This window comes from Pseudarthrobacter phenanthrenivorans (assembly GCF_000813845.1).
Taxonomy (GTDB): Bacteria; Actinomycetota; Actinomycetes; order Actinomycetales; family Micrococcaceae; genus Arthrobacter; species Arthrobacter phenanthrenivorans_B.
The window spans coordinates 55317-111069 of record NZ_JWTB01000007.1; the positions used below are offsets into that span (position 1 = coordinate 55317).

General features: G+C 67.5%; 57 protein-coding genes, 1 tRNA gene and 1 pseudogene (2 of these 59 only partly in view). 23 read left to right on the forward strand and 36 right to left on the reverse strand.

Going from position 1 to position 55753, the window contains the following annotated elements; all coding sequences use genetic code 11:
• The 7 genes and pseudogenes from ureC to RM50_RS03340 all read right to left on the reverse strand — a co-directional run.
• On the reverse strand, window positions 1–1473 hold the 5' portion of the coding sequence (ureC, locus tag RM50_RS03310; protein WP_043449934.1) for an urease subunit alpha. 273 nt of this gene lie to the left of the window's left edge; 1473 of the gene's 1746 nt are visible here — the first part of the coding sequence; its start codon is at window positions 1471–1473; its stop codon lies beyond the left edge, outside the window.
• On the reverse strand, window positions 1470–1823 hold the full coding sequence (locus RM50_RS03315; RefSeq protein WP_043449937.1) for an urease subunit beta: 354 nt from the start codon (window positions 1821–1823) through the stop codon (window positions 1470–1472). The genes ureC and RM50_RS03315 overlap by 4 nt, the downstream gene beginning before the upstream one ends.
• A gap of 11 nt (window positions 1824–1834) precedes the next feature.
• Window positions 1835–2137 (reverse strand): urease subunit gamma, encoded by a 303-nt coding sequence (locus RM50_RS03320; protein ID WP_043449939.1) that lies wholly within the window; start codon window positions 2135–2137, stop codon window positions 1835–1837.
• Between the two features lie 72 nt (window positions 2138–2209).
• A pseudogene (locus RM50_RS03325) lies at window positions 2210–2790 on the reverse strand (cysteine hydrolase family protein).
• Between the two features lie 79 nt (window positions 2791–2869).
• Complete coding sequence (locus RM50_RS03330) at window positions 2870–3874, reverse strand: LacI family DNA-binding transcriptional regulator (RefSeq protein ID WP_043449942.1); 1005 nt, start codon at window positions 3872–3874, stop codon at window positions 2870–2872.
• Window positions 3874–4461: an HhH-GPD-type base excision DNA repair protein gene (locus RM50_RS03335; protein ID WP_043449944.1), complete on the reverse strand. Its 588-nt coding sequence runs from the start codon at window positions 4459–4461 to the stop codon at window positions 3874–3876. Before RM50_RS03335 ends, RM50_RS03330 begins: the two co-directional genes overlap by 1 nt.
• A gap of 58 nt (window positions 4462–4519) precedes the next feature.
• A complete protein-coding gene (locus tag RM50_RS03340) occupies window positions 4520–6055 on the reverse strand; it encodes an alpha-N-arabinofuranosidase (RefSeq protein WP_043449946.1) in 1536 nt (511 codons plus the stop codon).
• 344 nt (window positions 6056–6399) lie between these two features.
• On the opposite strand from RM50_RS03340, the gene RM50_RS03345 reads away from it, so the two are divergent.
• Both RM50_RS03345 and RM50_RS03350 read left to right on the forward strand, forming a co-directional pair.
• The gene (locus tag RM50_RS03345) at window positions 6400–7311 is read left to right on the forward strand and encodes an ANTAR domain-containing response regulator (RefSeq protein WP_240471852.1); all 912 of its coding nucleotides are present in this window, start codon (window positions 6400–6402) and stop codon (window positions 7309–7311) included.
• Between the two features lie 78 nt (window positions 7312–7389).
• Window positions 7390–7884 (forward strand): hypothetical protein, encoded by a 495-nt coding sequence (locus RM50_RS03350; RefSeq protein WP_240471853.1) that lies wholly within the window; start codon window positions 7390–7392, stop codon window positions 7882–7884.
• Here RM50_RS03350 and RM50_RS03355 read toward each other — a convergent pair.
• The 5 genes from RM50_RS03355 to RM50_RS03375 all read right to left on the reverse strand — a co-directional run bounded on the left by RM50_RS03355 (window position 7874) and on the right by RM50_RS03375 (window position 12229).
• Window positions 7874–8683: an anti-sigma factor gene (locus tag RM50_RS03355; RefSeq protein ID WP_043449949.1), complete on the reverse strand. Its 810-nt coding sequence runs from the start codon at window positions 8681–8683 to the stop codon at window positions 7874–7876. The genes RM50_RS03350 and RM50_RS03355 overlap by 11 nt on opposite strands.
• Window positions 8670–9248 carry an RNA polymerase sigma factor gene (locus tag RM50_RS03360; protein ID WP_043449951.1) on the reverse strand — a complete coding sequence of 193 codons (579 nt, stop codon included), beginning with the start codon at window positions 9246–9248 and terminating at the stop codon, window positions 8670–8672. The genes RM50_RS03355 and RM50_RS03360 overlap by 14 nt, the downstream gene beginning before the upstream one ends.
• 48 nt (window positions 9249–9296) lie before the next feature.
• On the reverse strand, window positions 9297–10079 hold the full coding sequence (locus RM50_RS21035) for a class F sortase (protein ID WP_043449954.1): 783 nt from the start codon (window positions 10077–10079) through the stop codon (window positions 9297–9299).
• A gap of 180 nt (window positions 10080–10259) precedes the next feature.
• Entirely contained in the window at window positions 10260–11096 is an 837-nt protein-coding gene (locus RM50_RS03370; protein ID WP_043449956.1) for a DUF4397 domain-containing protein, read from the reverse strand.
• A gap of 116 nt (window positions 11097–11212) precedes the next feature.
• Complete coding sequence (locus RM50_RS03375) at window positions 11213–12229, reverse strand: LacI family DNA-binding transcriptional regulator (protein ID WP_043449959.1); 1017 nt, start codon at window positions 12227–12229, stop codon at window positions 11213–11215.
• A 157-nt stretch (window positions 12230–12386) separates the two neighbouring features.
• On the opposite strand from RM50_RS03375, the gene RM50_RS03380 reads away from it, so the two are divergent.
• Both RM50_RS03380 and RM50_RS03385 read left to right on the forward strand, forming a co-directional pair.
• Window positions 12387–12728: a YciI family protein gene (locus tag RM50_RS03380; RefSeq protein ID WP_043449961.1), complete on the forward strand. Its 342-nt coding sequence runs from the start codon at window positions 12387–12389 to the stop codon at window positions 12726–12728.
• A 16-nt stretch (window positions 12729–12744) separates the two neighbouring features.
• Window positions 12745–13344 (forward strand): M23 family metallopeptidase, encoded by a 600-nt coding sequence (locus RM50_RS03385; protein WP_043449963.1) that lies wholly within the window; start codon window positions 12745–12747, stop codon window positions 13342–13344.
• A 74-nt stretch (window positions 13345–13418) separates the two neighbouring features.
• Here the strand turns inward: RM50_RS03385 and RM50_RS03390 are convergent.
• Window positions 13419–13491 (reverse strand) — tRNA-Lys (locus RM50_RS03390).
• A gap of 246 nt (window positions 13492–13737) precedes the next feature.
• On the opposite strand from RM50_RS03390, the gene RM50_RS03395 reads away from it, so the two are divergent.
• The 4 genes from RM50_RS03395 to RM50_RS03410 all read left to right on the forward strand — a co-directional run bounded on the left by RM50_RS03395 (window position 13738) and on the right by RM50_RS03410 (window position 16928).
• On the forward strand, window positions 13738–14397 hold the full coding sequence (locus RM50_RS03395) for a hypothetical protein (RefSeq protein WP_043449967.1): 660 nt from the start codon (window positions 13738–13740) through the stop codon (window positions 14395–14397).
• Window positions 14398–14709: 312 nt separating this feature from the next.
• Window positions 14710–15327 (forward strand): DUF47 domain-containing protein, encoded by a 618-nt coding sequence (locus RM50_RS03400; protein WP_043449970.1) that lies wholly within the window; start codon window positions 14710–14712, stop codon window positions 15325–15327.
• A 1-nt stretch (window position 15328) separates the two neighbouring features.
• On the forward strand, window positions 15329–16339 hold the full coding sequence (locus RM50_RS03405; protein WP_043449972.1) for an inorganic phosphate transporter: 1011 nt from the start codon (window positions 15329–15331) through the stop codon (window positions 16337–16339).
• A 181-nt stretch (window positions 16340–16520) separates the two neighbouring features.
• Entirely contained in the window at window positions 16521–16928 is a 408-nt protein-coding gene (locus RM50_RS03410; protein WP_043450302.1) for a hypothetical protein, read from the forward strand.
• Window positions 16929–16975: 47 nt separating this feature from the next.
• On the opposite strand, the gene RM50_RS03415 is transcribed toward RM50_RS03410, so the two are convergent.
• The 5 genes from RM50_RS03415 to pstS form a co-directional block, all read right to left on the reverse strand.
• On the reverse strand, window positions 16976–17389 hold the full coding sequence (locus RM50_RS03415; protein ID WP_043449974.1) for a hypothetical protein: 414 nt from the start codon (window positions 17387–17389) through the stop codon (window positions 16976–16978).
• 92 nt (window positions 17390–17481) lie between these two features.
• Window positions 17482–18261, reverse strand: a complete 780-nt coding sequence (gene pstB / locus RM50_RS03420) for a phosphate ABC transporter ATP-binding protein PstB (RefSeq protein ID WP_043449976.1) — start codon at window positions 18259–18261, stop codon at window positions 17482–17484.
• 65 nt (window positions 18262–18326) lie between these two features.
• Window positions 18327–19439: a phosphate ABC transporter permease PstA gene (gene pstA / locus RM50_RS03425; protein WP_043449978.1), complete on the reverse strand. Its 1113-nt coding sequence runs from the start codon at window positions 19437–19439 to the stop codon at window positions 18327–18329.
• On the reverse strand, window positions 19440–20372 hold the full coding sequence (gene pstC, locus RM50_RS03430; protein ID WP_043449981.1) for a phosphate ABC transporter permease subunit PstC: 933 nt from the start codon (window positions 20370–20372) through the stop codon (window positions 19440–19442).
• Window positions 20373–20474: 102 nt separating this feature from the next.
• Complete coding sequence (gene pstS / locus RM50_RS03435) at window positions 20475–21596, reverse strand: phosphate ABC transporter substrate-binding protein PstS (protein ID WP_043449984.1); 1122 nt, start codon at window positions 21594–21596, stop codon at window positions 20475–20477.
• Window positions 21597–21848: 252 nt separating this feature from the next.
• Here pstS and RM50_RS03440 point away from each other — a divergent pair, with 252 nt between their 5' ends.
• The 3 genes from RM50_RS03440 to RM50_RS03450 all read left to right on the forward strand — a co-directional run bounded on the left by RM50_RS03440 (window position 21849) and on the right by RM50_RS03450 (window position 26261).
• Window positions 21849–22976, forward strand: a complete 1128-nt coding sequence (locus RM50_RS03440) for an FUSC family protein (protein ID WP_043449986.1) — start codon at window positions 21849–21851, stop codon at window positions 22974–22976.
• A gap of 65 nt (window positions 22977–23041) precedes the next feature.
• Window positions 23042–24415 (forward strand): DNA repair protein RadA, encoded by a 1374-nt coding sequence (radA, locus tag RM50_RS03445; RefSeq protein WP_043449988.1) that lies wholly within the window; start codon window positions 23042–23044, stop codon window positions 24413–24415.
• A 235-nt stretch (window positions 24416–24650) separates the two neighbouring features.
• Window positions 24651–26261, forward strand: coding sequence for a sensor histidine kinase (locus RM50_RS03450; protein ID WP_240471854.1), 1611 nt, complete (start codon window positions 24651–24653; stop codon window positions 26259–26261).
• Between the two features lie 54 nt (window positions 26262–26315).
• On the opposite strand, the gene RM50_RS03455 is transcribed toward RM50_RS03450, so the two are convergent.
• A complete protein-coding gene (locus RM50_RS03455; RefSeq protein WP_043449991.1) occupies window positions 26316–26549 on the reverse strand; it encodes a hypothetical protein in 234 nt (77 codons plus the stop codon).
• Between the two features lie 135 nt (window positions 26550–26684).
• Between RM50_RS03455 and RM50_RS03460 the strand changes: the two genes are divergently transcribed.
• A complete protein-coding gene (locus RM50_RS03460; protein ID WP_082006957.1) occupies window positions 26685–27263 on the forward strand; it encodes an NUDIX domain-containing protein in 579 nt (192 codons plus the stop codon).
• Here RM50_RS03460 and RM50_RS03465 read toward each other — a convergent pair.
• From RM50_RS03465 to RM50_RS03480, 4 genes are read right to left on the reverse strand one after another with little or no spacing between them, the layout of a single operon-like run.
• A complete protein-coding gene (locus RM50_RS03465) occupies window positions 27238–27642 on the reverse strand; it encodes a universal stress protein (RefSeq protein WP_043449994.1) in 405 nt (134 codons plus the stop codon). The genes RM50_RS03460 and RM50_RS03465 overlap by 26 nt on opposite strands.
• Window positions 27639–29186 (reverse strand): tripartite tricarboxylate transporter permease, encoded by a 1548-nt coding sequence (locus RM50_RS03470; protein ID WP_043449998.1) that lies wholly within the window; start codon window positions 29184–29186, stop codon window positions 27639–27641. Before RM50_RS03470 ends, RM50_RS03465 begins: the two co-directional genes overlap by 4 nt.
• Before the next feature lie 9 nt (window positions 29187–29195).
• A complete protein-coding gene (locus RM50_RS03475; RefSeq protein ID WP_052259934.1) occupies window positions 29196–29783 on the reverse strand; it encodes a tripartite tricarboxylate transporter TctB family protein in 588 nt (195 codons plus the stop codon).
• A gap of 5 nt (window positions 29784–29788) precedes the next feature.
• Window positions 29789–30799 (reverse strand): tripartite tricarboxylate transporter substrate binding protein, encoded by a 1011-nt coding sequence (locus RM50_RS03480; RefSeq protein ID WP_043450001.1) that lies wholly within the window; start codon window positions 30797–30799, stop codon window positions 29789–29791.
• A 149-nt stretch (window positions 30800–30948) separates the two neighbouring features.
• Between RM50_RS03480 and RM50_RS03485 the strand changes: the two genes are divergently transcribed.
• From RM50_RS03485 to RM50_RS03505, 5 genes are all read left to right on the forward strand, one after another.
• Window positions 30949–31833: a LysR family transcriptional regulator gene (locus RM50_RS03485; RefSeq protein ID WP_043450004.1), complete on the forward strand. Its 885-nt coding sequence runs from the start codon at window positions 30949–30951 to the stop codon at window positions 31831–31833.
• 141 nt (window positions 31834–31974) lie between these two features.
• Complete coding sequence (gene kdgD, locus RM50_RS03490) at window positions 31975–32889, forward strand: 5-dehydro-4-deoxyglucarate dehydratase (RefSeq protein WP_043450006.1); 915 nt, start codon at window positions 31975–31977, stop codon at window positions 32887–32889.
• Window positions 32890–32931: 42 nt separating this feature from the next.
• Window positions 32932–34545: an aldehyde dehydrogenase (NADP(+)) gene (locus RM50_RS03495; RefSeq protein WP_043450008.1), complete on the forward strand. Its 1614-nt coding sequence runs from the start codon at window positions 32932–32934 to the stop codon at window positions 34543–34545.
• Complete coding sequence (locus tag RM50_RS03500; RefSeq protein WP_043450010.1) at window positions 34542–35870, forward strand: enolase C-terminal domain-like protein; 1329 nt, start codon at window positions 34542–34544, stop codon at window positions 35868–35870. Before RM50_RS03495 ends, RM50_RS03500 begins: the two co-directional genes overlap by 4 nt.
• A gap of 149 nt (window positions 35871–36019) precedes the next feature.
• Window positions 36020–37369 (forward strand): MFS transporter, encoded by a 1350-nt coding sequence (locus RM50_RS03505; RefSeq protein ID WP_043450012.1) that lies wholly within the window; start codon window positions 36020–36022, stop codon window positions 37367–37369.
• Window positions 37370–37396: 27 nt separating this feature from the next.
• Here the strand turns inward: RM50_RS03505 and RM50_RS03510 are convergent, their stop codons facing one another.
• Window positions 37397–38626, reverse strand: coding sequence for a beta-ketoacyl-[acyl-carrier-protein] synthase family protein (locus tag RM50_RS03510; RefSeq protein WP_043450014.1), 1230 nt, complete (start codon window positions 38624–38626; stop codon window positions 37397–37399).
• Window positions 38627–38632: 6 nt separating this feature from the next.
• Window positions 38633–40246, reverse strand: a complete 1614-nt coding sequence (locus RM50_RS03515) for a peptide chain release factor 3 (RefSeq protein ID WP_043450015.1) — start codon at window positions 40244–40246, stop codon at window positions 38633–38635.
• A gap of 196 nt (window positions 40247–40442) precedes the next feature.
• Here RM50_RS03515 and RM50_RS03520 point away from each other — a divergent pair, with 196 nt between their 5' ends.
• From RM50_RS03520 to disA, 3 genes are all read left to right on the forward strand, one after another.
• Window positions 40443–40703, forward strand: coding sequence for a hypothetical protein (locus RM50_RS03520; protein ID WP_043450018.1), 261 nt, complete (start codon window positions 40443–40445; stop codon window positions 40701–40703).
• Between the two features lie 99 nt (window positions 40704–40802).
• Window positions 40803–41330, forward strand: a complete 528-nt coding sequence (locus RM50_RS03525) for a 2'-5' RNA ligase family protein (RefSeq protein WP_043450021.1) — start codon at window positions 40803–40805, stop codon at window positions 41328–41330.
• A 245-nt stretch (window positions 41331–41575) separates the two neighbouring features.
• Complete coding sequence (disA, locus tag RM50_RS03530; RefSeq protein WP_043450024.1) at window positions 41576–42652, forward strand: DNA integrity scanning diadenylate cyclase DisA; 1077 nt, start codon at window positions 41576–41578, stop codon at window positions 42650–42652.
• A 97-nt stretch (window positions 42653–42749) separates the two neighbouring features.
• Here the strand turns inward: disA and RM50_RS03535 are convergent, their stop codons facing one another.
• Window positions 42750–43469, reverse strand: coding sequence for a hypothetical protein (locus tag RM50_RS03535; RefSeq protein WP_043450026.1), 720 nt, complete (start codon window positions 43467–43469; stop codon window positions 42750–42752).
• A 139-nt stretch (window positions 43470–43608) separates the two neighbouring features.
• Here RM50_RS03535 and RM50_RS03540 point away from each other — a divergent pair, with 139 nt between their 5' ends.
• The 3 genes from RM50_RS03540 to RM50_RS03550 all read left to right on the forward strand — a co-directional run bounded on the left by RM50_RS03540 (window position 43609) and on the right by RM50_RS03550 (window position 45622).
• The gene (locus RM50_RS03540; protein WP_043450029.1) at window positions 43609–44562 is read left to right on the forward strand and encodes an A/G-specific adenine glycosylase; all 954 of its coding nucleotides are present in this window, start codon (window positions 43609–43611) and stop codon (window positions 44560–44562) included.
• Between the two features lie 57 nt (window positions 44563–44619).
• Window positions 44620–45051, forward strand: coding sequence for a DUF3592 domain-containing protein (locus RM50_RS03545; RefSeq protein ID WP_043450032.1), 432 nt, complete (start codon window positions 44620–44622; stop codon window positions 45049–45051).
• A gap of 76 nt (window positions 45052–45127) precedes the next feature.
• Window positions 45128–45622, forward strand: a complete 495-nt coding sequence (locus RM50_RS03550; protein ID WP_043450035.1) for a hypothetical protein — start codon at window positions 45128–45130, stop codon at window positions 45620–45622.
• A gap of 15 nt (window positions 45623–45637) precedes the next feature.
• On the opposite strand, the gene RM50_RS20825 is transcribed toward RM50_RS03550, so the two are convergent.
• The 10 genes from RM50_RS20825 to lysS all read right to left on the reverse strand — a co-directional run.
• Window positions 45638–45811: a hypothetical protein gene (locus RM50_RS20825; protein ID WP_167562151.1), complete on the reverse strand. Its 174-nt coding sequence runs from the start codon at window positions 45809–45811 to the stop codon at window positions 45638–45640.
• A gap of 35 nt (window positions 45812–45846) precedes the next feature.
• The gene (locus RM50_RS03555; RefSeq protein ID WP_043450037.1) at window positions 45847–46614 is read right to left on the reverse strand and encodes an HPr family phosphocarrier protein; all 768 of its coding nucleotides are present in this window, start codon (window positions 46612–46614) and stop codon (window positions 45847–45849) included.
• A complete protein-coding gene (gene dhaL, locus RM50_RS03560) occupies window positions 46611–47243 on the reverse strand; it encodes a dihydroxyacetone kinase subunit DhaL (protein WP_043450309.1) in 633 nt (210 codons plus the stop codon). Before dhaL ends, RM50_RS03555 begins: the two co-directional genes overlap by 4 nt.
• Window positions 47244–47245: 2 nt before the next feature.
• On the reverse strand, window positions 47246–48247 hold the full coding sequence (gene dhaK, locus RM50_RS03565) for a dihydroxyacetone kinase subunit DhaK (RefSeq protein WP_043450039.1): 1002 nt from the start codon (window positions 48245–48247) through the stop codon (window positions 47246–47248).
• A 248-nt stretch (window positions 48248–48495) separates the two neighbouring features.
• Entirely contained in the window at window positions 48496–49005 is a 510-nt protein-coding gene (locus tag RM50_RS03570) for an amino-acid N-acetyltransferase (RefSeq protein ID WP_043450041.1), read from the reverse strand.
• A gap of 169 nt (window positions 49006–49174) precedes the next feature.
• Window positions 49175–51307, reverse strand: a complete 2133-nt coding sequence (locus tag RM50_RS03575; RefSeq protein ID WP_043450042.1) for a S9 family peptidase — start codon at window positions 51305–51307, stop codon at window positions 49175–49177.
• 356 nt (window positions 51308–51663) lie between these two features.
• Window positions 51664–54156 (reverse strand): ATP-dependent Clp protease ATP-binding subunit, encoded by a 2493-nt coding sequence (locus tag RM50_RS03580; RefSeq protein WP_043450045.1) that lies wholly within the window; start codon window positions 54154–54156, stop codon window positions 51664–51666.
• 355 nt (window positions 54157–54511) lie between these two features.
• Window positions 54512–54841, reverse strand: coding sequence for a histone-like nucleoid-structuring protein Lsr2 (locus tag RM50_RS03585; RefSeq protein ID WP_043450048.1), 330 nt, complete (start codon window positions 54839–54841; stop codon window positions 54512–54514).
• Between the two features lie 139 nt (window positions 54842–54980).
• Window positions 54981–55157, reverse strand: coding sequence for a hypothetical protein (locus RM50_RS20830; RefSeq protein WP_167562152.1), 177 nt, complete (start codon window positions 55155–55157; stop codon window positions 54981–54983).
• 2 nt (window positions 55158–55159) lie between these two features.
• A protein-coding gene (gene lysS / locus RM50_RS03590) for a lysine--tRNA ligase (RefSeq protein ID WP_043450051.1) crosses the window boundary here: on the reverse strand, window positions 55160–55753 show its end. 945 nt of this gene lie beyond the right edge of the window; only the last 594 of its 1539 coding nucleotides appear in the window; its start codon lies off the right edge, out of view; the stop codon is at window positions 55160–55162.

Genomic DNA, 55753 nt, shown 5'->3' on the forward strand with positions numbered 1-55753 from the left:
GAACATGGGCCGCATGGTGCGCGGCTGCGGGGTGGGGATGGAGGCGTTGGCGTCCCCCATCAGGGCGTAGGCGATCTGGCCGCCTTTGAGGACCAGTTCGGGTTTGACGCCGAAGAACGCCGGGTCCCACAGCACCAGGTCCGCGAACTTTCCTTCCTCGACGGAGCCGACGGTGTCGGCAATGCCCTGCGCGATGGCGGGGTTGATGGTGTACTTGGCCACGTAGCGCTTGAGCCGGAAGTTGTCGCTGCCCTCGGAACCGTGGACACCGCCGTCGGGCGCTTCCAAGACCCCGCGTTGCTTCTTCATCTTGTCCGCCACCTGCCAGGTGCGGGTGATCACCTCGCCCACGCGGCCCATGGCCTGGGAGTCCGAGGAGGTGATGGAGAAGATGCCCAAGTCCTGCAGGACGTCCTCGGCGGCGATGGTTTCTGCCCGGATGCGGGAGTCGGCGAAGGCCACGTCCTCGGGGATGTCCGGGTTGAGGTGGTGGCAGACCATGAGCATGTCCAGGTGCTCTTCGATGGTGTTCCGCGTGTAGGGCAGGGTGGGGTTGGTGGAGGCGGGCAGGACGTTGGGCATCCCGGCGATCCTGATGATGTCCGGGGCGTGGCCGCCGCCGGCACCTTCGGTGTGGAAGGTGTGGATGACGCGGCCGTCGATGGCGCGGATGGTGTCTTCCACGAAGCCGCACTCGTTGAGGGTGTCGGTGTGGATGGCCACCTGCACGTCGTACTCGTCGGCCACCCTCAGCGACGTGTCGATGGAGGAGGTGGTGGCGCCCCAGTCTTCATGGACTTTCAGTCCGATGGCGCCGGCGCGGATTTGCTCTGCGAGGGGTTCGACGGCGGACGCGTGGCCTTTGCCAAACAGGCCGATGTTCATGGGCAGTCCTTCGGCGGCCTGCAGCATCCGCTGGATGTGCCACTTCCCCGGCGTCACGGTGGTGGCTTTGGTACCTTCGGCGGGTCCGGTGCCGCCGCCGATCATGGTGGTCACGCCGCTGGCCAGGGCGGTGGGCACCTGGTCCGGGGAGATGAAGTGGATGTGGGTGTCGATGCCGCCCGCGGTGAGGATCTTGCGTTCCCCGGCGATGATTTCGGTGCTGGCGCCGATCACGATGTCCACGCCGTCGGTGATCTGGGGGTTTCCGGCCTTGCCGATCTTGACAATGTGCCCGTCCCGAAGGGCGATGTCCGCTTTGTAGATGCCGGTGTAGTCCAGGATCACGGCGTTGGTGATGACGGTGTCCGGCACACCGTCGCCGGAACCGTCACCATCGCGGACCGCCTGGCCGTTCTGGCCCATGCCGTCGCGGATCACTTTGCCGCCGCCGAACACCACTTCCTCGCCGTAGGCGGTGAGGTCCTTCTCGATTTCGAGGAACAGCTCCGTGTCCGCCAGGCGGATCTTGTCCCCGGTGGTGGGGCCGTACAGGTCGGCGTACTGCCTGCGGGGAATCTCGAAACTCACTGGGCGTCCCCTTCCGTGCCGGAACCGCCCCGGCGGGCGCCGCCGTCGAGCTTTCCGTTGACGGCGTTGCTGAGGCCGAACACCTCCCGGCGCCCGGCCAGGTCAATCAGCCGGACGACGCGGGAGTCGCCCGGCTCAAACCGGGCGGCAGTCCCTGCGGGAATGTCCAGGCGGCGGCCGTAGGCGGCCTCCCGGTCGAAGGCCAGGGCTGCGTTGGCCTCGGCGAAGTGGAAATGCGAACCCACCTGCACGGGCCGGTCGCCGGTGTTGGTCACGGCCACCTCGATGGCTTCCCGCCCGGCGTTGGCCGTCACGGGTTCCGGCCGGAGGACGTACTCCCCTGGGATCATGGCGGCGCTCCTTAGCGGATGGGGTTGTGGACGGTGACGAGCTTGGTGCCGTCGGGGAACGTGGCCTCGATCTGGACATCGTGGATCATTTCGGGCACTCCCTCCATGACGTCCGCGCGCGTGAGCAGGGTGGTGCCGTAACTCATTAGGTCGGCCACGGTGCGGCCGTCGCGGGCCCCTTCGATCAGTTCATAGCTGATGATGGCGACGGCCTCGGGGTAGTTGAGCTTGAGGCCTCGGGCCTGCCGCCGGCGGGCGAGGTCGGCGGCCACCACGATCAGGAGCTTTTCCTGCTCACGCGGCATCAGGTGCATGGGGTTCCCTTCGACGGTGCGGGGCGTGTTGACAGCGTAGGCCGGTCAGGTTTCCGCCACGTTTCGAGGGCATCAAGAAAGGCTGGATTCCGTTCCGACCCCGGCTTCAGTGAGCCGGGCAAGGATCTCGTCGCTGGACTGGACAGGCTGGCGGTACGTGGCGGACAGGATGCGGAGCATGTCGGCGGCGTCCTGGTCGGCTTCTGAGGCCATCGCGTCCCTGGCATAGGTCACGCGGATGTTGTGCGCGAAGGCGTCCGCCCCGGTCTGGGCGATGCAGTTGTGCGTTGAGACGCCGGCCAGCACCACTTCGCCGGCATCCCAGTTCCGGAGCCGTGCCAGCAGGTTGGTGCCCACGAAGGCGCTGTCCCTGGTCTTGTTCAGCTGGGGCAGGTCGTTGGTGACGAGCCCGGCACCGATTGGGCCTGCCCGCTGCCGCGGAAGATGAACCCCTGGTCGTCGTCCAGCATGCTCAGGGTCCAGGTGGACTTGTCCCGTTCATGCTCGGTGCCCACCAGGAGCGCCTTGTGTCCGGCCGCCCTGAACCCCTCCAGCAGGCGGTTGCACTCGCTGACAACCCGTTCCTGCTGGGCTGCCAGTTCCGGTGTCTCAAAGAAGGCGTTCTGCATGTCGATGACCAGGAGGGCAATCACGGGGGCACCTTTCCGAATCGTGAACCGGTGCCATGGCTGTACCCGCCGCCGGCGCGGACAAAACCTGCATACCCGGAATCTAGGGGGCGGACTCCCGGATCCTCAGCTCGAACCCGGCCTCCACGTGCACACCCTGTGCTGCGGTTTCGCGCCCGGCGATCCGGTCCAGCAGCAGGCCGATGGAGCGTTCGGCGATCTCCTCCATGCCGGGCGAGACAGTGGTCAGGGAGGGCGACGCGAACCGGGCTTCGTCGATGTCATCGAACCCGGCGACGGCCACGTCCGCCGGCACGTTGACGCCGCGGATCAGCAGTTCGTGCAGGGCGCCGAGTGCCAGCACGTCGTTGAGGCCAAAGACGGCGTCGAACGTCACGCCGGCCGCCAGGAGCCCGGCCACGGCGGCAGCCCCGGTGTCCCGGCGCCACTCGGCAGGCGCCACCAGGGCGGGGTCGAACGGGATGCCGGCGTCCTCGAGTGCCTTCCGGTAGCCGTTCAGGCGCAGGCCCGCGCTCCCGGAGGATTCCGCGGGGTTCGCTCCGATCACGGCAATACGACGGCGGCCACCGGCCAGCAGATGCGCCGTCAGCGCTGCCGCGGCTTCCCCGTTCTTCATGGTGACCAGGTCGAATCGCGGGTCCATGATGTGCTCGCCGAGCATCACCAGGGGCTTGGTGCCTGCCCGCGCGGCAATGGCCTCGGCGTCCGCCACCAGCGGCGTGAACAGCAGGCCGTCGGTGAGCTGCCGGAAGGTTCCCTGCAGGGCGCCGAGTTCCGCGTCCGCCTCGGCGTCGGACTGTTCCACCATTACGCGGTAGCCGTGGCGGGACGCGGCCTTCATCACCTTGGAGGCCAGCTCCGCGTAGTACGGGGCGGAGAGGTCGGACAGGACCAGGCCCAGCATGGAGGTCTTGCCGGACCGGAGGCTGCGGGCCGTGAGGTTTGCTTCGTAGCCCAGTTCCGCGATGGCGTCCTGCACGCGCTGCTTGGTGGCCGGCCGGATGAATTCGTAGTCGTTCAGGACATTGGAGACGGTCTTGAGGGACACGCCCGCAGCCCTCGCGACGTCGTTCATGGTGACTGCCATTAACGTTCTTTTCCTGCTTTCGCCGCGGCCTTGGCCGCCTGCTTGCTGGCCCGTACCTTGGCCAGGGATTCCGGGTCCACGATGTCCGCCACGGACAGGTAGCTGCCTTCCGCACCGTAGTGGCCGGCGGCCTCGCGCCATCCGGGCGCGTCGAGGCCGCGCTGCTTGCCCAGCAGTGCCAGGAAGATTTTGGCTTTCTGCTCTCCGAAGCCGGGCAGGGCCTTGAGCCGCCGCAGCACCTCGGCACCGTCCGGCGAGCCCTTGGTCCAGATGGCGGCGGCGTCGCCGTCCCAGTCGCTTTCCACTGCCTCCGCGAGCGCCTGGACGCGGGCGGCCATGGACCCGGGGAAGCGGTGCACGGCAGGACGTTCCTTGAACATTTCCACGAACGCGGCGGGATCGTGTGCGGCGATGGCGCCCGGATCCATCGAACCGATCCGGGTCCTGATTTTCTCCGGCCCCGCGAAGGCGGACTCCATGGTCACCTGCTGGTCCAGCAGCATGCCGGTCAGCAGGGCGAAGGCGTCCTCACTCAACAACTTGTCCGCGGCGGGGTCCCCCGTGATGTGCAGTTCCATGCCGTCCATCCTCCCACCTGCGGGCCGCCGTCGTCACAGCAACGGCGGCGGCCCGGCACCGGGGCGTTCAGCCCTCCACAGCCAGCCGGATCATCGACCAGGACACGGCCGGGAGCTCCGCCGTGAGCCGGCCTTCCTCAACCTGCACCGTCCCGTTGTCCGAGGGCAGGACGGAGGTGGAATCGTCGGCGCTGGCCTGCCAGTAAGGGTCCTTGTTGGCGTAGGTCACGGCTTCCACCAGGCGCACATTGCCCAGGGCTGCGACGGCGGCGTCCAGCGTGAGGGCGTCGGCGGCGGACCGGTTGACGGCGAACACCACTGCCTCGCCCTTGCCGGCGTCGTACGTGGCGACGGCGGACAGTGCCGCGACGTCCGCCGTCTTGCCGCCGCTGACCAGCGGGGATTCGACGGCGAGCCGCAGCACGGTGCCGGAGGCGTGCCGGGAGGTCAGGGCGAAGGGGTGGAAGGTGGTCTGCTTCCAGGCCCGTCCGCCGGGTTCGGTCATGATGGGCGCGATGACGTTGACCAGCTGGGCCAGGCTGGCGGAGTGGACGCGGTCCGTGTTCCGGAGCAGCGTGACCAGCAGGTCCCCCACCACCACGGCGTCGGCCACCGTGTAGGTGTCTTCGAGCAGGACGGGGGCCACCGGCCAGTCCTTTCCGGTGGGTACCTTGGACTCGTCCCGGCTCATGTGCCACACATTCCACTCATCGAAGGAAATGTTCACCTGTCTGGTGGATTTCTTCACGGACTTCACGTGGTCGATGTGGCTGACGATGTCGTGGATGAAGGCTTCCATCTTGTGCCCGGCGGCGAGGTGTTCCTGGAGGTCGCCGAAGTCTTCGAAGTACTGGTGCGCCGAGACGAGGTCCACCAGTTCGTAGGTCTCGGACAGCACCACCCGTTCCCATTCGCCAAACGTTGGCATGGTGGGTCCGGAGCTGCCGCAGGCCACGAGTTCAAGGCCAGGATCGATCATGCGCATGCCGCGGGCAGTGTCCGCCGCGAGCCGGCCGTACTCCAGGGCGTTCTTATGCCCGATCTGCCAGGGCCCGTCCATCTCGTTGCCCAGGCACCACATCCTGATGCCGTAGCCGTTTGCCGCGCCGTTGGCGCGGCGCTGTTCCGACAAGGCCGTGCCGCCGTCGATGTTGCAGTACTCCAGCAGATCCAGTGCCTCCTGGGTGCCGCGGGTGCCGAGGTTGACGGCCATCATGGGCTCCACCCCGGCCTTCGCCGACCACTTGGCGAATTCGTCCACGCCCACCGTGTTGGGGTCCGTGGAATGCCACGCGAGGTCAAGGCGCACCGGACGCTGCTCCACCGGGCCCACGCCGTCCTCCCAGCGGTAGCCGGAGACAAAGTTGCCGCCCGGGTAGCGGACCGTGGACACTCCCAGCTCCCGGGTCAGTTCCAGCACGTCCCGGCGGAAGCCGTCCCCGTCCGCGTCCGGGTGGTCCGGCTCGAAGATGCCGGTGTAGACGCACCGGCCAAGGTGCTCCACGAAGGCACCGAAGGTGCGGCGGCGGACGGGTCCGACGGTAAAGGAGGGGTCGATGGTGATGGTGGCGGCGGCAGGTTGTGGCAAGGTCACGAAAGGCATCCTCGGTTCGGTGTTTACAACGTTATAGAAACATTCTTGAAGCAAGGGCGTGCCGAGTCAAGAGTTTTGTTTTCGGTGGCCTGGAGGATATTCGCCGCCGTGTTGACGGCGCGTACCCGTCCGACCTGCGGCAACATCCGCAAGGGACCCTGGGGCCGCACGTCCAAGTACTACCTAATCGAAAAAACAGGTACCAGCTACGCGTTCACCTGGAGTTTGCCGGGATTTAAGTTTTTCTCAGAGACAAGGCCTGTTGGCTCTCGGTACTTGGCTCACTAGGGGGTGTGAGACTGGCAATGCGCGCACGACAGGTAGGCCCAGGCTTCCCGGTCCAAAGGATCCGGGTGATAGGCGGGGCCGGCGACGAGGAGTCCTTCGAGACCAAGGGCTCTCCCCCAGCCGTCGCCGGCCCTCTTGCCCCCGCCTCCGGCTCCAGGGTCCACGCGAAGCTGCACGCTGCAGTCAGCCACGGCATGCCAGGGAACCCGGCCCTTTTGCTCGACCTGGTCAATGGCACCCAGTCCCTTGCCGACTCGCTGGACCTGCTGGTCGCGGCCTCAGCGGCGCACGTGGTCAGGACCGCGGGACTGGATGTGGGGTGCGGAGTGGTGCTGCACCAGCCCAAGCGCAGCCCGGCAATCACGGGCACCAGCGAGGAAGTGGTCCGGCTGCTGGATTGGGAACGGGAGGCAGCTGAAGGCCCGGTCACCGACGTCATGGCCGGCGGCCACCCCGTTGCAGTACTCCAGAGGAACGGGGACTTCCGCTGGCAGCGTTACTCCAGCCAGCTGCAGTCCGCCGGCTACGGCAGTGCCCTGGCGGTGCGGCTGCGGTTGGAACCCGAACCGCCAGGGGATACGACAGTCCCCCGGGAAGACGGGCGCCCTGGCCGCAGCGAAGCGGGCCAGCCCGCCGCTGTCCTTGCCTTCTTCGCCCACGACGCCAAAGCCTTCCCGCTGCAGGTCATTGCTGAAGCACGGAGCTTTGCGGCACTGGCAACCAAGAGCCTGCAGATGGCCGTCAACCTGCACGCGGCCCGCTCGCTGGCCACCGACCTCCGCTCTGCCCTGGACAGCCGCACATCCATCAACGTGGCGTGCGGGGTGATCATGGCGCAGAACAGGTGCTCCTACCAGGAAGCATTCTCCATCCTGGCCAAGGCTTCGAGCCACCGGAACATCAAAGTGCGCAAGGTGGCGGAGGACATCCTGGAGCAGCTGCCCGAGGGCGCGCCACAGGCGCACTTCGGCCACTAGGTTCCTGCCGCGGCACGGGTTCATTCCTCCCGGGATGGGTAGGAACCGTTGAGGACCGGGCACGGGAGGAGTGGCAGGGTGAAGGACAACGTGCAGGCATCCACCCCGCGCGGCCGTACCGGGAATCCAGCGCCGGGTGGTGCCTCCGCCTGGCCCGCAGGGCCGCTGGCCGCGGGCCTTGGGCTGGCCGCACACCTTGGCGGCGGAGGCCTGTCGCCGGCAGCCCCTGTCGTGGTGGCGCTGGCGGCGCTTCTGGGACTGGCCGCGGTGCTCCTGGAACGCCTGGCGCCGGCACGCCTTCCGGGCTGGGCCATCCTGGTGGCATCCGCCGTTGCCCAACAACTGCTGCACCTGGCGTTCGCAGCCTTCTCGACGGCCGGCGCTGTCCCGTTGCCGGACCACATGCATGGCGGACTCCCGGCGCCGGACGTACCGTCGTCGCCAGCCGTCCCTGCAGACCACTCGCTGCACCTGATGCTCTACCTGCATGCGGCCGCGGCGCTGCTGGTGGACGCGGCCGTTGCCCAGTGGGGCCGGTTCACGGGGTGGGCGCGGGCGTCCCTCAGGATGTAAGGGTGCCCCTGGCGATGCTCACGCTGGAGTGGGCCGGGTTGCCGTCCACGGGCTCGTCCGACACGTCCACCACCGGGTACTGCGAGAGGTCAAGACCGGCGGGAACCTGGAATGTCCCCGACGTGGAATTCATGACGCCGAGACTGACCAGCCGGGACAGGTCCGGGGCGATGAGCCACACCTCCTGGTAACCCCTCGCTTCATCCTTGTCCAGGGTGACCTGCAGGTTGCGCGAGCCATCCGGAGCTGCCACCACCTTGGCCGAGCCTGCCGCCGAATGCTGCGGCAGCGGCTCCAGCTGGGCGGCCGCCAGCTGCTGGGGCTGGGGACGGTTCAGCGCCCAGATCCCGCCGAAAGCCACCAGCACGGCAGCAGCCGTGGCGGCCAGCCAGGGGCCGGGACGCCGCCACCACGCGGCTTTGGCCTGCCCGCGGAAAGGGACAACGTTCGACGGCGGCACTGGGCCCGGTGCGTCGGCGCCAGGGCCCGGGGCGGAGCCGGCGGCCGGACCGAAGGATGGGCCGCCGCGTCCCTTCCCGACCGCGTCCACTGCCAGGGGGTCCTCCCGCAGGGACTCGTCCAGGCCGAGTTCGCGATGGATTCCCGCCCAGACCTCCGGGCCGGGCATGGAGAGCCTGCTCGTGTCGGGCGCGGTCCTGACCGCTTCCACGGTGCGGCGCAGGGCGGCATAGTCGGCAGCGCATTCGGGGCACGCCCGCAGGTGCTCCCGGCCTTCCGGGTCGTCCCATCCTTCGTACAGGGCCAGGAGGCTCAACTGTTCCGGATCAAGATGCGGCATGGTCTACCTCCAATCTGCTTCTCAGGTGGGTCAGGCTGCGGCGGATGTGGCTCTTGACGGTACCAAGGGGAAGGCCAAGTTTCCGCGAGATCTGTTCGTGCGTCAGGTCCTCGTAGAAGGCAAGCTTCATGATGGAGCCCTGCGGCTCGCCCAGCCGTTCCAGTTCGCCGTCCAGGAGCAGCCGGTCAGCAAGCATTTCGGCTGCCTCAGTTCCAGCTCCTGTCTCGCCGGCCATGCCTGCACCGGCGGCGGCAAAGGCCTTGCGGGCCTCGCGGGTCCACGCCTGCTGCGCATCGGCGATGGCGTTGCGGGTGATCCCCACGATCCAGGCAGGGAGCCTGGCGACCTCCGGATTGAACGTGGCCCGCGAGCGCCACACACGGATAAAGACCTCCTGGGTCACATCGTCTGCGGCGGCACGGTCCGGAAGGGACCGCAGCGCCAGGGTGTGCACCAGTGGCGCGAACTCGCGGTAGGCCGCTGCCAGCGCCCTCTCGTCGCCGGCCAGGAAGGAGGCGGTCAGACCGTCGTCCCATCCGCGGGAGGCGTGCCCGGGCGATGTCACAGGGAACTCCCTCCCGGCTTCGGTGACGAGAAACGTGCTGGTCACCGCTTATGCAGGGGCAGCAGTGACAATCACATTGTCGCTGTAGTCCATGCGCTCGTCCAGCCACCGGCCGCCGCAAGTGACCAGCTTGAGTTCGTGTGGACCGTGGCGGCGGAACACCGAGCCGGAGTCGAATCTGTCCTTGGCCATCAGTTCCACGCGCACCACCCGGTAGGTGAGCGCCGGGGCATCCTCGCGGCCCACCCGGATCAGTGTTCCGGCCGCAAGGGACTTCAGCGCCGAGAACGGCGCCCTGTCGGAGGTGGTGTCGATATGGCCGGCGATGACGGCGGTGCCTTCGGCTGCCCCGGGGGCGGGACCGAATTTGTACCAGGCGGCACGGTCGAACACGTCGGGTATCTCCATCGCCCCGCCGCCTGATACTCCGGCAGGTACCACGGGCATGCTGATGGAGGTCCCGGACACCGAGAGTGACGTGGGGGCCGGGACGGACCGGGGGGCGGGCGGCGGAGTCGCCGGCCGGATCTGGATGGCGCTGGTGGAGGGAACAGCGGGCGAGGGAACAGCGGGCGAAGGAACGGCCGGCGGGGTAACAGCTGCCGGTGAAGGCGCGGCAGCGCCGGCCGGGGACGGGGCGGAGGTCGGAGGGGCCGGGGAACCGGCGGCCGGTGCGACGGTGGCCGTCTCACCGGCGCCGGCGGGGCCCGCAGTCCCGGCGGTACCGGCCGGACCGCAGCCCGAAAGAACCAGTGCGGCAGCAAGCACCGCCGCCGCAGCGCCCGGGGAACGGCGGCGGTCCGTTCCTGCCGGCGTCGTGCCTGTCTTCATGCCTGCTGTCCTCCCTTCAGCACCGGGTAGCCACCCTCAATGGTGCCCGGCGACCCGGATCCGGCGCCGGACCACCAGGGCGGGCGGCCACCCGGCGCATCCTCACCAGCAGTCAGGGGAGCCGTCCCGCATTGCCGGGCCGGCTCCCCTGGGCTGGTCCTTCAACAGCTTCCGCCCGCGTTACAGCTCCGCGCGCCGGGTCCTGACTGCGCGGGCCACGCCGACCGCTCCGGCCAGGAGGGCGAGTGCCGCCAGGCCGAAGCCGGCCGTGGCAACGGCAGGGCCCGCGCCGCCGGCATCCGCTGGGCCGTTAAGGGCACCGGGAACCGAACCCGGGGCGGAGTGCAGTCCGTCAATGGTCTGCACGGCGAGCTTCAGGTTCTGGTCCTGCAGGCTGCCCCAGGCGTAGACGATGGTGTGCGTTCCTTCGGTGACCGCCACGTCCGCGGGGCCGAGCACCGGGGTGGTGGTGCCAGCGGCGGCAACCGCGGCAGGGACCGTGCCGGGGTCGAGGGTCAGGGTCTTTTCATTGGGGTTGGCCAGGTTGCTGATGACGGCGGTGCCGCCGGCCAGGACGTCGACGGCGGGGGCAGCGGCTGCGTGCCGGACCGTCAGTTTGCCCTTGCCTGCGGGTATCTGGGACACGTCATTGGTGAACAGGCTGGCCGTGGGTTTGCCATCGGCACCGAGGTGCGCGGCGGCGGTGTAATTTCCGTTGGCGGCGAGGTTGACGCTGACGGGGCCGATCGCCGGCGCGGAAGCGTCTGCGGCGTCCGCTGCCGTGATGGCGATGTTGTACGTGCCGGCCGGGAGGGCCAGCGGTCCGGCGAGGGTTCCGGGAGTGAAGTCATCCAGGGTGCGTTCGCCGTTGACCCAGACGTCCACGGTCAGTCCGGGGACGCCATGCAGCACGGAAAGCTGCGCGTCCCCGTCTGCTGCGTGGGCTGGGCCTGCAAGAGCGATTGCGGCTGCAATGGCTGCTGCACCGGCACCTGCGGTGAAGATTGTGTTGCGCATGTCCATCTCCTTGAGCGGCCCGGCTGCCGGGCGTTTTTTGCTGACACCCCTACTACCGGCGCAGCCCCGGATTTGGATGCAGATTCATGGAGATTTTTTTGGCTTCTTTCTTCCGCCTATGGGGCGGGGGCGGCGGTGCTGGCCCGCAGGACCAGTTCGGGCGGAACCACCGTGGAGCTCACAGCGGCACCGGACTCGATCTCCTTGAGCATGATGTCCATGCAGCGGCGCCCCAGTTCCTCGAAGTCCTGGCGGACAGTGGTCAGCGGCGGCGTGAAGTACCCCGCTTCCGGCTGGTCGTCGAAGCCCACCACGGAGACGTCGTCGGGCACCTTGACCCCTGCCTCGGTGAACGCGCGCAGCAGGCCCAGGGCCATCTGGTCGTTGCCCACGAAAATGGCCGTGGCCGTCAGGCCTGACGCCAGCCGGCGGCCGATGGCGTAGCCGCTGCCCGCGCTCCAGTCGCCCTCGACCAGCAGGGATTCGTCCAGGCCGGCCTCCCGCAGGGCCGCCCGCCACCCCTCCGCGCGTTCGGCGCCGTCCGTCCAGTCCGGCGGCCCGGCAACGTGGCCGATCTTCCGGTGCCCTTCCTTGATGAGGTGTTCGACGGCGAGCAGGGCTCCCGCGCGCTGGTCCACCATTGCGCCGCTGACCGAGGCGCTGCCGGTGGAACCCACGGCCACCACGGGCACGGGAAGGTTCAGCTGCTCGAGTACGTCAACGGTGTCCGCATGCGGCACCAGGACGGCAATCCCGTCCACGGCCTGGTCCATGAAGTGGCCCACGGCGTTGGAGATCGCCTCCCGGCTGACTTCCCGGAGCGCGGCGATGCTGACAAAGTACCCGGCGTTGCGGGCCGCCTGCTCAACCCCCAGCAGGGTGTTGGCCGGGCCGTACTGGGACAGTTCACTGGCCAGCACGCCGATGGTCTGCGAGCGCCGGGTAACCAGGCTCCGGGCCGCGGTGTTGCGCCGGTACCCCAGTTCGGCAATGGCGGCCTCGACTTTTTCGCGCGTCGCTTTGCTGACATTGGGGTGGTTGTTCACCACGCGGGAGACGGTCTGGTGCGAGACGCCGGCCACCTTGGCCACGTCTTCCAGGCGCGGCATCCGGCCCTTGCTGGTTTTCGGCATGTGCCTATTGTGCCTGTTGGCGTGTTTCCGGCCTGCGGCACATGCCGGAAACCACAGCGGCTTCGCGCGGAGCAGCAGCTTCTGGAGCCTTGCGCGGCCCGTGCCCGGCGGGAAGGATGGGGGTGATCCCGCGCCTGTAAAGAAGGAGCCCGGCGGCATGACCAAGTACCTGATCTCGTTCCCCAGCGGCGCCATGGACATTCCCGATGGCGGCCTGCAGGAAGTAGCGGATGCCGCGCACGCCGTGGTGCAGGACGCGAAGGACGCCGGCGTCTGGGTTTTTGGCGGCGGCATTGACGAGGGCGTTCCACCCGTCATGGTGGACGGCGGCGGAACGGTGCATGAAGGCACCTATCCCCAGACGGCGCAGATCGAAGGCGGCTACGCGGTGCTGGAACTTCCCACCTACGACGCCGCGCTGCAGTGGGCCGCGAAGATGGCGGCAGCCTGCCGCTGCGCACAGGAGGTACGCGCCTTCGCGTACGACCCCGCCAGCTGAAGGCCCCGGCAGATCCGTGGAGCTGGACTACCCGTTCACGGGAACCTGGCTGGTGCAGAACTCTCCGGCCAACCGCGTGCCCAGCCACGGGACGCGGTTGTTTGCCACGAGCCATGCCATCGATTTCACGCCTGTGGACCGGGACGCGCGTTCGGCGCCAATCACCATGGCTGCGTTGTTCCGGCCCCAGCCGCCGGACCGCTTCGTGGGCTTTGGCAGGGCCATCTTGGCGCCGGTCTCCGGGACGGTGCACGCCGCCCATGACGGGGAGCCGGACCATGCAGCCTTCCGCGGCTTCCCGTCCATCGGCTACGCGGTCACCCAGGCAGGGAGGGTGCGGGAGGGCTGGCTGGGCCTGGCCGGCAACCATGTGGTGATCGAACACCTTGGGGTGTTCGTCGCCCTGTGCCATCTGCGGTGCGGGAGCGTCGCTGTCCACCCGGGGCAGCGGGTGGTGCCTGGGGACGTGATCGGCGGATGCGGCAATTCGGGCAACAGCACGGAACCGCATCTGCATGTCCAGGCGATGGATGGTCCTGATCCGGGGCGTGCGGCAGCCGTTCCCATCTCATTCCCGGGCGGGCTGCCGCGGAACGGGACCGTTGTGTCCGGATAAGGGCTGCTGGACGGCTTCGGAAACAAAAAGGGTGTCCGCCCTGACGCCGGGCGGACACCGCGAATTCGTGTGGGTGGGCCCTGTGGGGCTCGAACCCACGACCCACGGATTAAAAGTCCGATGCTCTACCAACTGAGCTAAAGGCCCCTGCCGGCCGGTCAGACACGTTGTGTCCACCCGTCCGGCCCAATCCATTTCTGGACGTTAATACTCTAACCCATGCTTCCGGCGGCTTTGTCACATGTCCCGCGCTCCGGCGTCGTGCATTCCTGCCACCCGGTCACGGCACTTGCCGCAGCCCGAAGACTCCTTTTCCGCGCCTCACACCGCGCATCCCCGGATGGTCCGGTGGATGCTCGATTTCCGCTGTGGCACAGGAGTAGCGTGGGGGGCATGAGCGAGCAAGCAGGAACCAGTCCTTACGGCGGCGGCAACCGGCACCACAAGCCCAAACCTTTCGCGCCGATGGACTTCGAGCCCTTCGCCGGCGGGGCCGACCCCGCCCGGGTTTCCGAGGCCGCCCACCTTGCCGCCCAGGCCCTGGTCCGCCATGGCCGCGACAGCGACGATCCCGTGATCACCGAGCGCCTGGTGAAGCTTGCCGACGAACAAGGGCTGGATGCCATCGCCGAGATGTGGGCGGAAAGCCCTGCCCGCTCCCTTCCCGGCGCCCTGTGGCGGCTCTACGCCCTCCGCGCCGCCACCGTCCAGGATCCCGAACGGATCTCCGTCTACTTCCGTGCGGGCAGGGACACGGCGCAGGTCTCCAACGTGGTGGCCGGCGCCGCCGAACCGCCGGGCGCTGATGAAATGCGTACCATGGCCGATGCCATCCTTTCCGGCGCGTTCGACGGCGATTTCGACGTCGCCCTGGAACGTTCCGCAGCCTTTTGCCGCGTCGTTGCCCTGGGACAGGCCACCCTCGCCGACGGCGCCGAGCACGCCAACGAGGCACATGCCAGCAAACTGACCCGCAATTCGCACCAACTGGTAAAGACCGCCGAAGACCTGGAACACGCCGCCAACGCGTGGCGCCTGGGTGAGCTGGACTGATACCTTTCCAGTCCCCGGAGCGCCATTCGGGGACGACGCCGGCCGCCGCTGTCAAGATTGACTTGGGCCGGACGAAGTAGAAGACTGAAACCGGTGCCGAGCCGCGAAACCCCCGGGCTTCAACAATTAGCCGCCTAGAGCGGCCTACCGCCGAGAGGCGTATCCGGTTCGGCACCATTTTTCTGCCCTCATCCGGGTGGCCAATTCAGGGCGTACTGTAACTGGCCGGTAGAGTAGGCGACAGTTGCGCGCCGGCGTCACGTCACACGGCAGCGACCCCCGCCTTATAAGTCCCCGGAGACCGGTACATACGTGAAGCTGCGCCTTTTTCCCCAGGAGCCCGCCGGGCTGAACCTGCTCTCGCAGATGGCACACCAGATCGTGCTGGCCAGTGCCACCCTGGCCGAGATCCTTGGCGTACCGGCGGACGGCCACGCCAAGCTCGTGGAGGACATGCACAACATCGATGCGAAATCCGCAGAGCTGCATTTTGCCCTGCTGACCCATATGCGCACCAGCTTTGTGAACCCCCTCCCCCGGGAGGACATGTACGCCCTGTCCCGGTACCTCAACGAGGCCATGGAGAAGATGGACGCCGCCGCGGAACTGGTGGCGCTCTACAAGCTGGACCGCCTGCCCAAGCGTGCCGCGGACCAGCTGGAGATCATCAGCCGGCAGGCCGACCTGACCGTGGACGCCATGCGCCGGTTGAACAACCTGGACGACCTCGAGGACTACTGGATCGAAATCCTCCGCCTGGCCAAGCGGGCCGAGCGGACCCACCGGGTCTGGGTGGCGGACATGATCGCCGACATGAAGTGGGCCCAGTACTCCCGCAACCGGGACATCGCCAACCAGCTGGTGGAGGTCACCAAGGACATGCGGCGGGTGGCCACCCAGGTAGGCAGCATCATCGTCAAGGAGTCCTGAGGTGGCGCCAGCCATCTTCACCGCGGTGGTCCTGCTGGCTGCGGGATTCGCGTTCCTCAACGGCTTCCGTGACGCGTCCACCTCGGTTGCCCTTGCCGTGCGAAACAGGGCCCTCACCCCCAGCGTGGGCGTGCTCCTGGCCGCGTTCTTCAACTTTGTGGGCGCCCTTTTGAGCGCCTCCCTCGCGGTGGCGGCCAGCCAAAGCTGGATTAACCTCCCGCACGGCACCGACGGCCTCAACATCCTCGTTGCCGGACTGGCCAGCGCCTGTGCCTGGGGCCTGCTCATGTGGCGCCGCGGCATCCCCGCCTCGTCCACCCACGCCCTCGTGGGCGGCCTTGCCGGCGCGGGCCTGGCAAGCCTGGCCGTCGGAGGCCCGGGCGTCGCCGGGGTGGACCAGTCGCTCCTGTTCCAGGTGGTGCTGCCCCTGGTGCTGTCCCCGCTGGTGGCCTACAGCGGCTCCTTCCTCCTGGTGTATCCGGCAACCTGGGTGGCCCGCTACACCCAGCCCAACGTGGTGAACCAGCGGTTCCGCCGGGGCCAGGCCGTGGCCGCCGGGGCAGTCGCCTTCGGCCACGGCCTGCAGGATGGACAGCGCGTCAGCGCCGTCCTGTTGCTGGCACTGTTGGCGGCAGGCTATTCCGACGGCGGGATCCCCGTTTGGGTGGCCGCGCTGTCCGCCGTGATGATGACGGCCGGCACGCTTTTTGGCGGCTGGCGGATTTCGCACACCATCGGCTACAAGATCACCCGGATCGATCCCCTGCGCGGGTCCGTGGCCCAGACCTTCAGCGCGCTGATGCTTTTTGTCGGCGCCATTGCCCTGCATTGGCCGCTCTCCACCACCCATACCGTGACCGCCGGGGCGCTGGGCGCGGGGGAAAACCAGCATTTTTCCGTGACCAACCGGAAGCTGGTCATCCGGATCCTGTGGTTCTGGGCCCTGACTCCCCTGGCCACGTGCGCCCTGGCCTTCGTGCTGGCGCTGGCATTGTCCCCCATCCCCGGATAACGCGCGGCTGCGCCGTCCAGCTCCAACCCTGTACAGCTCCGGTAACGGTGACGTAGATTCAAAGTGCGCCCCCGGACACTGATGCCGGGGATGGGCCGTCCCAGCCGGGTGCAGGGCCGTGGACGGGCGCCGCTGCAGCAACACGGCGGCCCGGATGCACAACGCGGAAAAGCCAGGCATCATGTCTCTCCCGTATTCCCGCGGCCCGCTGCCACAGCCCCGGCAGCTCCAGTGCGAGGCCTGCGGAACCGAAACGCAGCTCACCGTTCATGCCATTACGGCCATTGGTGCCGCGGGCGGGGACCTGGTGACGGTCTCCTACACCTGCAACGACTGCAGCCGCTTCCAGGAACACACCGCCTATGCCACCGACGTCGCGGCTGCCCTGAGCCAGGTCCGCTGGATGGCCAAGGTGGTCCTCTTCGGGGACGACTACATCCACTGCGGTTTTCCCATGGAGGAGGCGGAATTCGAGGTGGAGCGGCTCTGCTACCGCAGCAGCACCACGGCAAGCGGCCTCAACGCCGTGTCCCTGCCCACCCGCGTCCTGCGCTGCCAGTGCGGGTTCCAGCTGGAAGTCCCGGAATAGGTCCGCCGCGCCGGGCCACGTGGCGGGCAACCCGGATCGGGGGCTGGCTAGAGCTGGGGAACCGCCGGAGCTGGCCCCGCTGCCAGGACGGCAGCCAGCTCGTCCGCCGTGAGGTTTGCTGCGGTGCAGAGCTCGTCCTCTGCCACCCCGCAGGCGGAGGCCTTGCGGACCGCCTGCCGCAGCGACTCCAGGGCGTTGTCCAGCTCCCACTGCATGCTTTCCAGGTGCGAACTGGTCCGCCAGACCTCCGAGAGCACGTCGCCCTCGTCGTCCGCTCCGGTAACGGCCAGCGCGATGTGCGGTTCAAGCTCCGGGGTCAGCGGACCGGCGGCAAGGGGACCCGCCAGATCCGCAGCGGCGGCAAAGTCAGGCGCCACGGCAGCCGCCGACGGTGCCGGTCCGGTTCCGGGCAAGGAAACAGTAAGCTGGGGGCCCAGACCGCTGTTGGCCGTTTGCGTCATTGCCGAACTCCTTTAGTTGGCTTACTACTAGACATAAAAGTATCTAGTTGAGCGTACTAAATGATCGGGTGCACCGCCAACGGACCTGCTGCTTATCCAAAACGGCCTGAGACGTAGTCCTCGGTGGCCTTCTGGACCGGGTTGCTGAAGATCGTGTGGGTGTTGCCGTACTCGATCAGCTTGCCCGGCTTGCCGGTGCCCGCGATGTTGAAGAACGCGGTCTTGTCGGACACGCGCGCGGCCTGCTGCATGTTGTGGGTCACGATCACCACGGTGTACTGGTCCTTGAGCTCATTGATGAGGTCCTCAATGGCAAGGGTGGAGATGGGGTCCAGTGCGGAGCACGGCTCGTCCATGAGAATCACCTGCGGCTCCACGGCGATGGCCCGGGCAATGCAGAGGCGCTGCTGCTGGCCGCCGGAGAGGCCGGAGCCAGGCTTCTCCAGCCGGTCCTTGACCTCGTTCCACAGGTTGGCGCCCTTGAGCGAACGTTCCACCAGCACGTCTGCCTCGCCCTTGGAGATCTTCTTGTTGTTCAGCTTGACCCCGGCCAGGACGTTGTCGCGGATGGACATCGTGGGGAACGGGTTGGGCCGCTGGAACACCATGCCGATCTGCGAGCGGACCGTCACCGGGTCCACGCCTGCGCCGTAGAGGTTGTCGCCGTCCAGCAGGACTTCGCCCTCGACCCTCGCTCCGGGGATGACCTCGTGCATGCGGTTCAGGGTGCGGAGGAAGGTGGACTTTCCGCAGCCGGAGGGGCCAATGAACGCGGTGACGGACTTGGCCTCGATGTTGATGCTGACGTCCTCCACGGCGAGGAAGTCGCCGTAGTACACGTTCAGGTCCTTGACGTCGATGCGCTTAGACATGGTGTTCCTTCACTTGCTGTGTGTGGGTTGAAGTCTGTGGATGCGGCGGGCGAACCGCCGGCCGGTCAACGGCCTGTCTTGGGGGCGAAGATCCGTGCGACCAGGCGTGCCACCAGGTTCAGGACCATGACCAGGATGATCAGCACCAGCGCCGCTCCCCAGGCCCGCTGCGAGGAGGGGTCCGGGTTTGAGGGCGAGGTGGGGTTGAGGATCTGCGTGTAGATGAACGTGGGCAGCGATGCCATCCAGCCGCCGAACACATTGGAGTTGATGCTGGTGGCAAAGCCGGCGGTGACCAGGATGGGCGCCGTCTCGCCGATGACCCGGGCGATGGCAAGGGTGACGCCGGACGCGATGCCGGAAATCGCCGTCGGAATCACCACCTTGAGGATGGTGCGCCACTTGCGCACGCCCAGGGCGTACGCCGCTTCGCGGAGTTCATTGGGCACGATCTTCAGCATTTCCTCGCTGGAGCGCACCACCACCGGGATCATCAGGACCGACAGTGCGACGGCGGCCACGGCGCCGGTCTTGGTCCCCGGCCCCGCCACCACGAAGAAGAACGCGGCGGCGAACAGGCCGGCCACGATGGAGGGGATGCCGGTCATGACGTCCACGAAGAACGTGATGGCCTTGGCCAGGCGTCCGTCCTGCCCGTACTCCACCAGGTAGATGGCCGTGAGCAGCCCCACGGGAACGGAAATCACAGTGGCCAGCAGCGTGATCTGCACGGTGCCGAGGATCGCGTGGTAAATGCCGCCCATCACCGGGCCGCCGCTTTCCACGGCCTTGTTGTCGAAGGCACCGGTCACGCCGTTCATGGAGGTGGTGAGGAATCCGGGGTCGATGAGGCCGGGAATGCCGTTGACCAGCACGGTCCAGATCACCGAAACCAGGGGCAGCAGCGCCACCAGGAAGGAACCAACCACCAGGCAGGTGGCCAGTTTGTCCTTGGCCTTGCGCGAGCCCTCCACCGCGCCGCTCCAGGAGACCAGGCCGGCCGCGAACAGGATCGCGGAGACCACGCCCCAGCCGAACGGGTTGAAGCCGGCCAGGGCCATGATGGCGGCGCCGACGATCAGGGCGGCACCGAGCACGGCATACGGTGCGTACTTGGGCAGCTGGCCCTTGGTGAGCGCCGACCGCTTGCTGCGGACGGGGGTGAGCGTGGAGGTCATTTAGTTGGCTCCCGAGAATTCCTTGTGCCGGGTAATGACCCAGCGGGCGATCATGTTCACGGCCAGGGTGATGATGAACAGCACCAGGCCGGCGGCGATCAGGGTGCTGACCTTGAGGCCGCTGGCTTCCGGGAAGTTCAAGGCAATCTCGGCAGCGATGGTCTGGTTTCCGGACTGGATCAGGCTGGCGGTGAGGGCGCCGGAGGAGAGTACCAGGGCAACGGCCATGGTCTCGCCCAGGGCGCGGCCCAGGCCCAGCATGACGGCGCTGATGATGCCCGGACGGGCGAAGGGCAGCACTGCCATCTTGATCATTTCCCAGCGCGTGGCGCCCAGCGCCAGCGCCGCCTCCTCATGCAGCTTGGGGGTCTGCAGGAAGATCTCGCGGGACAGCGAGGTGATGATCGGCAGGACCATGACCGCCAGGACAATGCCGGCAGTGAGGATGGTCTTGCCGGTGCTGGAGGCCGGTCCCTGGAAGATGGGGAGCCAGCCCATGTTTGCCGCAAGCCAGCCATAGGCCGGGGCGATTTCCTTGGCCAGGAAGGCAGCACCCCAGGCCCCGTAGACCACGGATGGGATGGCGGCGAGGAGGTCCACCACGTAGCCCAGCCCGGAAGCCAGCCGGCGGGGTGCAAAGTGGGAGATGAACAGTGCCACGCCGATGGCGACGGGTGTGGCGATCACCAGCGCGATGACGGCGGCGATCAGGGTGCCGATCACGATGGGCCAGATGTAGGCGAAAAAGCCCTGGCCGCCCTGGATCTTGTCGGCGGGTGCGGTCAGCGCGGGAACTGCCTGGACCACCAGGAAAAGTGCGACGCCGAAGAGGACGGCGAGGATCAGGCAGCCGGCTGCCAGCGTGGCGCCGGAAAAGACTTTGTCCCCGGCGCGTCCGGCGCCCTGGGTACTGGTCAGGGTGGTGGCGGTCATTCGACGGCCCTTCGGTTCGTTGCGTGAAAGAGGAAGCGGGTGCAATGCCAAGTTCCCCGCGCTGCCTTCCGGCAGGCGGGGAACCCGGTTTTGCGGCGTTGGCTAGGACTTGACCTTGATCGAGTCGATGGCCTTGACGGCCTTGGCGGCCAGGTCGGAGGACAGCGGAGCGGACTTGGCCGAGTCTGCGGCAGCCTTCTGGCCCTCGTCGGAGACCACGTAGTGCTCGAAGGCCTTCACCAGGTCAACGGTCTCCTGCTTGTCGTAGGTGGTGCACAGGACGTGGAAGGACACCAGGACGATGGGGTAGGCCCCTGCGATGGTGGTGGTGCGGTCCAGCTTGATGGACAGGTCGTTGGCGGCGCGGCCTTCAACGGGCTTGCCGGCATCCACTGCCTTGGCTGCGGCGTCTGCGGAGATCTTGGTGAAGGAATCGCCCACCTTGATCTGCGCAACGCCCAGCTTGCCGCTCACCGCGGAGTCGTCAGCGTAGGTCACGGCGCCCGGGGTGTCGGTGACGGTCTTGACCACACCGGAGGTGCCCTTGGCGTTTTCGCCCTGCAGGCTGGCAGGCCAGATACCGGCAGCCTTGTCAGTCCAGACGCTGGGGGCTGCGGCAGCCAGGTAGTCGGTGAAGTTCTGGGTGGTGCCCGAGTCGTCGGAGCGGTTGACCGGGGTGACCTTCAGGTCGGGCAGCGATACGCCTGCATTCAGGGCCGCGATGGCGGGGTCGTTCCACTTGGCGATCTGGCCGCGGAAGATCTTTGCGACGGTGGTGGCGTCCAGTTTCAGGTCCGTCACGCCGGGGACGTTGAAGGCCACGGCGATCGGGGAGATGTAGACCGGGACGTTGATGGCGCCGTCGGGTCCGCAAACGGACTTGGAGGAGGCGTACTCGTCATCCTTCAGGTAGGCGTCCGAGCCGGCGAACTGGGCCGAGCCGTCCAGGATGGCCTTGCGGCCTGCGCCGGAACCGTCCGGGGAGTACTGCACGGTGGCGCCGGAGTTGGCGGAGGCGAAGTTGGTCTTCCATGCGTCCATGGCGGCGCCCTGGGCGGAAGAGCCGATGCCGGTCAGCGTGCCGGTGACCTTGGGGCCGGCGGCGGACTGGTTGCCGGCAGGAGCGGTGCCCGTGGCGTTGTCTGAACCGCAGGCGCTGAGCGCGAGTGCGCCGGCTGCGATGACAGCGATAGCCGCGTGGCGGCCGAAGCGGAGTGCCTTCACTTAGATGTACCCCTTCCAGGGTTATTCAGGTGCGGGGACAGGGCCGGAGAACCCTGCTGCGCGATGCGTACGGTGTGTACCTTCAAGTAAGTTATGGGCCGCAGGTAACGGGATGGGCTGTCCAAAGTGAACGGAGGATTAACGACGGCGGGATATTGGCTGACATATGCCGGGTCACCATTGCGCGAATCACAGATGCGGCCGTAGTGGCCTGTCCCGGACGCCCCACCGCCACTGAATAGACTTGAACCCATGGCACTCGAAGCAGGACTCTCGGCAACCAGGCGGTTCCTGCGCAGCCGCGTCCGGACCGGTCTGATCCGGAGCCGCAACTCGTTTATCCCCGCCATCCAGATGACCGTCTGCGCGGTGGGCGCCTACGCCTTCGCGGAATATGTGCTGGGCCATTCCGGCCCGCTGTTTGCCGCCACCTCCTCCCTGATCGCACTCGGATTTTCCCGCGAGCCGCGGCTGCGGCGGGTGATGGAGGTGGGCCTGGGCTGCACCATCGGGATCGCCGTGGGTGACCTGCTCCTGCACTGGCTGGGCGGCGACATCTGGGTGGCCGCCGTCGTTCTTCTCTTCTCCATCCTGCTGGCCCGGTTCCTGGACAGCGGAAACATCTTCACCACGCAGCTGGCGCTGCAGTCGCTGCTGGTGGTGCTGTTGCCGGCGCCGTCCGGCGGGCCGTTCACCCGGAGCATTGATGCGGTGGTGGGCGGCCTGTGCGCCCTGCTGGTGACCATCCTCGTGCCCAAGGATCCCCGCAGGGAGCCTCGACGGGACGTCCAGAAACTGCTGCACGAGCTGGCCGAGGTGCTGCGCGAATGCGCCGGGGCCCTGGTGAACAGCGACTCCACGCAGGCGTGGCACGCGCTTATCCGGGGCAGGAACTGCCAGCCCCTGGTGGATGCCATGCGCCAGTCGCTCCGTGCGTCCGGCGAAGTCGCCACGCTGGCGCCTGCCTACCGCCGGCACCGCGACGAACTTGACCGGTTGAAGCAGTCGCTGGACTTCATCGACCTGGCGCTGAGGAACAGCCGTGTCTTCGCGCGGCGGCTGACCAGCGCCATCAATCACACCGCCCTTTCGGACGAGGCCACGGACAGCATCGCGGAGGTGCTCCAGGAGACCGCTGCCGCCATTGACGAACTGTCGCTGGGGCTCGCGGAAATGCACGACGGCGTCCGGCGCGCCCACCTGCGCACGGCCCGCCGGGACCTTAGTGAAATCGCGCTGCGGCTGCATCCGAAGCTGCTGCAGGTGCAGCGGCTGGAAGGTGAAACGGTGGTCATGCTGTTCCGGCCGCTGATGGTGGACCTGCTCGAGGCCACCGGCATGGACGCTGCCGAGGCACGGGACGTTCTGCCCGCGCTGTAGTCGGGATGGGCCGGGCCCAGCGCGGGGTGGGCCCGATGTCGGTGCCCGCCACTAGGGTTGAACGCATGGCAACAAAGACTTCCCGGGCCTCCAAGGCGCCCGCGTACAAATGCGCCGAATGCGGCTGGACCACCGTGAAGTGGGTGGGCCGCTGCGGCGAGTGCCAGGCGTGGGGCACGGTTGAGGAAACGGGCACAGCGGTGGCACGGACCACGGCGGCAACAACGGTGGTTGAACCAGCGCGGCGGATCGCGGACGTGGACGCCACCACCGCCGCATTCCTCCCCACCGGCGTGGACGAGCTGGACCGGGTGCTGGGCGGCGGCCTGGTGCCGGGCGCCGTCATTTTGCTGGCGGGCGAGCCCGGCGTGGGCAAGTCCACGCTGCTGCTGGACGTGGCCGCAAAGTTCGCCCGGACCGCCCAGGACGTCCTCTATGTCACCGGTGAGGAGTCCGCGGCGCAGGTGAAGCTGCGCGCTGAGCGGATCGATGCCGTCGCCGAATCCCTGTACCTGTCCGCGGAAACGGACCTTGGCCAGGCGCTGGGACAGGTGGAGAAGATCGAACCACGGCTGCTGATCGTGGACTCGGTCCAGACCCTCAGCAGCGCGGACGTGGACGGCAGCGCCGGTGGTGTGTCCCAGGTGCGCGAAGTGGCGGCCTCCATCATCGCCGCCGCCAAGCGGCGCAACATGACAACCCTGCTGGTGGGGCACGTGACCAAGGACGGTTCCATCGCCGGGCCCCGCCTGCTGGAGCACCTGGTGGACGTGGTGTGCCAGTTCGAGGGCGAGCGGCATTCAAGGCTCCGGCTGCTCCGCGCCGTGAAGAACCGGTACGGCCCCACCGACGACGTGGGCTGCTTCGACCTCAACGAGAACGGCATCGAGGGTTTGGCCGATCCCAGCGGCCTGTTCGTCAGCCGCACCAAGGACCCGGTCTCGGGCACCTGCATCACCGTCACCATGGAAGGGCGCCGGCCCCTGCTGGCGGAAGTGCAGTCACTGCTTGCCGAAAGCCCCAATTCACAACCCCGCCGGGCTACCAGCGGCCTGGACAGTTCCCGGGTTTCCATGCTGCTGGCCGTCCTGCAACAGCGCGCCGGCACACTGCTCCACAAGGACGACTCCTACGTCGCCACCGTGGGCGGGGTAAAACTCAGCGAACCGGCAACGGACCTCGCGGTTGCCCTCGCCGTGGCCTCAGCCAAGGCCCGCAAGCCCCTGCCCATCCGGCTCATCGCATTCGGCGAAGTAGGCCTGGCTGGCGAGGTCCGGCCGGTCCCGGGCATCAACCAGCGCATCCAGGAGGCCCACCGCCTGGGATTCACCCACGCAGTGGTCCCTGCCAGCCACACCGGCCCGGGCCCCGTCCCTGCAGGATTTTCCGTCCGCGAAGTGGAGCACCTCACGGAAGCGCTCAGCCTCCTGATCGGTTAGGACGCGCCGGCCGGTTGACAGGCAGCCATGTGGAACGCGCTGGCCGATTGGCACGCGGGTAGCCAAGGGATACGCTCCGTGACAAAAGCCTCGTCGCGGGTACTGTGTTTGCAAGGCCTTCCTGCAGCGGGAGGTTTGCTCAAATTCGGCACTGGGGGCCAATTTGGTAATCCGGGAACATGAGGGCCGCACAGATGCGCCCGGCCAGGTTCGGCGCGCCCCGGCGGAGCCTGTGGTGTCGGACCGTCTTGACGGACTCTTCGGCGGCCTGAGTGCCCGCAAGAGGATGGTGGCCTGCCAGCTGCCGGTCAGCTTGACCATCACACTCGTGGTGACTGCCGCCGCCGTCTTCAGTCCAGAGACCCTCTCCAACCATCTGTTCCTGGCGGCGCTGCTGTTCCACCTGGCAATTGCCGCATTATGCGTGGCTGTCCCCTGGGCGCGGCTGCCGGCAGGGTCGTTCGCCGTGATCCCGCTCCTCGACTGCCTTGCCATCGGGTTCACCCGGGAGGCCGGCGGGTCGACCTTCAGCGTCCTGAGCCTGATGCTGGTGTTCCCCGTCGTATGGCTGTCGGCGCAGGTCCGGCCCTCCATGCCTGCCCTGGCCATCGCGGGGACGATCCTCAGCACCGTGGCCCCCGCCATCGTGCGGGGCTCGGCACCGGCCGGAGGATCGATGATCCGCACCATCATCCTCCCGCTGGTCATGTCCGTCATCGCGGTGAGCGCACACGTGGTGGCCACCACCATCCGCCGCCACCGCACCAGGCTGTTGGAGAGCGAACATGACCTGGCCCGCACGCTGGACGAGAGCGTCCGGCGGCAAAGGCTGCTGGATGCGGTCCTGAAGTCCGTGGGAGTCGGGGTTTGGGTGGTGGACCGCCGCGGCAGGACGGTGCTGGCCAACAAGGCGATGCATGCCGACGCCGCCCTGGCCGGGATCCTCGAGTCCGCCGGCGGCAGGGTCCTGCTGTCTGCGGACCGCTCCACCCCTGTCCCGGCCGGCCGGCTTCCCGCAGAGCGCGCCGCCTCAGGGGAAGACTTCCGGGATGAGCTGTACTGGGCCGGCCCCGCGGACCGCCAGGCCGCCTACTCGGTGAGCGCCCACAGTTTTCCCGCCAAGGGAGGGCAGGATGGCGGCGCGGTCATCACCTTTGTCGATGTCACAAGCCTCATCGGGGCGCTGGCGGCAAAGGACAACTTCGTTGCCACGGTCTCGCACGAATTGCGGACACCGCTGACCTCCATCCTTGGTTACCTGGAACTGGCCATGGACGAGCCCGGACATGAGGATATCCGGGAGGAACTCCTCGTAGTACGCCGGAACGCCGAACACCTGTTGAACCTGGTCAACGACCTCATCGCAGTGGCATCCGAGCGCGTGGAGCTGTCACCGGAGCACGCGGACCTCGCCCGGATTGTCACCGAGGCGGTGGACTCGGTGCTGCCCAGGGCGGCCGGCGCGGGGCTCGAACTGAAGCTGGAAGTGGAGCGGCCGCTTCCCGCCCGGGTTGACCCGGCACGGATCAGCCAGGTCATCCACAACCTGCTCTCGAATGCCATCAAGTTCTCGCCCCACGGCGGCCTTATCACTGCCACCGCCCGCAGGACCGAGGCCGGATTGGTCTGTTCCATCAGCGACACAGGGATCGGCATGAGCGGGGAGGAACAGGAACAGGCCTTCACCAAGTTCTTCCGGTCGGCGCGCTCCCGCGAAACGGCCATCCCCGGTGCAGGGCTGGGGCTGCCGGTCAGCAAGACGATCGTGGAAGGCCACGGTGGTTCCATCAGCCTGGACAGCGAGCCCGGCCGGGGCACCACGGCAACCTTCGTCCTCCCCGCCTGAATGATGACGGCGCCGGCCGGCGTTGGCAGGGCAGGCAACCGGGTATGCCCGCTGTCAGGCCCCCGCCAACCACCGCGCAACGTCGCTGCGCAGCACCAGCAGCGGGCCGCCCGTGGCATTCACATTGCCGTTCGCAACGTAATAGCCGCGGCCTGAACCCGCTCCCCCGGCGGCGCGGTCCAGGGCATCCACCAGGTGCCTCGGGAGGTGGCCCTGCGGACCCAGGCCGCGCAGCTCATCGACTTCTTCCGGCGTCAGCCGTCCCAAAACCTCAGCAATGTTGGCCATGAGTGGTCCCGTCCCTCTCGAGCAGAGTGCCTGGCAGAGTGCCTGAGGGAATAACCTAAAGCAGCGCCGTGAACTCCACGTTAACGGCGGACTGCAATTGGACGACGGCCGGCAGCGGCCCACACTGGAGGATCAATGCCCATTCGCAGTGCAGGCATCCTGCTGTACCGGCCGGACCCGGACGCCGCCGCCGGCTCCCCCGTCCGGGACCGGCTGCAGGTCTGGATAGCGCACATGGGCGGCCCCTTTTGGGCCCGCAAGGACCAGCACGCCTGGTCCATCCCCAAGGGCGAATATGCCGACGGCGAGGACCCCCTGGCGGCTGCCCTGCGGGAGTTCGGCGAGGAGATGGGGACGCCGGCGCCGGACACCGGCTACCGGCTGCTCGGCGAATTCCGGCAGCCCTCCGGAAAGCTCATCACGGTCTTCACGGCGGAGGCGGACTTCGCCCCGGATGAAATCACCAGCAACACCTTTCCGCTCGAATGGCCCAAAGGATCAGGCCGGATCCAGCACTATCCCGAGATCGACGACGCCCGCTGGTTCCCCGGCCAGGAGGCCCGGCTCAAGCTCGTCAAAGGACAGCTGCCCATCCTTGATGCGCTGGACAGGTACGCTGCCGGCAACGGGCCTGAAGCGGACAACGGGTCTGGGGCGGAGAAGGGGCCTGAGGCGCAGGACGGGGAGGCTAGGAGCGGGCACCCCCGGCCTTGACCGCAAGTACGGGCCGGTCTGCCTGCATGAGGATCTGCTGCGCGTGGCTGCCCAGGATGAACTTGCCTACCTGGGTACGGTGCCGGAGGCCGATCACGATCAGGGATGCGTCCACCTCGCGGGCCACGTCCAGGAATTCGTCCGCGAGGTCGTGCTCGTAGGGCGGCTGGATAACGGTGGCCGTGACGCCGGCGTCTGCTGCCTGCTTGGCGGCCTGCGCGAGGACGTCCTCCGGTGCCACCGACTTGTCCACCAGCGCACCCTGCCGCGCCGAGTTCACGATATAGAGGTCCTTCTGCCTGAGCTGCGCTTCGGCGATTCCCGCGGCGAGGGCTGCCTCGCCGGCCGGGGTGGGAACGAACCCGACAATGATGCTCATACCTTCTCCTTGATGTTCTGGTTGGTGCCGTTCCCCGCAGCGGCGGCTGCCGCCGTCGTACTTTTACGCCTGGCCAGCACGCCCCGGATGCCCGGCAGCACCGCCACCAGGACAAAGACCGCCAGCAGGGTTGCCGAGATGGGGCGGGTGAAGAATCCGGTGGGGTCGCCGCCGAAGACCAGCAGCGAGCGCCGCAGCGAACTCTCCAGCAGCTCACCCAGGACGAATGCCAGGACCAGCGGTCCCGGTTCGAAGCCGAACTTCTTCATCAGGTAGCCCAGAACGCCGAAGAACACCACCAGGGTGACGTCGAACATGCTGTTGTTGATGGTGTAGGCGCCCAGCAGCGTGATCAGGGCGGTGATCGGGGCGAGGATGGCCGCGCGGACCCGGAGGATCCGGACGAAGATGCCCACCAGGGGCAGGCTCATGATCAGCAGCAGGATGTTGCCGATGTACATGGAGTTGACCACGCCCCAGAACAGGTCCGGGTTCTGCTCCACCAGCTGCGGGCCGGGCGTCACGCCCTGGATCAGCAGCGCGCCGAACATCAGTGCCATGGTGGCGTTGGCCGGTATGCCGAGGGTCAGCAGCGGGATGAAGGATGACGTCGCCGCCGCGTTGTTCGCTGTTTCCGGGCCGGCCACACCCTCCGGAGCCCCCTTGCCGAAGCGCTCCGGCTGCTTGGCCCGTTTCTTCTCCATGGCGTAGGAGGCCATGGACGCGATGGTGGCACCGCCGCCGGGCAGGATGCCCAGGAAGAAGCCGAGGACGGAGCCGCGGGTGATGGCGCCGGAGGCATGCTTGAGGTCGGACCGGGAGGGCCAGACATTGGAGACTTTCGACGGCGCCTTGGCGGCGCGGTGCCGCTCCTCCAGGTTGTAAAGGATCTCACCCAGGCCGAAGAGCCCCATCGCGATGGGGACGAAGTCGATGCCGTCAGCCAGCTGCAGACTGCCGAAGGTGAAGCGGCTTTCACCGGTAAAGACGTCGCGGCCCACGGTGGCGAGCAGGAGCCCGACGGCGGCCGCGATAAGGGCCTTGGCCTTGGAACCTCCGCTGATGGTGGCCACCAGCAGGATGCCCAGCATGGCGAGGGCAGAGTATTCGGCCGGTCCGAAGTCGAGGGCAAAGCCTGCCACGACGGGGGCCAGGAAGGTCAGGCCAATAATGGCTGCTGTTCCGCCGATGAAGGAGCCGATGGCTGCCAGGCCAAGGGCAGTCCCGGCCTTGCCCTGCCTGGCCATCTGGTACCCGTCAAAGACGGTGACCACCGATGATGCCTCACCGGGGAGCCGCAGCAGCACGGAGGTGATGGTGCCGCCGTACTGGGCACCATAGAAGATGCCGGCCAGCATGATGATCGCCGTGACGGGCTCCACGCTGTAGGTCAGGGGCAGCAGGATGGCGATGGTGGCTGCGGGACCAAGCCCGGGCAGCACGCCGATCAGCATGCCGATCACGACGCCGATCAGGCAGTACAGCAGGTTCATCGGTTCCAGGACGACTGAAAAACCGTTGATCACGGGATTGAGGAAATCCACGGTGGTCTCCTAGAAGAGGTGGGGGATGGACGTGCCGAGCGCCAGGACGAAAATCCCGTAGAACGCGGCGACGACGATGGCGCTGACCAGGAGGGCGGAACGCCAGGTTTCGCTGCCCAGGAATTTCATCCAGATGATGCACAGGATGAGGGACGGGAGCTCGAAACCGATGACGGGCATCAGTGTCACCATGGCGGCAAGCGTGGCGAGGCCGGTGAGCGGGGAGAGGGACATCCGGGTGAATTTCTCCGCGTCCCGGTTATGCCGGCCCCATACGAGCTGGAAGATGGCCAGGGCCACCATGACGCAGCTGGTCAGGAAGGGCCACAACCCGGGCTCGGGCTTTTCCGGAGTGCCCAGGCCCATGGCAACGGACAATGCGAGGGCGCCGAGCCCGATGGCGAGCACCACCAGGGACGAGGCGGCGTTGGCGAGCGGACCGGCAGCGGGAGGCTTTTCCTCCTCCCACTGCGCGGCGAGCTCTTCGGGAGTCAGGGCTTCGGGGAGTTCTTCGTTCGGGCTGGTCAATGCTTCCGCGACCGGCTGCCGGTCGGGGCCCGCGCCCCGCCCGGCAGCGACTGCTGGAGTAGTCTCCATGGCCGTTACTTGTTCCCGCTGAGGCTGATGCCGTACTTCTCCACCAAGGACTTGTACTTCGCGGCGTAGTCCTTCCATTGGGTAGCCACTTCCTGGCCGGAAATCTCCTTGGGGGTCAGGAGGTTCTTCTTGTTGAACTCCTTGTAGGCATCGGAGCTGAACGTGTCCTTGAAGGCGGCGGCGAGCTTGTCCTTGACCTCCTGTGGCGTGCCCTTCGGGGCCGCGACGGCACGGTACTGCGCCACCGGCACGTCATAGCCCGCCTCCTTTGCCGACGGAACATCCGGCAGGAAGCTGTTGCGCTCCTCGGAGAAGACCAGCAGCGGCGCAACCTTCCCGGCCTGGATCTGGGCCATGGCCTCACCAAGCTGAACCGTGGCCAGCTCCACCTGGTTGCCCAGGACGGCGGTCAGGGCCGGTTTGCCGCTGTCGAACGGGACATCGGTGCCCTGCACGTTGGCCTGCTTGAACAGCACCGTCTGGGCAAGCTGGCTGCCGGTGCCCACCCCGGTGGTGCCGAAGGTGATGTTGCGCCCGGCCGAGGTGACATCCTTGAAACTCTTGAAACCGGAGCCCTGGCTGGCCACGAGGACGTAGTCATCCTGGGAGAGGCCGGTGATGATATCGAGGTCATCGAGGTTGACGGCCTCGTCCTTGCTGACGGCCAGGGGCGTGATGGTGACCAGCGACGCGGTCAGGAGGACCAACTCCTGGCCGTCGGCCGGCTTGCCGGCAACCTCCTTCGTGGCCAGCGCACCGTTTGCCCCGGGCTTGTTCACCACCGGCATCGGAGCACCCAAGGTCTTGGCCGCTCCGTCGGCGAGTGCCCGGGCAATGAGGTCGGTGCTGCCGCCGGCCGCCTGGCCTACGGTCATGGTGACGGGCCCGGACGGGTATTTGGAGGTGTTGCCGGCCGCGGCTCCGCCGGCAACATTGCCGCCGCAGGCGGTCAGCGCCAGCAGGGTGAAGGCGGACGCCGTTCCAAGGACGGCGCGGCGTGACGGGAAGTGCATCATTGGGACTCCTAGGGCAAGTGCAAGTGCGGGCTGGGGCGCCCGGAACAGCTGTGAAGGGGGTCACCCCCGCTTCGCTTTGTCGAGTGTAGGGAGCAGCTATGATGCCTGTCTAAGCCCTTATCTGCATCATTTGATACCCGGAAGGCATCATGTTCACATTCGACCAGTTGGCCGGCTTCATTGCCGTTGCCGAGGAGCTGCATTTCGGCCGGGCAGCGGAACGGCTCAACATGACGCAGCCTCCGCTCAGCCGGCAAATACAGAAGCTGGAAAAGATCGTGGGGGCCGAACTGCTGGAGCGGGACAACCGGAAGGTGGAACTGACGTCCGCCGGCCGGACCTTCCTTGATGAGGCGCGCAGGCTGATGGCCCTGGCCGAGCGGGCCCCGGTGACGGCGCGCCGGATTGCCTCCGGCAAGTCGGGCGTGCTGCGGATCGGGTTCACGGCAGCCAGCGGCTTCAGCATCCTGGGACCGTTGCTGGACGAACTGTCGGGCATCATCCCGGACGTGGACATCGAGCTGCACGAACTCGTCACGGGCGACCAGCTGGCAGGACTCCTGACCGGCGAACTGGACCTGGGGCTGGCCCGCCCTCCCTTTGACCGGGAGAGCTTCGACTCACACCTGCTCTACAGGGAATCCATGATGCTGGCCGTCCCCGAAGGCCATCCCCTCGGACGGCTGGGACGGAGCATCACCGCTGATGATTTCAGCGGGGAGCCCCTGATCATGCACTCCCCCACGCAGGCCCGCTACTTCTATGACCTGGTGGTGCGCATGCTCCCCATCCGGCACGCCAATGTTGTACATACGGTCAGCCAGATCCTCACCATGGTGTCGCTGGTTGCCGCCAACCGGGGCCTGGCATTCGTGCCCCACTCGGCCACCCTGCTGGGTATCCGCGGGGTGGAATTCCTGCCGCTCGAGGGCGGCGACAGCGAGCAGGTGGAACTCCATGCGCTGTGGAACCGGCGGATCACCAACCCCGCCCTCTCCCGCCTCCTGAAGGACCTGGAATTCGCGATGGAGTAGCTCCGGGATGCAGCGCTGCTCGATGCCGGGAAGGTATCAATACATATAAAAATGCACTTAGACAGGCATCGGGACCGCTCCTACTCTGGAGTGGAACCATCAGCCTGCCGCCGCGCGGCGCACACACCGAAGGACCACACCGTGGCTAAGTACACACCCCAGGAACTCGCGGACACGCTCAAGGAAGGCCTGCTGTCCTTCCCTGTGACCTCTTTCGACGCCAACCTGCAGTTCGATGAAGAGAACTACCGCAAGCACCTGGCGTGGCAGGCAAGCTTTCCGGTGGCCGGCCTGTTCGCCGCCGGCGGCACCGGCGAAGGCTTCTCGCTCACACCGGCAGAATCGGAGCACGTGGTGCGCACCGCCGTCGAGGAAGTGGGAGGCACCGTCCCTGTCCTCGCCTCCGCGGGCGGCTCCACCGCCCAGGCCATCGCAAACGCCCAGGCGGCGGAAGCAGCCGGCGCCGAAGGCATCCTCCTCCTGCCCCCATACCTGACCGAAGCCGACCAGGACGGCCTGGTGGAGCACGTCAGCGCCGTCTGCGAGGCCACCTCGCTTGGCGTCATCATCTACAACCGGGCCAACGCCATCTACAAGGACACCACGGTGGCAACCCTCGCCGGCCGGCACGAAAACCTGATCGGCTTTAAGGACGGCGTCGGCGACCTGGAACACGACGCCCGCGTCTACGCCAAGCTCGGCGACCGGCTGTTCTACCTGGGCGGCCTGCCCACCGCCGAGACGTTCGCCCTGCCGCTGCTGCAGCTGGGCATGAGCACCTACTCAAGCGCCATGTACAACTTCGTTCCGCAGTTTGCCCTCGACTTCTACCAGGATGTCCGCAACAACGACCGTGCAGCCGTGAACAAGAAGCTCAACGACTTCGTCATCCCCTACCTGGATATCCGTGACCGCGTGAAGGGCTACTCTGTCTCGATCGTCAAGGGCGGGCTGGACGCCGTCGGCCGCTCCGCAGGACCCGTCCGGCCCCCGCTGCAGAACCTGGCCCCGCAGGACCTTGCGGACCTGAAGGCCCTGATCGCCACCGTTTCCTAGCCGTCACCGCAGACGGCACCACGCCAACCACAGGAGGAACCCATGACCCTCACCGGGCACTCACTCATCGCCGGCCGGACGGTTGCCGGCGAAGGCAAGACCACCACCGGATTCAACCCCGCCACCAACCAGGCGCTGCAGCCCGCCTACACACTGCTGGCCGAAGAACAGCTCAAGGCAGCCACCACCGCAGCGAAGGAAGCCTTCCCGTCCTTCAGCACCCTGGACCCGGACACCCACGCCGCGTTCCTGGAGGCCATCGCGGACAACATCGACGCCATTGGCGAGGAACTGATCGTCCGTGCAGCACAGGAAACCGGGCTGCCCGCGGCCCGGCTGCAGGGCGAACGGGCCCGCACCACCGGCCAGCTGCGCCTCTTCGCCGGCGTGGTCCGCCAAGGCGACTTCCGCGGCGTCCGAATCGACCCCGCCCTCCCCGGCCGCACCCCCCTGCCGCGCCCCGACATCCGCCAGCGCCAGGTCCCGCTCGGCCCGGTGGCGGTTTTCGGCGCCAGCAACTTCCCGCTCGCATTTTCGACGGCGGGCGGAGACACGGCCTCTGCCCTGGCCGCCGGCTGCCCCGTGGTCTTCAAGGCCCACAACGCCCACCCCGGCACCAGCGAACTCGTGGGCCAGGCCGTCACCAAAGCCGTCCGGGACGCGGGCCTGCACCCGGGTGTGTTCTCCCTGATCTACGGCCCCGGTGCGAGCATCGGCCAGGCCCTCGTGGCCGACCCCGCCATCAAGGCCGTGGGCTTCACCGGGTCCCAGTCCGCCGGCATCGCCCTGATGAAGACTGCCGCCGCCCGCCCCGAGCCCATCCCGGTCTATGCCGAGATGTCCTCGCTGAACCCGGTCTTCGTCTTCGAAGGCGCCCTCAACGGCTCCGCCGAACAGATCGACGCCCTCGCCGCTGCCTACCTCACGGCCGTCACCGGAAGCTCCGGCCAGCTGTGCACCTCCCCGGGCCTGCTGTTCGCCCCCACCGGTGAGGCAGGCGACAAACTTGCCGCCGCCGTCGCCCGCGCCGCCGCGGCCTGCGCCGGACAGACCATGCTGACGGAGGGTATCGCCGGTTCCTGGAACAGCGGAACCGAGGCACTCGGCTCCGCGGCCGGCGTCGAACTGCTCGGCCAGGGTACCCCCGGCCCCACCGAAAACGCCCCCGCCCCCACCATCTTCGGCACCGGTGTCCGGCAGTTCCTGGACAACCACGTGCTGCACGAGGAAATCTTCGGCGCCGCGTCCCTGGTGATCCGCTACGACAACACCGACGACCTCCTCCAGGCCGCTGCCCGGATGGAAGGCCAACTCACCGCTTCCCTGCAGCTCACCGAACAGGACTACTCCACCGCCGCGCCCCTGATCCCCGTCCTCGAACAGAAGGTAGGCCGTATCATCGTCAACGGCTGGCCCACCGGAGTGGAAGTAGGCCACGCCATGGTCCACGGCGGCCCGTTCCCCGCCACCTCCGACTCCCGCACCACCTCCGTGGGAACCCTGGCCATCCACCGGTTCCTTCGGCCCGTCGCCTACCAGAACCTTCCCCAGGAGCTCCTCCCCGAGCCCCTGCAGGACAGCAACCCCTGGCACCTCAACCGCCGCATCGACGGCGACGTGGTCCCCGCAGCAGAGAAAGCAGAAGTCAGCGCATGAGCAACCAGCCCCTTATCGCCGGCATCGAGGTGGTGCCGGTCGCCGGGTACGACAGCATGCTGATGAACCTCAGCGGCGCGCACGGTCCCTTCTTCACCCGCAACATCGTCATCATCACCGACTCGGAAGGCCGGACCGGGCTGGGTGAAGTTCCCGGCGGCGAGAAGATCCGCACCACCATCGAAGAGGCGGGCGCCCTGCTCAAGGGCAAACCGGTGGCACGCTACCGGTCACTGCTGCGCGGGGTTGCGGCGGCGTTCGCTGACCGCGATGCTGGCGGCCGCGGGCTCCAGACCTTCGACCTGCGCACGACGGTGCACGCCGTGACCGCCGTCGAGTCCGCCCTGCTGGACCTGCATGGTCAGTTCCTTGGGGTCCCCGTGGCGGAACTGCTGGGTGACGGCCAGCAGCGGACATCGGTGCCGATGCTCGGGTACCTGTTCTTCGTCGGCGACCACAACCGGACGGACCTGCCCTACCTTGTGGAAGACAACCCCGCGGACCGCTGGGAGGAGCTCCGCCGCCAGGAGGCCATGACTCCGGAAGCCGTGGTCGCCCTCGCCGAAGCCGCCCAGGAACGCTACGGGTTCAGCGACTTCAAGCTCAAGGGCGGCGTGCTGTCCGGCGACGATGAGGTGGACGTGGTTACCGCCCTGGCCCAGCGTTTCCCTGATGCGCGGGTCACCCTGGATCCCAACGGCGGCTGGCTCCTCGAGGAGGCGGTCCGGCTGGGCAGGCGGATGCAGGGCGTCGTGGCGTACGCCGAAGACCCCTGCGGCGCCGAAGGCCGTTTCTCCGGCCGCGAAGTCATGGCCGAATTCCGCCGCGCCACCGGCCTGAAGACCGCCACCAACATGATCGCCACGGACTGGCGGGAAATGTCCCACGCCGTCAGGAGCAACGCGGTCGATATTCCTCTCGCCGACCCGCACTTCTGGACCATGCACGGCTCGGTCCGGGTTGCGCAGCTGTGCAACGAATTCGGCCTCACCTGGGGATCACACTCGAACAACCACTTCGACATTTCGCTGGCCATGTTCACCCACACCGGTGCAGCGGCCCCGGGCGAAATCACCGCCTTGGACACGCACTGGATCTGGCAGGACGGCCAGGGCCTCACCAAGGAACCACTGCAGATCAAGGGCGGTGCCATCGAGGTACCGGACAAGCCCGGGCTCGGCATCGAACTGGACCGCGGCGCCCTGGACAAAGCCCACCAGCTGTACCTGGAGCACGGCCTCGATGCCCGCGATGACAGCATCGGCATGCAGTACTACATCGACGGCTGGTCCTTCGACCCCAAGAGGCCCTGCCTGGTCCGCTGACAAGGCACCGTCAACCAACGTCCCACCGGCAGAGGGCTCCATGACGGACCCTCCGTCACGGACAGCTGCCGTGGCCGCTCCCCGGCAGCTGTCCGGTACATTTCTCCAAGGCCCCCGCCTTGCCTGTCCCCACCCAAAGGAAACACTCAATGAAGTCTGTGGACAACGCCGTCCTGGACCTGGCATCCGCCACCAGGAAGTTCTTCAAGCGCGTGCTCCCGGTCATGCTGGTCATGCTGGTCTGCAACCAGCTGAACCGCTCCAACATCGGTTACGCCCAGGACCACCTCCAGGCCGACGTCGGCATCGGCGCCGCCGCCTACGGTTTCGGTGCCGGCCTGTTCTTCATCGCGTACGCGATCTTCGAACTGCCCAGCAACGTGATGATGGAAAAGTACGGGGCGAAGGTCTGGTTGACCAGGATCATGGTCAGCTGGGGCATCGTCTCCTTCCTCATGGCGTTCGTGCAGAACGAAGCCATGTTCTACATCCTGCGGTTCCTCCTCGGCGCCGCGGAGGCCGGCTTCTTCCCTGCCGTGATCTTCTATTTCGCCCGCTGGGTTCCGGCAGGCCAGCGGGGCAAGGCGACCGCTGTGTTCATCGCCGGTTCCTCCGTGGCGGCTGCAATCTCCGGGCCCATCGCCGGGATGCTCCTGAGCATGCAGGGCACCTTGGGCCTGCGCGGCTGGCAGTGGCTGTTCGGTTTCGAAGGCGTTGTCTCCGTGCTGGTGGGCATCGTGGTGTTCTTCCTGCTCGACGCCAGGATCGAGGACGCCAGGTGGCTGTCCCCGGCAGAAAAGGCGGCCCTGGCGCGGGCGATCAGCGCCGAGGATGAACAGCACGCCACGGCGGACACCGGCAAGGTCAACCGCTGGAAGATGCTCCTGAACCCGCAGATCCTGCTCCTGTGCGGCATCTACTTCGCCATCCAGCTGTCCATCTACGCCAACACGTTCTGGCTTCCCAGCATCGTCAAGCGGATTCCGGGGACCACGGATCTCTCCGCCGGTTTCCTGTCCTCCGTCCCCTGGATCTGTGCGGTCGTCGCCACGTACTTCGCCGCGAAGTGGCAGGACAAGGCCAAATCCAGGAAACCCCTGCTGGTGGTTGCGCTCCTGGTCGCCGCCGCCGGCACGTACGCGGCCGCCGCCGCATCCCCCGTGCTGGCGCTGGTGTTCCTGGCCATCGCCGCCATGGGCTTCAAGAGCGCATCCCCGCTGTTCTGGACCATCCCGCAGTCCGGCCTGCACCCGCTGGTGCTGGCCCCTGCCATCGCCATCATCAACTCGCTCGGTAACCTGGGCGGATTCGTGGCACCGTTCGGCTTCGGCATCATCAAGGAACAGACGGGCAGCGTAATTCCCGGGCTGTTCGCCCTGGCCGCTGCATCCGCGGTGGCCGCCGGCCTGGTCTACTTCCTCAGGGAACGCCGCACTGCAGAACCGGCCGGGGAAGCTGCGGACGCGTCCGTGGAGGCGGCGGTTCCCAGCCGCTCCTGACGCCCCCGGCCTCGAAACCGCCGGAAGTCAGGCGCCAGTAATCACCAGGGCCACGCTATGGCCGCCAAAACCGAAGGCATTCACCAGGCCTGCCGGGGCATGATCCGCCCGCAGCTGGTGGGTGCCTTCGGTGATGACATTGAGGTCCACTTCGGGGTCCAGTTCCTCCACGTTAAGCGTCGCGGGCACCTTGCCTTCGCGGAGCGCTTCAAGGACCACGACGGCGGCCAGCGCCCCGGCGCCGCCCAGCAGGTGTCCGGTATGCCCCTTCGTGGAGGTCACGGGGAGAGCCGCGCCGAAGACGGCGTTGATGGCCTGCCCTTCCAGCCGGTCGCCCACCGGCGTGGAGGTGGCATGCGCATGGACGAATCCGATGTCCGCGGGCTGCATCCCAGCCGAATCCAGCGCCTTCTGCATCACCCGCCGCTGCATTGCGGGGTCGGCGGCCACGATGTCGTTCGCGTCGGACGTCACCGCGCCCCCGGCCACTGCACCGAGCACGGCGGCGCCCCGGGCGCGGGCGTGCTCCTCGCTCTCCAGCACCACCACCGCGGCGCCCTCTGAAAGCACGAACCCGTCGCGGCCGCCGTCGAACGGCCGCGAGGCCCGCTGCGGCTCACCGGCATACGTGGACAGGGCACGGATCTGCGAGAAGCCACTGATGACCAGGTCGTTCACGGAAGCGTCCACGCCTCCGGCAATCACGACGTCGGCAGCACCGGAACGGATCATCTCGGCTGCCTGGACAATCGCCTCAGCCCCGGACGCGCAGGCGCTGACGGGGGTCCGTGCGCCGCCGCGGGCGCCGAGGTCGATGGACACCCATGCGGCCGGGCCGTTGACCATCAGGCGGGTGAGGGTGTGCGGCGAGACCTTGCGGGGGCCTGATGCGGCGAGGGTCCGGTCCTGCTCGATGGTGGAGCCAAGCCCGCCGTAGGCGGAGCCGATCACCACGGCGAACCGCTCGGGATCCACCTCCGGGCTGCCGGCCTGCGCCCAGGCTTCCCGGGCGGCCACCAGCGCCAGCTGGCCGCACCGGTCCATCCGCTTCATCTCACGCGTGCTGAGGTGCTGCGAAAGCTCTGCCGTGACCTGCCCGGCGATCCTGACCGGCAGCTGCGCCGCCCAGTCATCCCCGAGCGCCGCGATCCCGGAACGCCCGTCAAGCAGGGCCTCCCAGGTTTCCTTGACCGTGGAACCCAAGGGGTTGATGGTGCCGGCGCCGGTGACCAGTGCGCGGGATTCGATGCCAGCCATGAGGCCCTACTTTGCGGGGTTGTGCGTGCCGATGGGCATGAGGGTGAGGTCCGGGTGGTTCTTCTCGATCCGCCGCAGCGCCCAGACGTCGTTGAACAGGGCGAGGTACTCGCCGTCGGACCGCAGCAGCACCTCAGCGCCGGGCACGTTGGCCAGCGCGGGCATGGCGTCCGCCGTCGAAATCCGGGCCAGCGAGTACGGCAGGCGTTCCAGGCGCATGGGCGCGCTGAAGTCGTGCGCCATGCGGTCCTCCACCACTTCGAACTGCATGGGGCCGACGGCGGCAAGCACCGGCGCCTGGTCGCCGCGGAGATCGGAGCGGAGCAGCTGGATGACGCCCTCGTGTTCGAGCTGCTCAATGCCACGGCGGAACTGCTTGAACTTGCTGGGGTCCTTGGACCGGGCCACCTGGAAGTGCTCGGGGGCGAACAGCGGGATGGCCGGGTATTCCACCGGGTTTTCGAGGAACAGGCTGTCGCCCACGCGCAGCGACGAGGCGTTGACCAGGCCCACCACATCGCCGGGATAGGCCTCGTCGATGACTTCGCGTTCGCGGCCGAACACCTGCTGGGCGTACTTGGTGGCAAACGACTTTCCGGTGCGGGTCTGGGTGACCACCATGCCCCGTTCGAAGACGCCGGAGCAGACGCGGATGAAGGCCACATGGTCGCGGTGGGCCTTGTTCATGCCTGCCTGGACCTTGAACACGAAGCCGGAGAACGGGGCTTCCACCGCGCGGGGGTTGCCGTCGATGTCCGGCCGGGGCGCTGCGGGCGGGGCGAAGTCCACCAGCGCATCCAGCAGTTCCTTGACGCCGAAGTTCAGGGCGGCGGAGCTGAACAGGATGGGGGTGGCCTTGCCTGCGTGGAAGGCATCGACGTCGAACTCGAGGTTGGACTCGATCACCAGCCCGGCCTCGTCCACCGCGTCGGACCAGTTGCTGCCCTGGTCTGCCGCGGCTTCCTCGGGGGTGAAGTATTCGGTGATGGCGATCTGCGCGCCGGCGTTGTTGCGCTGGAACCGGGCGAAGCGGTCGTTCCGCAGGTCCCAGACGCCGCGGAAGTCCCCGGAGATGCCCACGGCCCAGGTCAGCGGCATGGGCTGCAGTCCGGTGCGTTCGGTGATTTCGTCCATCAGTGCCAGGGCGTCCAGGCCGGGCCGGTCCCACTTGTTGATGACCGTGATGATGGGCAGGTTGCGCTGCTTGCAGACCTCGAAGAGCTTCATGGTCTGGGTTTCCAGGCCCTTGGCGGCGTCCACCAGCATCACTGCGCAGTCGACGGCGGCGAGCACCCGGTAGGTGTCTTCGGAGAAGTCGGCGTGGCCGGGGGTGTCCAGGAGGTTGATGACCGTGTCCCGGTAGGAGAACTGCAGGGCGGCGGAGCTGATGGAGATGCCGCGGTCCTTTTCCATCTGCATCCAGTCGGAGACCGTCTCCTTGCGGTTGGCCTTGCCGCTGGACGCCCCGGCAGTGCCGATGACTTTGGCGTGCAGGGCCAGCGCCTCGGTGAGGGTGGACTTTCCGGCGTCCGGGTGGGAGATGACGGCAAAAGTCCTGCGGCGGCCCGCTTCCTTGTGAATCTCGGAGATCCGGGCGGGGGTCAGGACATCTTGGGACACGGTGCTACTTTCGCTGCGGTTTGTGGCTGCCCTGGGGCCTGTCGGGTACTGCGCTGCGACTCGAGGGCGGGGAATGCAATTGGCAAACGGCCAAAGTACAAGTTTATCGCAGGGCCGCAAACCGGCGGGGCTGCGCTTAACGCGGGCGAAACCGGGCGTTCAAGGCCGCGAAATGCCATGCCGTTAGCGTGGGCGCATGATGCATGGCGCCACCTTCTCCGGGAACCTTTTCTTCGATCCTCTGGCAACCAACCTGGGGTCAGCCCTGGGCGGCGGCCCGGCGGCAGCAAAGGGGCCAGTACCAGCAAGAGGGCCGGTGCAGGAGCAGGCGGATCCGTCCGGCCCGCCCCGGCGGCGCGGGGTGCAGTCGCCGGCGGAGCATAAGGCGCTTCGGGCCGCGTCCCTGTCGAAGGTCAGCAGGGACCTGGAACGGATGCTCCGGGAACGGAAACGCTGAGCCACGACGGCGGCGCGGCGGCACCAGCCAGCTGATACGCAGGTGCCCCCCCCGGTAACGCGGGCCGGTCCCGCTGCCTGGGACCGGCATGATGGTTCCATGCGCAGCATCGAGTTGGTCTTTGACAGCGTTACGGACGCCCTGGTCAGGGACGACTGGGCCCGGCTGCAGGCCGCAGGCCTTCCCAGCCTGGCAACGCATACCTCCCCCAGCAACGCCCCGCACATCACTCTTGCCGCCGGCGCGGCCCTACAGCACGTCGGCGCCGGCCCGGACCTGCAGGACGGTGGCCCTGGGCCCTGGCACCGGCTGCCAATGGACATCGCACTGTCCGGAGCGGTTGTCTTTCCTGCGGGCAGCGGAAAGTATGTCCTGGCCAGGGCAGTCCTCCTGTCGGCGGCCCTCCTGGACCTGCACCGCGGGCTGCACCGGGACCTGTCGGGTGCCCTGCCGATGACCGCCCCGGGCGCCTGGACCCCGCACGTCACCATTTCGCGCCGGATCCGCGGGGACCAGCTGGGCGCAGCCATGGACCTCCTGGACCTGCGCGTGGACGGACAGTGTACGGCGGCGCGGCTCTGGGACAGCAACACCAAAACGCTCACGCCGCTGGGCCCACCCGCGTGACCAACCCCTGAGGCACGGCGCACCGGACCCAAAGTGGCCGTCCGGGTTACGTGGCCACCAGGCATTTTTCCAGCCCTTCCGGGCACCCCCTAATGGGGCACTTTGGGGCTTGCCCGTGCGGAAGTGGCGTTTCTTGCCCCTATCATTGAGCTTGCGGGAATCAGAGCACTTTTTGATCCTGCCGGCCAACTGCGGACGCCGGCATTCCTGCGGGTGGCAGTCCGCACCGTTGAAGGGAAACACCTATGGCGCGGAGCCCCGAAGAATCGCTGAGGGCCACTCTGGGCCGGGTGGCACCCGGGACGCCCCTCCGCGACGGCCTGGAACGGATCCTGCGCGGCCGCACCGGCGCACTGATCGTCCTCGGTTCCGACCGCACCATCGATTCCATCTGCTCCGGCGGGTTCGACATCGGCATCGAGTTCTCGCCCACCAGGCTGCGTGAGTTGGCCAAGATGGACGGCGCCATCATCTGCGACAAGGACGCCGGCAACATCCTGCGCGCCGCGGTCCAGCTGGTCCCGGATTCGAGCATCGAAACCCAGGAGTCGGGCACCCGGCACCGTACGGCGGAACGGGTGGCCAAGCAGACCGGCGTGCCCGTCATTTCCGTGAGCCAGTCCATGCAGATCATCGCCCTCTACGTCAATGGGCTGCGGCACGTCCTGGAGGGCTCGGAGAACGTCCTGGCCCGCGCCAACCAGGCCCTGGCCACCCTCGAGCGGTACGTGGCCCGCCTTGACCAGGTCACCAGCTCGCTGTCCGCACTGGAAATCGAGGCCATGGTGACGGTGCGGGACGTGGCCGTCACCCTCCAGCGGCAGGAGATGGTCCGCCGCATTTCCGAGGAGATCTCCCAGTACGTCCTGGAACTGGGCGAAGACGGCCGGCTCCTATCCCTCCAGCTGGACGAGCTCACCGTGGGCCGGGGCCCGGGCAGCGACGTGATCATCCGTGACTACGCCAGCCCCAATGCTTCCGCGGAAGACATCGACAAGGCCGTTAATGAGCTGGTGAGCCTCGGTCCCACCGAGCTGATCGATCTCGGAAAGATCTCCGCGATCGTGGGGTTCGCGGGCGGTGAGGCCAACCTCGATGCCGTCGTCCAGCCCCGCGGCTACCGGCTGCTCTCCGGCCTGAAGGCTGTTCCCAAGGCCGTGGCGGACCGGCTGGTGGACCACTTCGGCGGCCTGCAGTTCCTGATGGCGGCCACCATCGACGACCTCATGACCGTCGACGGCATCGGCGACCAGCGCGCCCGCACCGTGCGTGAAGGCCTGAGCCGGATGGCCGAGGCAAGCCTCCTGGACCGCTTCCTCTAGAAATTCCCATCCGTGGGACACCGCTCATCGAGTGCTCCGTAATTGTCGTTATGAGGCCTGAAAACGACAATTACGCAGCAATCGATGAAGCAGCAGCTCAATTCAGCTGGAAGACGGCCTTGGGGCTGGCGCGCGAACCCAGCTTCGCGGTGAAGATGTAGTAGGCCCCGCCGCCGCCCGGAGCGGCGGCCACGGCCTTGCAGCCGTCGGCGCTGCGGTTCCGGCTCCACGGAAAGTTGGCGGTTTCGCTGGCGCCGGGTGCGATCACCTTGACCAGGTCCTCGCTGGACGCCTGGCAGTCCTTGGACGAGAAGATGCGGTCTGATCCGCTGGTCACCAGGAATTCCATCTGCGAGGTGCCGATGTTGACCTCGCAGGGGACGGTGCCGCCGTTGGTCACCTTCAGGGTAAGCAGCGGGTTCTCCCCGGGTCCGTAGGCCGGCTTGTCCGTGGACGCCGTCACGGTGACCAGGTTCTGGTTGCAGGTGGGGGTGGCGGAGGCAGTGGGCGACGGCGTGGCGGACGGGGTTGCCGGCGCGGACGCAGAGGGGGTCGCGTCAGCAGACGGGGAAGCCTGGGAGGTGGCAGGAGCTGGGGACGACGGATTCGGGGACGACGGATCGGTGGAGGATGCCTGCTGCGAACCGCCTTTGAAGGCCCCGGCCAACGCGAAGCCGCTGACCACCAGCGCGATCACCAGAAGCAGCGCCCCACCGGCCACCAGCCGCCGGCGGCGGTACACGGCGGGGCTGGGCTTCCGGACGCTGCTGGAACCCGATGCCGTGCCGCGTGCTGGTGAATTGCCTTGCCTGCCCATCCTCCTAGGCTAGGGAACACTGCCTGTTCTGCCTTGCCACCACGCCGCCGCACCCCCGTCACTCTGGTCACAGCCGGTTTGCGGGCCGCCGGAAGGCATCCATTACAGTGTTGGCATCGACACTCAAACCTCCCCCACCCTGGACCTTCCCGTGGGCTCTGCCACCCTGGACCTGCTCCACCAGCGGATCACCTCCTGGTTCGCCGGCATTGCCCGTGACCTGCCGTGGCGCGAGCCTGACTGCTCCGCCTGGGGCGTGCTGGTCAGCGAGATCATGCTGCAGCAGACCCCGGTGGTGCGGGTGCTCCCCGTCTGGCACGAATGGCTCAAGCGCTGGCCCTCCCCCGCCGCCCTGGCAGGGGAACCGGCAGGCGAAGCGGTCCGTTCGTGGGGCAGGCTGGGCTACCCGCGCCGGGCCCTAAGGCTGCACGCCGCGGCAACGGCAATCGTGCAGGACCACGGCGGGAAGGTCCCGGACACCTACCCTGAACTCCTGGCCCTGCCGGGTGTCGGCAGCTACACGGCCGCCGCGGTGGCTGCGTTCGCGTACGGCCGCCGTGAGACGGTGGTGGATACCAATATCCGCAGGGTCCACGCCCGGCTTGTGTCCGGCGTCGCGCTTCCCGCCCCGGCGCTGACGGCGGCGGAGATGCGCCTTGCCGCCGCCCTGCTGCCCGACGACGACGGCACGTCCGTACGCTGGAACGCTGCGGTCATGGAGCTGGGGGCGCTGGTGTGCACGGCCCGGGCGCCCAAGTGCGCTGCCTGCCCGGTGAAGGACTCCTGTGCCTGGCTCGCGGCGGGTGAGCCCCCGCCGTCGTACGTCCCCAAGGGTCAGGCGTGGCACGGCACCGACCGCCAGGTCCGGGGCGCCGTGCTGGCTGTGCTGCGGTTGGCGGACGCACCCGTACCGCCGGACATGTTCCTGCGCGAACCCGCCGATCTCGGCTATGCACCGGAGGGAATCGGCGTTCCGCTTGCCGCGCTGCACCGGCTCAATTCCGCACCCGAGCAGCTGGAGCGGGCGCTGGCAGGACTGCTGGCGGACGGGCTCGCGGAAATGCACGACGGCGGTTACCGGCTCCCGGCCTGATCCGGCGGCGGTGCGGCCGGATGGCATACTTTCTGGTGACTGGAACCGGGGGAAGCCATGAGAACCATCCTGTACATCGTGTGGGCGCTGTTCGTTGCCGCCGCCATCTTTTCGCTGCTCTACGCTGCCCGCAGGACCAGGCGGCAGGAGCGGTTGATCTCAGGCTGGCCCAAGGCCCAGGCCACGGTCACCGGCAGTGCCACCGGGTGGACCAGCGGCGTGGGCGGCGCCAACCGCAACCTCCGCTACTACCCCACCTACCAGTTCGTGGACCCGCAAGGGACCCTGTTCATGGGAAAGTCCGAGGTCTCCGCGGTTGAACAGCCCATGCCCGGGTCCCTGATCGAGGTGGCGTACAACCCCGCAAATCCCAACGAATCGCTCCAGGTTTCAAAGGAGCCGCGCACCGCCATGGGCTGCCTCATCGCCTTCTTCGCGGTTTTCGCCATCGCGCTGTTCTGGTTCATCGGCATCTTCCCGCTGGGTTAGGCACCGGCATAACGATGCTGCCGCCAATTGGGGCCGGCCACGGCTGATGCGCCAGGTGCGGACGTAGCCTGAAGGCATGCGCAAGCCTATCCTGCTCATGGCATTGGTGACCGCGGCGTCGCTCACCTCCGCGTGCGAGCCGGCCGGCAGCGCGTGTCCGGCGATTGCCCAGGCCACCGCCGTGGCCGTAACGGTCTCCGCCGGCTACTCACCCCGGGTGGCGGCGCTGCACCTGCGCGCCTGCCAGGACGGCACCTGCACGGAGGGCGGCATCGAATTGCGCCCGGGCAGCTCCTCGATTGACCAGGGATGCAGCCCCGAGGGCGCCTGTTCGGCCACTGCCTCGCCCGATGGCACCAAGGTGGGGAGCCTCATGCTGGCCACCCTGACGGAATCACCCATGGCGGTGACCGCCTCGGGCACGGCGGCGGATGGGACCGCGCTTCCGGTCCGTACGCTGGAGTTCCAGCCGACGGCGCAGTATCCGTTCGGTGAGCAGTGCGGCAAGTTCCTGTCCGCGGCCGTCGTGCTGGACGAGGCCGGGCTGCACCAACAGCCTGCGTCCCGGTAACGGGCGTAGACCGGACTAGAACAGTGCCGGCTGGGTGAAGGGGCCGCCGTCGGCAGTTCCGGCCGCCTGGGAGCCGTCGATGGGCTCGGCGCTCCAATCGAAGCCGAGTTCGGCGAGGAGTTCCTCAACGGAGATTTGGCCGTCCAGCACTTCGATTTCCGGGGTGTTGTCTGCTTGCGGCCGTTCCATGGCATCGAGCTTATTCGCAGCAGGCGCCCAGGGGCTCAGGGCTCGCCGAAACCGGCCTCCACCAGGCCGCCCACGTACTCCACCGCCCGTTCCGCGTCCACTCCCCACGCCTCCACGTGCAGCACCGTCCCCTTGCCGGCGCCCAGGGTCATCAGGCCGGTCATGGACGCGCCGTCCACGCCGTTGATGGTCACCTCGGCGTCAAGCGATGCCAGCCCGCCTGCAACCTTGGCCGCGGGCCTGGCATGCATCCCTGCCTGGTTGACCAGCTCAAAGTCGCCGGTACAGTCGGGCGGGGCGCTGCTGACGGCCTCCGGCTCCTGCCTGTCCGGCCCGGGCCGGGCTGCCGGCGGGCGCACGCCTTCAGCCGCCTGGCGGACGGCCTGCACGTCAGCTCCGCCCTGGGCGGCTACCGCGGCGGCCACCAGGCCTTCGACCAACGGGGCGTCGGCGATCAGGACACCGGCCGGATTCTCCAGGAATTCGAGCGCCGATTCCGCTGTCATCACGGCCGACCCCAGGTCGGTAAGGACCACGGTGCCGTCCGCACCGCCGGCAACCGCGCCGCGTCCGCCGGCCTGCCCGTCGGAGCCGGCACCCGACTGCTCTTCCTCCTGGTTACCAACTTTGGTCCTGGCCTGCTCCAGCGCGCCGAGGACCTTCTCGAGGCTCGTGCCGATCCTGCCGTCGTCGGTGCCCCCGGCGGGCAGGATGACGACGTCGGGTGCCATTTGTGCGGCAAGCTCCACGGCGCCGTCGGCAATCTTTGCGCTGTGGGACACCACCACGATGCTTACCGTCACGCAGCAGCCCCAACTGCTGCACGCAGGATCAGCGCGCTGGACACCGCGCCCGGGTCCCGGTGGCCGGCGCTGCGTTCGCCCAGGTAGCTGGCCCTTCCCTTCCGCGCCACCATCGGATCGGTGGATACCGCCCCCGCCTCGGCGGCCTCGGCAGCCGCCACCAGGACGCCAAGGACATCGCCGTTGCCGCCGTCGGCAGCGGTACGGGCCGCATCGACCGCCGGCGTCCAGGCGTCCACCATGGTCTTGTCGCCGGGCTCGGCCTTCCCGCGCGCCACGATCCCGTCCCGGGCAGCCGCCAGCGCCCCGGCCCACGCCGCCGCATCGATCTCGGCGGAATCGCCAAGGGCGGTGGCGGCGCGCAGGAACGCCGTTCCGTAGAGGGGCCCGGCAGCGCCCCCTACCTTGGACATCAGCGTCATCGCAGTCATCTTCAGCGCGGCGCCGGGTGTCTCCGGCTCCCCCTCGCCGAGCTTGGCCAGGACAGCCTGGAAGCCGCGGTCCATGTTCTCGCCGTGGTCCGAGTCGCCGATGGCGCGGTCCAGTTCAATCAATTCAACGCGGTGTTCGGCCATGGCCTGCGCGCACAGCGTCAGCCACTTCACCGCCCAGTGCACATCCAGGGCCACAGTCACACGCCCCAGCGGAGGGCGGCGGTGTGCACGGGCGCGTCCCATAGTTCCGTGAGCTCGTCATCGAGCCGCAGGACCGAGATGGAGCAGCCTTGCATCTCCAGTGCGGTGATGTAGTTGCCCACCAGGGACCGTTCCACCGTGGCGCCGGCATCGGCAAGCACCTGCGCGGCCCGCCGGTACACGATGTAAAGCTCGCTCAGCGGGGTGCCGCCCATGCCGTTGACGAACAGCAGCACCTGGTCCCCGGAGCTGATTTTCAGGTCGGCCAGGACCGGTTCCAGCAGGCGGTTGGTGATGCTGTCCGCGTCTTCCATCGGGATTTTGTGCCTGCCCGGCTCACCGTGGATGCCGATGCCGATCTCGATCTCATCCTCGCCCAGGTCAAAGCTGGGGGTGCCTGCATGCGGGACCGTGCAGGCCGAGAGCGCCACGCCCATGGTCCTGACGTTGGCGTTCACCCGCTCACCGATGGCGGCCACGGCGTCCAGGTCGTCGCCGCGCTCGGCGGCGGCACCGGCGATCTTTTCCACCAGCACCGTGCCGCCCACGCCGCGGCGGCCGGCCGTGTACAGCGAGTCCTCCACCGCGACGTCGTCATTGACCAGCACGGTGCGGACGCTGACGCCTTCGGCTTCGGCGAGTTCGGCCGCCGTCTCGAAGTTCAGGACGTCGCCGGTGTAGTTCTTGACGATATGCACGACGCCGGCACCTGCATTGACTGCCAGGGTGGCCGGAAGGATCTGGTCCGGCGTAGGCGAGGTGAACACCGCCCCCGGCACGGCGGCGTCGAGCATCCCCCGCCCCACGTACCCTGCGTGCAGGGGCTCATGGCCGCTGCCACCGCCGGAGACCAGGCCCACCTTGCCGGCTACCGGCGCATCCTTGCGCGTGACGTAGATGGGGTCCTCGCTGACGTCGACCAGGCCGGAGTACGCCAGGCCAAAGCCCTGGACCGCTTCCTGGACAACGGATTTTGGATCATTGATGAGTTTCTTCATGGCGGTGCTCCTGGCTGCTCCTGAAGGATGTGTTTTTTGACCCTACTACCGGGATCACTGCCCGCGGTAGGTTCGTCCAGCCCGGGTTTTGACGGTCAACGCCGCGCCCCTTATCCCGGGCGCAGCAAAGGGACAGCCCCCAATGACTGTCCCTTTCCTGAGGCCCCCCACATATCGGCCCCAGGTAGTTTATCCATCAATTCGAGTAAAGCCAGGAAGGGTCTTCCCCGGTGGTTCCGCTGAGACCCCTAGAGGGTGCGGATCATCCGGGTGTTGCCGAGGGTGTTGGGCTTAACGCGTGCCAGGTCCAGGAATTCGGCCACGCCTTCATCGTGCGAGCGGAGAAGTTCCGAGTAGACCTCCGGGTCCACGGCGGACTGGTCTGCCATGACTTCGAAGCCGTGGCGCTTGAAGAAGTCCACCTCGAACGTAAGGCAGAAGACCCGGCTGACGCCCAGGGCGCGGGCCTGCTCCAGCAGACTTTCCACCAGGACGTGCCCCACGCCCCTGCCGCGCCACTCTCCGGACGCTGCAAGGGTGCGGATCTCGGCCAGGTCCTCCCACATGACGTGCAGGGCCCCGCAGCCGATCATGTCGCCTTCACTGGATTCGGCGATCAGGAATTCCTGGAGGCTTTCGTAGTAGGCCACCGTCTCCTTCGCCATCAGGATGCGCTCCTCGGCCAGGGGCGCCACCAGCTTCTTGATGGCAGGGACGTCGCTGGTGCGTGCTGGGCGGATGTGGAAGGAGTCGGTCACAAAGCCATCCTACGAGGCGCGACGGCTGCTATTGGTTGCGGACGGGCTGCTTCGCTAAAGGTGGGCCGCCCACAAGCGTCGGCGGTCAGGCATTTGTGTAGGCGCCGTCAAAGCGAGGAACGAGCAGGCGCCGGCAAATGCAACGGCCGACGGCGCAAAGCCAACCAACCTAGAGGCCCAGTTCCGCCGGCAGCTCGGTCTCTTGGCCCAGGACGTTCCGTGCCAGGAACCACTCCACCACCTGGTACCAGACCCTGGAGTGCTGGGGCTGGAGCACCCAGTGGTTTTCATCCGGGAAGTACAGGAACCGGTGCGGCGTTTGTCCGTCCTGGTCCGCGGCGAGCCGGGACTTGGACAGCAGCTCGTACCAGAGCCGCAGCCCCTCCCCGATGGGCACCCGGTAGTCCTTGTCGCCATGGATCACCAGCATGGGGGTGCCGATCTTCTCCGCGTGCAGGTGCGGGGAGTTCTCGAGCGCCATATCCTCGGTCATTTCCTTGAGCCAATACTGGGAGGCGTCCGTGGTGGGCCCGAACTGGTCGAGCGCCCAGAGGCTGGCGTGGGTCACGATGGCCTTGAACCGGTCCGTGTTGCCCGCCACCCAGTTGGCCATGTAGCCGCCAAAGGAGCCGCCCATTGCAGCCGTCCGGGTTTCGTCGATGTCCGTCCGTTCCACGGCGGCGTCGGTGACAGCCATGAGGTCCGTGAACGGCGCCTTCCCCCAGGAGCCCCAGCCGCGCTGGATGTACGACTGTCCGTAGCCGGTGGACAGGGCGGGGTCCGGCAACAGCACCGCGTAGCCCTGGGCCGTCAGCAGCCAGGGGTTCCAGCGCCAGGTCCAGGCGTTCCAGGATCCCAGCGGGCCGCCGTGGATCCAGAGGAGAAGCGGCGCGGGCTTCCCGTCCGACGCGTCCCCGGGCAGGGCGAGGTAGGCAGGCACCCGGGATCCGTCCGCGGCGGTGGCGGCGATGCGCTCGAGCCGGCCGGGGCGGGCGGGGCGTTCGGCGGGGGCGGGCAGCCGGGTGGTTTCCCCGGTGGCCAGGTCGATCCGCACCGCTTCGGCAGGGAATTCGTAGGAGCTGCGCAAGGCATAGGCGCTGCGTCCGTCGGGAGCAATGACGACGTCGGAGTAGGCTGCGGCGTCCTGCGTCACCCTGGTGACGCCCACTTCAGCGGCAGCCGCCGGGACGCTGACCCGGAAAACCGGCGACGCGCCGTCGTCGTCCGCCGTGACCAGGAGGGCCGAGCCGTCCGGCAGCCAGGCGGCGGGTTTGGGCCAGCGGTCCCAGTCGTGGGCCAGGGGCTGCAGGTCCCCGGCGTCGCCGCCGTCACGGCTGGCCCCGCCGGACACGTCCAGCAGGTGCATCCTGATTTCGGGAGCCTGCAACGGGGTGGAATCACTCTCGCTGACCACAGCCAGCGTCCTGCCATCAGGGCTGACGGGACCCGGGAAGAAACTCACGCCTTCCTGGTCCAGCAGCACCTTGAGACTGCCGGAGGCAACGTCCACCGCCACCAGGATGGAACGGCTGTCCGCTTTGGCCAGGGGTTTGGTGCAGCTGCTGTAAATGGTCTTCCCGTCCGGGCTGACCACCGTTTCCGCCTCCCGCAGCCTCGGCCCCACCTCCGGGGTCAGGTTGCGCAGGACCAGGGGCGCCGTGGCGTCCACCGTTGCTGGCTTGCCGGCTTCCTGGTCTGCGCCTGGTTCCACGGCGAAGATCCGCGGCTGGCCGGGGCCGAGGTCGGCGTCCCAGTAGCGGACCGGATATTCGCTGTGCAGGATGGCCGAGACCTTCTTGTCCTTGCGGGATTTGCGCCGCGCGGCGTCGTCCTCCTCGTCTGCCGAGCCTGCCAGGACGTCGGCCGTGACGAACGCAGCATCGGCGTTCCTGGCCGCCATCACCCTGCTGACGCCGCCTGGCCGGCTGAGGACCACGCGCGCTTCACCGCCGTCTGCCGGCAGCAGCCACAAGGCATTGACCGGCTCCTCGTCCGGGCTTTCGGGGTCGGGACGGGCGGAGGTGAAGTACACATCCCCGTTGGCGGCGAAAACCGCCCCGGCCTCGCCCTTGGCGCTGCGCGTGATGCGGCGTGCGTGCTTCTGCCCGGCCGGGTCCAGTTCCCACAGGGCTGAGGCATACTCGGTGCCCTTGCCGTTCAGGGTGCTGACCGTGGTGACCAGCCGTGAGCCGTCGGGGCTCAGCGCCAGGCCGCTTACCCTCGGAATGGAGAGGTAGTGGTCGAGGTCGTGGAAAGGGGTCTGTGGTTGCTCGTCCGGGATCGCCGGATTTTGATTAGCCATGCTCCCGATTCAACACGTTTTTGTGCCACCCGTCACAAACCTTCAGAAGCCGACACGCTAGTTGGTTGGCTGGGGCTGGGCCGGGGCGCGCCACCACCGGCGCCATTTGCCGCTTGCTGCTCGTTCCTCGCTTTGACGCAAGCTACACAAATGACCCCGGCGCCTGCGCTTCGCCTAACGCCCACCAACGAACGAGGTGGCGGGCATCAGGGATTTATGTAGGCGCCGTCAAAGCGACGGAGGAGCAGGCGCCGGGAAATCTCTGATGGCCGTCACCGGACTCAACCACGGACGGCGGGTTAACCAGGGAAAGCCCCGCCGCTCCTTTTGGAGTGGCGGGGCTTTCGCTGTGGTGCTTAGACGCTCGGGGCGATCTCCGGGATGCGCGGCTTGGCGTTGCCGGCGAAGGTGAACTTCGCGTCGTCGCCTTCGCCTTCGACATCCACCACGACGATGTCGCCGGTGTGGATCTCGCCGAACAGGATCTTCTCGGAGAGCTGGTCCTCGATCTCGCGCTGGATGGTGCGGCGCAGCGGCCGGGCACCCATGGCGGGATCGTAGCCGCGGGTGGCCAGGAGCACCTTGGCGGCCTTGGTGAGCTCGATGCCCATGTCCTTGTCCTTGAGGCGCTTCTCCAGGCGGGTCACGAACAGGTCCACGATCTCGATGATCTCGTCCTGGGTGAGCTGCGGGAACACCACGACGTCGTCAACACGGTTCAGGAACTCGGGGCGGAAGTGCTGCTTGAGCTCCTCGGTGACACGGGCACGCATGCGGTTGTAGCCGGTCTGCGTGTCGGTGCCGGACTGGAAACCGGTGGCAACGCTCTTGGAGATGTCCCGGGTACCCAGGTTGGTGGTCATGATGATCACGGTGTTCTTGAAGTCCACCACGCGGCCCTGGGAGTCGGTCAGGCGGCCGTCTTCCAGGATCTGCAGCAGCGAGTTGAAGAGGTCCGCGTGGGCCTTTTCCACTTCGTCGAACAGGACCACGGAGAACGGACGACGGCGGACCTTCTCGGTCAGCTGGCCGCCCTCTTCGTAGCCGACGTAGCCCGGAGGGGCACCGAAGAGCCGCGAGACGGTGTGCTTCTCGGAGTACTCGGACATGTCCAGCGTGATAAGGGCGTCCTCTTCACCGAACAGGAACTCGGCGAGGGCCTTGGCGAGCTCGGTCTTGCCGACGCCGGTGGGGCCGGCGAAGATGAACGAGCCACCGGGGCGCTTGGGGTCCTTGAGCCCTGCACGGGTGCGGCGGATGGCCTGGGACAGTGCCTTGATGGCCTCGTCCTGGCCCACCACGCGCTTGTGCAGTTCCTCTTCCATCTTCAGCAGGCGCGAGGACTCTTCCTCGGTCAGCTTGAAGACCGGGATACCGGTGGAGTTGGCCAGCACCTCGGCGATGAGGTCCTCATCCACCTCGGAGATGTCGTCCATGCCGCCGGACTTCCAGTGGCGTTCCTTCTCGGCCCGCTCGGAGATCAGCTTCTGCTCCTTGTCGCGGAGCGAGGCTGCACCCTCGAAGTCCTGGGCGTCGATGGCGGATTCCTTCTCCATCTTCAGCTTGGCGATGCGCTCGTCCATGGCCTTGAGCTCCGGCGGAGCCGTCATGCGGCGGATGCGCAGCCGGGCGCCGGCTTCGTCGATCAGGTCGATGGCCTTGTCCGGCAGGAAGCGGTCCGAGATGTAGCGCTCGGCCAGGCTGGCGGCGGAGGCCAGGGCACCATCGGTGATGGTGACGCGGTGGTGTGCCTCGTACCGGTCGCGCAGGCCCTTGAGGATCTCGATGGCGTGCGCCACGGAGGGTTCCTTGACCTGGATCGGCTGGAAGCGGCGCTCCAGCGCGGCGTCCTTCTCGATGTGCTTGCGGTACTCATCGAGCGTGGTGGCACCGATGGTCTGCAGCTCGCCGCGGGCCAGCATGGGCTTCAGGATCGAGGCTGCGTCGATGGCGCCCTCGGCGGCACCGGCACCCACCAGGGTGTGGATCTCGTCGATGAACAGGATGATGTCGCCGCGGGTGCGGATCTCCTTGAGGACCTTCTTCAGGCGCTCTTCGAAGTCACCGCGGTAGCGGGAACCTGCCACCAGGGAACCGAGGTCCAGGGTGTACAGCTGCTTGTCGCGGATGGTCTCCGGAACGTCGCCGCGGACGATCGCCTGGGCCAGGCCTTCGACGACGGCCGTCTTGCCGACACCGGGCTCGCCGATAAGGACCGGGTTGTTCTTGGTGCGGCGGGAAAGGACCTGCATGACGCGTTCCATTTCCTGCTCGCGGCCGATGACCGGGTCCAGCTTGTTCTCGCGCGCAGCCTGGGTCAGGTTGCGGCCGAACTGGTCCAGGACCACGGAACCGGCGGGGGCGCCTTCGGGCTGTCCGCCGCCGACGCCTGCGCCGGTAGTTTCCTTGCCCTGGTAGCCCGAGAGGAGCTGGATGACCTGCTGGCGGACCCGGTTGAGGTCGGCGCCGAGCTTGACCAGGACCTGGGCGGCAACGCCCTCACCTTCGCGGATCAGGCCGAGCAGGATGTGCTCCGTGCCGATGTAGTTGTGGCCCAGCTGCAGGGCTTCGCGCAGCGAGAGCTCCAGCACCTTCTTGGCGCGGGGGGTAAAGGGGATGTGGCCGGAGGGAGCCTGCTGGCCCTGTCCGATGATCTCCTGCACCTGCTCGCGAACGCCGTCGAGCGAAATGCTCAAGGACTCAAGAGCTTTGGCGGCAACGCCCTCACCCTCATGGATCAGACCCAAGAGGATGTGTTCGGTACCGATGTAATTGTGGTTCAGCATGCGTGCCTCTTCTTGGGCAAGCACAACTACGCGACGGGCACGGTCCGTAAATCGCTCAAACATTTCGCCACACTCCTAGCTACGACGTACTTTGATGCTACGTGCCAGCTCCGGAGTTGTGGAGCGTGTTCGCCACAGGGGAAACCGGGGCGCTTGCGGGAATAACCGGCGGGCGGAGCCGGGGACGGGTCCGTGCTGCGGATCAGCCGCTGAATCCGGGACTGCACCTTCGGGTGCTGGCGCATTTCCGGGCTGCCTGGAGAAGCCATTACCGCCGCGGCTGCTGGCGGCCGGGAAACCCGAAAAAAGCCATTTTGATGCGTCCAGCCCGCCTGCGCGGCTCTCCTTATTGCGGAATAGAGAAACCCCGCCCCGCCTGGCGGCGGTAAGCGGGGTTTCGGTGGAGCTTAAGCCGGCCCTAGGAATTTGCCTTTTGGTAGGCTTCCTGGATTTCGGCCTGAATTCGGCCGCGGCTGTTAACGGTGTAGCCGTTATCCCGGGCCCATTGCCGGATTTGCGCCGAATCATGGCCTCGGCCGGCGGCCGGTGCCTTTGCCCGCTGCGGGCGCCCGCCGGACGCCTTGCGTGCAGCGGTAATGAACCTCTCCAATGAAGACCGGAGTTCAGCGGCATTGGCTGCGGACAGGTCAATCTCGTAGTTGACCCCATCGAGGCCGAACTTCACATTCTCGTCTGCGGATCCCCCATCCAAATCATCAACGAGGATGATGTTTACTTTCTGTGCCATTAAGGTCTTCCTCTTGCTGGAAAGTCGGTTTTTCAGAAAAGCAGGATGTTTCCCAAAAAAAGTATGACTCTTATCTTGGCAACGCGTCAAAGCGCCTAATGGTTCCTTGGGGATAAAGGCGGAAAGTAGGGGGTTTTATCTATTTGGATTCCGGGCCCGGGCCGTCCGTGGGCTGCACGGGCTGGGAATCGGCTTCGGCCTGGGCACGGGCCTCCGCCTGCCGCTCCGCCTTGTCCGCATTGAAGATTGCCTTCATGGCAAACCAGAAGAGCAGGCCCACCACCAGGGAGGGCAGGAGAACTGCGACGTATTCCATGGTCAGTGCCCTTCGGGCTTCAGCAGGGGGAACAGGATGGTTTCGCGGATGCCGGCCCCGGTGAAGAGCATCACCAGCCGGTCGATGCCAAGGCCGATGCCACCCATGGGGGGAGCCCCGTATTCCAGGGCGCGCAGGAAGTCCTCGTCCAGCTGCATGGCCTCGACGTCGCCTGCGGCCGCATGCAGGGACTGCTCGGTGAGCCGCTCGCGCTGGATGACGGGGTCGATCAGCTCGGAGAAGGCGGTACCTCGCTCCATGCCGCCGATGATCAGGTCCCAGGCCTCAATCAACCGGCCGTCCTCGCGGTGCGGCCGGGCCAGTGGCTGCGCGGACGGCGGGTAGTCGTAGACGAAGGTGGGATTCAGCAGGGTGGGCTCCACGATCTCACCGAAGAGCTCCACCACCAGCTTCTCGGCGTCCCACTTGGGGTCCACCTTGACGTCGTGCTTTTCGGCGATCCCGCGCAGCACCTCAACGGACGTATCCGGCGTGATCTCCTGCCCAACGGCGTCGGAAAGTCCGGGGTACACCGGCAGCCAGGCCCACTCGCCGTCGAGGTTGATCTCCCCTGCTTCGGTCTGCAGGACACGGCC

Excerpts from the sequence above, each read along its gene's own strand:
- RM50_RS03380 (WP_043449961.1), top strand. The coding sequence starts at position 12,387 with ATGACCAAGTACCTGATCTCGTTCCCCAGCGGCGCCATGGACATTCCC.
- RM50_RS03370 (WP_043449956.1), bottom strand. The coding sequence starts at position 11,096 with ATGCGCAACACAATCTTCACCGCAGGTGCCGGTGCAGCAGCCATTGCA.
- RM50_RS03415 (WP_043449974.1), bottom strand. The coding sequence starts at position 17,389 with ATGACGCAAACGGCCAACAGCGGTCTGGGCCCCCAGCTTACTGTTTCC.
- RM50_RS03585 (WP_043450048.1), bottom strand. The coding sequence starts at position 54,841 with ATGGCACAGAAAGTAAACATCATCCTCGTTGATGATTTGGATGGGGGA.
- RM50_RS20830 (WP_167562152.1), bottom strand. The coding sequence starts at position 55,157 with ATGGAATACGTCGCAGTTCTCCTGCCCTCCCTGGTGGTGGGCCTGCTC.
- RM50_RS03495 (WP_043450008.1), top strand. The coding sequence starts at position 32,932 with ATGACCCTCACCGGGCACTCACTCATCGCCGGCCGGACGGTTGCCGGC.
- RM50_RS03535 (WP_043450026.1), bottom strand. The coding sequence starts at position 43,469 with ATGGGCAGGCAAGGCAATTCACCAGCACGCGGCACGGCATCGGGTTCC.
- RM50_RS03520 (WP_043450018.1), top strand. The coding sequence starts at position 40,443 with ATGATGCATGGCGCCACCTTCTCCGGGAACCTTTTCTTCGATCCTCTG.
- pstA (WP_043449978.1), bottom strand. The coding sequence starts at position 19,439 with ATGACCTCCACGCTCACCCCCGTCCGCAGCAAGCGGTCGGCGCTCACC.
- RM50_RS03465 (WP_043449994.1), bottom strand. The coding sequence starts at position 27,642 with ATGAGCATCATTGTCGGGTTCGTTCCCACCCCGGCCGGCGAGGCAGCC.
- RM50_RS03475 (WP_052259934.1), bottom strand. The coding sequence starts at position 29,783 with ATGGAGACTACTCCAGCAGTCGCTGCCGGGCGGGGCGCGGGCCCCGAC.
- RM50_RS03340 (WP_043449946.1), bottom strand. The coding sequence starts at position 6,055 with ATGCCTTTCGTGACCTTGCCACAACCTGCCGCCGCCACCATCACCATC.
- RM50_RS03580 (WP_043450045.1), bottom strand. The coding sequence starts at position 54,156 with ATGTTTGAGCGATTTACGGACCGTGCCCGTCGCGTAGTTGTGCTTGCC.
- RM50_RS03460 (WP_082006957.1), top strand. The coding sequence starts at position 26,685 with ATGCCCATTCGCAGTGCAGGCATCCTGCTGTACCGGCCGGACCCGGAC.
- RM50_RS20825 (WP_167562151.1), bottom strand. The coding sequence starts at position 45,811 with ATGGAACGGCCGCAAGCAGACAACACCCCGGAAATCGAAGTGCTGGAC.
- RM50_RS03335 (WP_043449944.1), bottom strand. The coding sequence starts at position 4,461 with ATGGACGGCATGGAACTGCACATCACGGGGGACCCCGCCGCGGACAAG.
- RM50_RS03375 (WP_043449959.1), bottom strand. The coding sequence starts at position 12,229 with ATGCCGAAAACCAGCAAGGGCCGGATGCCGCGCCTGGAAGACGTGGCC.
- RM50_RS03485 (WP_043450004.1), top strand. The coding sequence starts at position 30,949 with ATGTTCACATTCGACCAGTTGGCCGGCTTCATTGCCGTTGCCGAGGAG.
- RM50_RS03355 (WP_043449949.1), bottom strand. The coding sequence starts at position 8,683 with ATGCCGCATCTTGATCCGGAACAGTTGAGCCTCCTGGCCCTGTACGAA.
- RM50_RS21035 (WP_043449954.1), bottom strand. The coding sequence starts at position 10,079 with ATGAAGACAGGCACGACGCCGGCAGGAACGGACCGCCGCCGTTCCCCG.
- RM50_RS03545 (WP_043450032.1), top strand. The coding sequence starts at position 44,620 with ATGAGAACCATCCTGTACATCGTGTGGGCGCTGTTCGTTGCCGCCGCC.
- RM50_RS03320 (WP_043449939.1), bottom strand. The coding sequence starts at position 2,137 with ATGCACCTGATGCCGCGTGAGCAGGAAAAGCTCCTGATCGTGGTGGCC.
- RM50_RS03395 (WP_043449967.1), top strand. The coding sequence starts at position 13,738 with ATGAGCGAGCAAGCAGGAACCAGTCCTTACGGCGGCGGCAACCGGCAC.
- RM50_RS03505 (WP_043450012.1), top strand. The coding sequence starts at position 36,020 with ATGAAGTCTGTGGACAACGCCGTCCTGGACCTGGCATCCGCCACCAGG.
- disA (WP_043450024.1), top strand. The coding sequence starts at position 41,576 with ATGGCGCGGAGCCCCGAAGAATCGCTGAGGGCCACTCTGGGCCGGGTG.
- pstB (WP_043449976.1), bottom strand. The coding sequence starts at position 18,261 with ATGTCTAAGCGCATCGACGTCAAGGACCTGAACGTGTACTACGGCGAC.
- RM50_RS03315 (WP_043449937.1), bottom strand. The coding sequence starts at position 1,823 with ATGATCCCAGGGGAGTACGTCCTCCGGCCGGAACCCGTGACGGCCAAC.
- RM50_RS03480 (WP_043450001.1), bottom strand. The coding sequence starts at position 30,799 with ATGATGCACTTCCCGTCACGCCGCGCCGTCCTTGGAACGGCGTCCGCC.
- RM50_RS03410 (WP_043450302.1), top strand. The coding sequence starts at position 16,521 with ATGTCTCTCCCGTATTCCCGCGGCCCGCTGCCACAGCCCCGGCAGCTC.
- RM50_RS03550 (WP_043450035.1), top strand. The coding sequence starts at position 45,128 with ATGCGCAAGCCTATCCTGCTCATGGCATTGGTGACCGCGGCGTCGCTC.
- RM50_RS03575 (WP_043450042.1), bottom strand. The coding sequence starts at position 51,307 with ATGGCTAATCAAAATCCGGCGATCCCGGACGAGCAACCACAGACCCCT.
- dhaK (WP_043450039.1), bottom strand. The coding sequence starts at position 48,247 with ATGAAGAAACTCATCAATGATCCAAAATCCGTTGTCCAGGAAGCGGTC.
- RM50_RS03455 (WP_043449991.1), bottom strand. The coding sequence starts at position 26,549 with ATGGCCAACATTGCTGAGGTTTTGGGACGGCTGACGCCGGAAGAAGTC.
- RM50_RS03500 (WP_043450010.1), top strand. The coding sequence starts at position 34,542 with ATGAGCAACCAGCCCCTTATCGCCGGCATCGAGGTGGTGCCGGTCGCC.
- radA (WP_043449988.1), top strand. The coding sequence starts at position 23,042 with ATGGCAACAAAGACTTCCCGGGCCTCCAAGGCGCCCGCGTACAAATGC.
- RM50_RS03440 (WP_043449986.1), top strand. The coding sequence starts at position 21,849 with ATGGCACTCGAAGCAGGACTCTCGGCAACCAGGCGGTTCCTGCGCAGC.
- RM50_RS03525 (WP_043450021.1), top strand. The coding sequence starts at position 40,803 with ATGCGCAGCATCGAGTTGGTCTTTGACAGCGTTACGGACGCCCTGGTC.
- pstC (WP_043449981.1), bottom strand. The coding sequence starts at position 20,372 with ATGACCGCCACCACCCTGACCAGTACCCAGGGCGCCGGACGCGCCGGG.
- RM50_RS03510 (WP_043450014.1), bottom strand. The coding sequence starts at position 38,626 with ATGGCTGGCATCGAATCCCGCGCACTGGTCACCGGCGCCGGCACCATC.
- RM50_RS03330 (WP_043449942.1), bottom strand. The coding sequence starts at position 3,874 with ATGGCAGTCACCATGAACGACGTCGCGAGGGCTGCGGGCGTGTCCCTC.